The following is a 57,671-nucleotide window of genomic DNA, read 5'->3' as shown; positions in this document are numbered from 1 at the left end:
ATACGCCGACGAACAGGGCGATACGCATTTTGAAACGGTTCAGTACCCCCTTACGGATGCCGGACCGATTGGCTTTCTCTCGGAAAAACTGCCCGTACGGGACGTCATATTTCGGGAGGTAACCGCCGACTACGATTTCGATTTTCACACGGCTCCGCAACGGCAATTTATCATTTTGCTCGATGGCAGGATTGAAATTGAAACTTCGCTGGGGGAAAAACGGATCTTTGAAGCGGGGGAAATTCTGCAGATGGAAGACCTTACGGGCAAGGGGCACCGCACCCGTAATCTATTGAATGCGAAGCGAAAGTCCGTTTTCATTACGTTCTAAACCCGGGGCTTTACTCCGGGTTTTTCAGTTGGCAGTTGAGATAATGCTCCTTGTTACACCTGGAACCCTTAACCAAAAACGACCAACACCTTTTTACTTTACGGGAAAATCAATCCGTATTCAGGAATGGCCGATCTGCTCTACGAACGTATTAATACCAATGTCCGTAAATATTCTTCTTTTTCGGAAGAGGATCTTCAGTATTTCAACTCACTGCTCCAGCACAGGACGGTTCCTAAGAAGCACTTTTTATTACAGGAAGGAGAAGTATGTACGTTTGAAGCGTACCTGCTGAAAGGTTGCATTCGGACGTATCACATTGACCACGACGGCAATGAAGTAACGTTACAGTTTGCGATTGAAGACTGGTGGGTAAGCGATATCATTAGTTTCCACGAACAGAAACCCAGCCATTGGTACATTGAAACGCTGGAAGACTGCGAATTACTGATTCTCACACCCGAAACCAAGGAGCAGTTGCTGCACCGCGTACCGGCTTTTGAGCGAATGTTCCGGCTGATGGTTCAGCGTAATCTTTCGCAATTACAGGAACGCTTTTTCCGAACCGTAACCTCCACAGCTGTCGATAAATACCTGGATTTTCTGAATCGCTATCCGGCTATTCCGCAGCGGGTAGCTCAGCATTACATTGCTTCGTACCTGGGTTTTACGCCGGAATTTTTGAGTAAAGTACGACGGAAGCTTTCAACACCGAGCCCTCCAAAATCGTGATTTTGAAGGGCTCGACTGTGTATCGACTGTATAGTCAAGTCAGGCTTTGTGAACGTCTACCATTTGAGCTTTCTGCTGGGCTTTCAGGGCCAGTTCGGTCGCTAAAAAGCAGTGTTCCTGGGGCATGGCCGTTTCGGTTCGGTTTAGCACATCATCGACGAGCAGGCGTCCATAAGGGAGATTTTCCTGGCTACAGTCCATGTACCGGGTTTCTTTCTGATTCACCAGAAACAGGTGATTGCCACCGTCGCGACCCGCAATGTCAATGTTTTTACGGATTTCGATGTATCCTTCCGTACCCAGAATGGTTAGTCGTCCGTCTCCCCAACTCTTGAGTCCGTCGGGCGTAAACCAGTCCACCCGGATGTAACCCATCCCGCCATCCCCGCGTAACATCAGATCGCCGAAATCTTCGAATTTAGGGTACTGCGGATAATGCACATTGCCTACCTGAGAAGCAACGACTTCCGCTTTCTTTGAACCGGTAAAAAATAGAAACTGATCGCACTGGTGGGAACCGATGTCACAAATGATCCCGCCAAAGCGTTTTCGATCGAAAAACCAGTCGGGCCGGGACTGCGGGGTCATCCGGTGCGGTCCTAATCCGATGGTCTGGATGACCTGACCGATGGCTCCGGCTTTGACCAGCTCTCCGGCTTTGACGGTTGCTTTATTTTCAAAGCGTTCACTAAACATGATCGAAAAAATGCGTCCCGTTTTTTTCTGTACCCGTCGAACGTCGGCCAGTTGATCCAGACTGGTAATTCCGGGTTTGTCGACCATGTAATCTTTGCCGTGCTCCATGACGCGGATACCCAGCGGAGCCCGCTCATCCGGAATGATGGAACTGAGGATCAGTTTAATCGAAGTATCTTCGAGAACTTCTTTTTCACTGCTGGCCTGTTTGGCTTTGGGATAACGTTTGGCAAAGGTTGCGGCCAAATCGGGTTCTTTTGCGTAGAAAGAAACGAGTTCGCCTCCACCCCGCGTCACGGCTTCGACCTGACCGTAAATGTGTCCGTGGTTGATGCCAATGACCCCAAAGCGAATTCGGGCAGGTTCTTTCGGTGCGTGAATGGCTGGTATGGATAGGGTTGCCGCCTGACTTAGGAAAGGAACGCCCATCAATCCCGCAGCCGTAGTGACAGAGTTCTTTAGAAAACTCCGGCGATTTTCATCGTTCATGGTTAATAGAGGTCAGTATTGGTTATGATATGAACCAGAGGCGAATGGATTGAAATCCGTTCTTACGTAATACACCGAGCCTACGGCTCTCACCCGCAATTCCCCCCCCCCAGAGGCGTAGGCTCGTAGGGTTGGGTTAAAACCCAACCCCCATTACTTACTCTTCTTGGCTAATTCTAGGGCCTGCGTCGTCGTATAGTATTTAGAAATCATATTCGGCACTTCCCAAGCAGGCAATTTCCCTTCCTTGAGATATTTTAGGTAGTTTTCCGTTACCCGGCCAAAATGAGCTTCGTGGCCTTCCTGATACTTTTTAGGAATGACCACCTCCCAGCCTGTCGAAATTTTCTTCAGCTCAATACCGGGATACGTTTGTTGTACCGTTTGTAAAGCCGTTTGCAGAGCCGTTGCATAAGAGGCCGTCGTATCGCGTGGTTCGATGTACAGCGTCGGGACAAACTTCTGCTCAGCTCCCTGCCGAATCACCAGATTCGCTTTCGTACCCCGCATGATTGAATAGTGCGTATCGCCACCGCCTTCGGGAGCCTTGTAAGCCCAGGTCACCGAAACCTTGGCGTGTACACCCTTGAGCTGGTAGTTGATCTCGCCGTTGCTGTAAATTTTGAGTACACTATCCCGCGTGATGGCATTTTTCAGGTACGCCGGAAAATCCGCCTGTTTCGTGATCGTCTTAAACTGGCTGCGGGTCATGTCCGTCGTCCAGCGACGGGCGGAAGTAAGTTTAATATCTTTTTGATAATCAATGACTTGTTCCGGAAAACATTCCCACTGTACCAGATCAACCAGGTGCGTGGTCACATCCACAATCCCCTCGCCCTGCTGATTCACATCCATAAACCAGGCCGGACGCGTCAGTACACTGCCCGAAACGTATTTGTAGAAATGGTGAACACTCTCCTTCGTTACGGCAGGATTGTCGGGCGTCCCTTTTTCCAGCGTCCCGAAAGCCGATTCGATTTTGGAGAATTCGCGTTGCAAAGCCGTACTGATTTCAAAACGCTCGGTCATGATGTCGTACAATAAAACATTTTTCTGATCGGCCGTTGCGAAACTGGATTTCAGTCGATCAAAATCCTTGGCGTTGATAATCATGGGTTTATCCGATAGTACGTTAAAACCCGCTTCTACCGATCGCTGAATGTAATCCGCTTTTTTCTCGTTATTCCCGGCCAGTACTACGACATTACCCGTTTTATCCGCCAGCATTTTCTCGAAATAATGCGTTCCCGTGTATACCACTTCGTTCCAGTGCGTCGGATTTTCCGCCCGTTTATTATACCCTCCGATTTTTTCCAGGTGCAATTTCACATCCGGTCCTTCGGGAGCGTAGACGTGTACGCGGGCATCCACGTCGGGATACATGCTTTTCTGAACCAGTGCTGCATGGAAATGGCCCGGATCGAGGGTAATCAGGTGAATGGCAGATTCTTTGGTCTTTTCAGTACAGCCCAGAAATGTGGCCATGATACTCAGGTAAGCAATCGTTTTGTAACGCCAATGCATAAGGTACAAATTAGGTAAAGGTTTAAACTTTTATCGCATATGGGGCCCGTTGCGGACGAGACAACAACTGATTAGCCTCCGCGTCGTTTTTGAACTGTTCTTTTTCCGGGTCCCAGTACAGCTTCCGGTTGAGTTTCATCGCCGCGTGGTGCAGCAGACAGGCCGAGCACGAACGGTGACCAATTTCCGCCGGAGCAATTGGATCTTTCTTACTCACAATACTTTCCAGCCAGTTACCGTGGTGTTCCTTACTGACGGGCAAGTGAATTTCGTTCGGACCAATTTCCGAAGTCAGAAGTTTCGGATCGCTGGCGTCCAGTGCTTTAGCGGCCTGTTGTTTAGCAATCGGGTCACTCGCCGTTACCGAGGCGTCACCCCGGGAAACGAAAATCCAGCCTTCCGTCCCTTCAAACTTAATACCGTTCGGCAATTCATTACTAACGATCATGTGAACGCCATTGGCGTAACGAGCCTCGGTCCGGAAAATACCGTGTACGTCCCACAAACCACTTTTCGGGAAATCGGCTTTCCCCCAGATTTCTACGGGACCCGTCAGTTCCGTATTCATCGCCCAGTGCGAGCAGTCGATGTGGTGCGAGCCCCAACCCGTAATCATCCCCGCCCCAAACTGTTCGCAGCGTAACCAGCCCGGCCGATCATAGCCCACCAGCGGGTGTACACGTTTTTCGGTGTAATATACTTCGGGCGTCGTACCCAGCCACATGTCGTAGTTGAGATTTTTTGGTATGGGCATCTGCGGTTCCTCTTCACCCGAAGGATCACCGGGCAATCCAACGTACACCGTTTTCAGTTCACCAATACGGCCATTGCGTACCAATTCGGCGGCGTACCGAAACTGTCGTGACGACCGCTGCTGGCTCCCTACCTGCACGATTCGTCCCGAACGCTTCACGGCATCGGCCATCATCCGGCCTTCGGCGATGGTCAGCGAAGCCGGTTTCTGCATGTATACATCCTTGCCCGCCTGTACGGCCTGAATGACAATGGGAGCGTGCCAGTGATCGGGCGTACTGACCAATACAGCGTCAATATCCTTGTTGTTGAGCAGTTCGCGGTAATCCGTGTAGACCCGAACACCGTCGTAATCTTTACCCGTTTTCTTCGTGTAATACTGATTGACAAGCGTCTTGGCATCTTCGGCCCGGTTGCGATCCAGGTCACAGACGGCCGTAATTAAAGCCTGATCGTATTGCCAGACGCCCGGCATATCGTGACCCCGGGAGATACGACCCGTACCGATCGCTCCAATGGTGATGCGATTACTAGGGGCATTTTTTCCGAATACGGAAGCAGGAACGATACTGGGGAAACCACCCATCACGGCGGCGGTGGCCAGCGTTGTTTTACCGGATAGCTCTAGAAATTTCCGGCGGGAATACGCTTGCTTGGGTTTCATACGAATAGCAGGATAGAGGTAGTCAGAGCTAGCCCGTAAGCTTTCTCTTTTTGTTAAAGATAAGACTTTTCCCAGAAGCGTCTTACCTTAATATAGGAAGAAGGTTTTTCTAAAAAACCGCTGACCGTCACCCATTTCCAACAGTTATACGGACAGTTACATTGATAATCGGATTCAAAACGAGTATGAATTCAGGAATACGAGGTTTACTAAACTAGATACTTCCCTTATTTCTTACGAAAACCTTTATGAATACCCGAATTTCTATTCTAATTTCTTTGATGCTCTGGGTTACCCTGCGTAGCCAGTGGGTTCAGGCTCAGTCAAAGCCCCACACGTTTTCCCTAAGTAAAACTGATTTTCTTCTCGACGGCAAACCGTATCAGCTCATCAGTGGCGAAATGCACCCGGCCCGTATTCCAAAGGAGTACTGGAAACACCGCATTCAAATGGCGAAAGCCATGGGCTGCAACACGGTAGCTGTATACGTTTTCTGGAATTACCACGAAGAAAAACCCGGTGCGTTTGATTTCAAGTCCGAAAACCGCGACATCGCTGCCTTCATTCGACTGGCTCAGGCGGAAGGCATGTGGGTGTTACTGCGACCCGGTCCGTACGTATGTGCGGAGTGGGACTTTGGTGGCTTACCGCCCTATCTGCTCGCTCAACCCGACCTCAAAGTTCGTTGCCTGGACCCGACGTACATGAAAGCGGTGGAACGTTACGTACAACAACTGAGTCGACAGGTTCGAGAGCTACAGGTGTCCAAAGGCGGTCCGATCCTGATGGTACAGATCGAGAATGAATATGGCAGCTACGCCAACGACCGTGCGTATCTTCGAACCATCCAGCAACTTTGGCAGAAAAACGGCATCAACGTTCCTTTCTATACCGCCGACGGCCCGGCAACGCCTAATCTGAAAGCGGGTAGTCTGCCGGGCGTAGCCTCGGGCCTTGATCCCGGGGCCAGCGAACACGACTTTACGCTGGCCCGAAAACTAAATCCTGACGTACCCGTTTTCAGTAGCGAAACGTATCCTGGATGGCTGACCCACTGGGGCGAAAAATGGGCTCGCCCCGATACGGCAAGCTTAATGAGAGAAGTTCGTTTCTTGCTGAAAAATAAACTATCCTTGAACTTTTACGTCTTGCACGGCGGTACGAACTTTGGCTTTACTGCAGGGGCGAATGGGTTCAAACCGACCGAATACCAGCCGGACTTAACCAGCTATGATTACGATGCTCCCGTCAACGAACAGGGTCGGGCTACGCCTAAATATATGGCCCTTCGTAAGTTGATTCAGCAGCATACGGGACAGACTCCGCCACCCATTCCCGCTCCGATTCCGGTTATGGAAATTCCTGCTATAGCCATGAAAGCGTATGGTGCAGTCTGGAATAACTTGCCCGCACCGCAAACGGTCGCTCAACCCAAACCGATGGAAGCCTTCGGTCAGAACTCCGGTTTTATTCTGTACCGGACGCGTTTGAACGCTCATACGTCTGGCAAGCTGATCCTAACCGAAGTACACGATTATGCAACGGTCTATGTAGATGGGAAATACGTCGGCCACGTCTATCGAGACGGCGGAAATTTCAGCATTACTTTACCCAAGACCGATGCCAAGGAACCGATGCTGGATATTCTGGTAGAAGGAATGGGACGAATCAATTTTGCCGAATACATGATTGACCGAAAGGGAATCACCGACCGGGTTTCACTTAATGGGATGACGCTGATGAACTGGCAGGTATTTAATTTGCCCTTTACCACGCCCTACATCCAGTCGCTGAAATCCGCCCAAGTAGTACCCGATCAGCCCGGACGATTTTTCAAAGGGTCATTCGAGTTGACCGAAACTGCCGATACCTATTTTGATTTGAGTGCTTACAAAAAAGGAGTCATTTACGTGAACGGACACAACCTGGGCCGTTACTGGGAACGGGGTCCGCAAACCCGCTTGTATTGTCCGGCTTCCTGGTTGAAAAAAGGAACCAATGAAGTCGTGATTTTCGATCAGCACCAGTTGGAAGCGGCAGACATTAGCGGTCGCAAAACGCTGGAGTAATCGATTTCCAACCTACAGAAAACGAGCCCCTTGACGTCAAGGGGCTCGTTTTCTTTTTAGACCTCTACTTAATTGCGTTCGTTGTACACGCCAAACTCAGCAATGCTGGGCGGATTTTTGTACCCATCAATACGCATCCGTACTTTCTCGCCGTATACCGTAGGAAACCGGTGAATCTTCGCTTTACCCGCCCGATTTTTCACGGCAAGGGGATGCCATTTACCATTGTTAAAGTATTCCACTTGATACGCAGTAATCTCATCCTGAGTTACATAGACGGAGATGAGATTAAACGGCTGTACTTTATCTAGGGTCACTTCGTACCAGGGATTTTTTACCGTTGGATTGGAACGCCAGGATGTCCGGAAACTATCATCGTTTCCGAAATCGAAAATGTCCATGTCATTACTCCAGCTTCCATTGGCAGGACGTTTCTTCGCCAGATTCGAAGAAATAACCGGAGCATCGTAGGTAGGCAGGTTGGATGAAGTTGCTTTTTCAGTCCACAACTCACCCATTTTTTGAAGGGCAGCCAAGGCGTTGGCGTCGATGAGGCCTTCGCGGTTGGGAGCCACGTTGAGGATAAAATTACAATAAGCTTTATTGAAAGGTACCAGATTGTCTTTCACCAATACGGCCGGATCTTTCACGGGCTCATTGGGGAATTTCGTTTTCCAGAACCAGGCTCCATTAATCGGCAGACAGGATAATGCCGGCAGGCGGTTGGTTTCCTTGGAAATATGCTGGCCTGCTCCCTGCTCGTAGGACTTGATGTCCGTGTAATACAAGGCTTCCGCCGGATACTTGGCTGCGTTCAGATCCATCACCAGGCAGTTCGGCTGAATGGATTTGATGTGGTAGTAAATTTCCTCGAAGGGAATTTCGTCGTACGAAATGCGTGACCACGGAGCATCCCAACCGTCAATGATCAGGGCGGAAATTTCGCCGTAATTGGTCAATAGTTCCGTCAACTGGCTTTTCACCATATCGATGTGCTGCCGGGTAATGTAACCGGGTCGTAGTTTGTGATGCGTATCCAGAATGGAGTAATACAGCATGACTTTCAGTCCATTGGAGCGAAAGGCCTGCGTATATTCTTTCACCACATCCCGCTTGAGTGGACTGTGCATGACGTTGTAGTCCGTAGTTTTCGTATCCCAGATACAGAAACCGCTGTGGTGTTTGGTCGTCAAGGCTCCGTAGGACATCTTAGCGGTTTTGGCCGCTTTGGCCCACTGCTGACAATCCAGTTTAGTCGGGTTAAAAAGAGCAGGTGAAGCATCAGGATCAGCCCAGTCTTCATCCATAAACGTTGGAATGTTGAAGTGGATAAACATACCAAAGCGAAGATCCACAAAATCCTTCTGAAGCTGGACAAGATTTTTTTGAGCTTGGGTTAATACGGGCAAGCAAAGCAAGAGAGCCCACAGGCAAATTCGTTTCATGCAATAGAGGTAAATGGTTTGTTGTTGGGAAAAATACTTCCAGAGTGTATAGTCAATAAGCGGTTGGTAAAACTCACGACACACTCCGTTTTCTAAAAAATGCTTCTTTTCTCTGTCTAAAGAATCGATCTGAGATTTTGATACTCGTCCTAAGAAAAGAAATGCTATCGTCTGTACGAATCTCAGCGGCTTTAACATAGCAAAAATGGTTATGGCATTTTTTAAACGGACGTTTGTAAAATGCCATAAGAGGTTTATTTTTGAGTAAAAACGGCGTTTTCTTCGATAAGCTTTACTTATAAGAGCCGTGATTTGTTGTTAGTTGCTCAGTATTTGAGCGGAATCATGCCCATCGTTATGAAATATATCTGTTACTACCGTGTCTCTACTAAAAGTCAGGGGCGAAGCGGATTGGGCTTGGGGGATCAGCGGGCGATTGTGGAGCGATACCTTCGGGAGTCGGATACGCTGGTAGAAGAATTTACCGAAATTGAATCGGGCCGCAAGAGCGAGCGGCCTCAGCTACAGGCAGCTATCCGGGCCTGTCACCAACACCACGCCAAATTGCTCATTGCAAAACTCGACCGTCTCAGTCGCAATGTGGCTTTTGTCATGACCCTGCGGGATTCGGGCATTGATTTTGTTGCCTGTGATTTACCCGATGCCAATACGTTAACGGTCGGAATGATGGTAACCTTTGCTCAGTATGAAGCTGAGCGAACGTCAGAACGGACCCGGGCGGCTCTGGCCCAAAAAAAATCCCAGGGTTTTAACCTGGGAAAACCGGAAAATCTGAATGCTCTGGCTATCAAAAAAGGAGAACAAATCCGTCAGCAAAATGCCCGCAGTAATAAAGCCAATGTACAAGCTACTGAACTGGCTCTTTTGTACCGAAACATGGGAATGACCTACGCCCAAATTGCCGACAAATTAAACCAGACGCATTACCAAACCCGACGACAAAAATCATTCGAAAGTAAAGCCGTGTATCGGTTATTAAAACGCCGGGAGGTGGATGTTTGAAATGTTTGAAATGTTTGAAATGTTTGAAATTTAATTATTTTTATTTAATACCTAAACTTTAAAAATTTAAACCTTAAACCCTATTCCAAACCTTAAACCCTACTTAAACGACATTCAAACTTTAAACCAAATTCAAACCCCAAATTCCATTAAACCCGCAATCCCAAAGCCAACTCAATATGGGCCAAATGATGCTGCACGTGCCAAGCTGAAATGGCGATGGCCTGCTTTTGATTAAAGTAAATGTTGCGGACGGGATGAAAATAGCTAAGCTCCAGTTGTTCAGGTGTTAAAGATTCAATCAGGTAGGCATACCGCTGGTGTACGCCTTCGAAAAGCAGGAGTGAGTCTTCTACGGGTGCGGACACACTATCGGCAGTATGGGCCCAACCACCCATGTCAATAAGGGTCGCCTCGGCATAGTCCGGTTCAGTCATTGCTTTTTTCATTCGGAAATAATGCAGCAGTTGAATATCGGCTACGTGATGGACCAGCTGCCGAATAGTCCAGCTGCCTTCCCGATACGTTTTAAGCAGCTCTTCTTCGGAAAGATCTTGTACTAGTCTGCGATAGGTAGCGGGTGAAGCTCGAATAATTTCAACGCATTTTTGAAGTTCCTCGTCCGTATAATTCTCCTTTAATTGAAAGGGGCCAATGGGAAATTTAAGATGCTCCATGTGGGAAAATTGGTTGATGGTTAATTGTTGTTGGTTGATAGTTTAATGGCTTTTATAATTACATATTTTATCTTTTAATACACAAAATTATTTTTGTTAACTATGCAAATACTTCTATCTTATTACTTGATTTTACACGAGCATATTTACTTTTTATTGGCCTTTAAAACTATCTTTTTCGTATGATTCATTACCCCGAAACCCGGCAGGATTTTAGCGTTACGGATGATTATTTTGGAACCACCGTCGCAGATCCCTACCGCTGGTTGGAGAACGATACGGCTCCCGAAACGCTGGCTTGGGTGGCTGAGCAAAATAAAGTAACTTTTCAGTATTTAGAGCAAATTCCCTTTCGGGATCGTATCAAAAAACGCCTCGAAAAGCTTTGGAATTATCCCCGCTACGGCTCGCCGTTTCGCGTCGGTGACTACTACTTTTTCTCCAAGAACGACGGTCTGCAAAACCAGGCGGTCGTTTATTACCAGAAAGGATTAGCGGCGGAACCGGAAGTGTTTCTGGATCCGAATACCTGGTCAAGTGACGGAACGGTGACGGCCAATTTCGCCGGATTTTCGCACGACCATCGATATGCCGCCCTGAGTATCAACCGGGCGGGTTCAGACTGGCAGGAAATGGAAGTCATGGAAATTTCCACCCGCGAAAAAACGTCCGACGTCTTACGGTGGCTTAAATTCAGCGGTGCCGCCTGGCATAAAAACGGCTTTTACTACAGTCGTTACGACGAGCCGAAACCCGGTGAAGAGCTATCCGCGGCTAACCAATTTCATAAAGTCTACTATCACCAACTAGGTACCCCGCAGGAAGAAGATCAGCTGGTATTTGAAGATCAGGAACATCCCTATCGCTACTTTTTTGCCCAAACGACTGAAGATGAGCGGTTTCTGATCCTCAATAGTTCGGAAGGTACGGACGGGTCGGAGATTTGGGTGAAAGATTTGCAGCAGGAAGGCAGTGCATTTATCCGACTTTACAAAGGATTTCAGTACAACTACGCCGTTGTCGATAATCGGGGGGATCAGTTACTGGTTCATACGAATGAAAATGCCTCGAACTATCACTTAGTACTAATCCATCCATTCACCCGGGAAGAATCCATTTTTGTGGCGGAAAAGCCCGAAAAGCTGGAATCAGCCGGGACGAGTGGTGGCAAACTCTTCGTGAATTACCTGAAAGATGTCACGGATCAGGTTTTCCAGTACGATTTGGCAACGGGACAGCTCGATCGGCAGGTACGTCTGCCCGGTCTGGGTTCTTCTTACGGCTGGTCAGGCAATAAAGACGATCAGGAGCTATTTTACACGTTCACTTCTTTTCTATACCCGCCCACGATTTTCCGTTATACGATTGCTACGGGAGAATCGTTGCTCTTTCGTTCCTCCGAAATTCAGTTTAACCCAGAAGATTACGAAACGAATCAGGTGTTCTATCCCAGTAAGGATGGCACATTGGTTCCGATGTTTCTGACGCATAAGAAAGGGCTGATTCGCGACGGCTCGGCTCCTACGCTCTTGTATGCCTACGGCGGGTTCAACATCAGTTTGAGTCCAGCCTTTAGCACATCCAATCTCATTTTGCTCGAAAACGGCGGTATCTACGCCCAAGTGAATTTGCGGGGCGGCGGCGAGTACGGCGAAAGCTGGCACAAGGCCGGCATGCTGGAAAACAAACAGAATGTATTCGACGATTTCATTGCGGCGGCGGAATACCTGCAACGCCAGCAGTATACCCGTCCGGAGCGACTGGCGATTGCCGGGGGTTCCAATGGAGGCTTGCTCGTGGGTGCTGTAATGACGCAGCGGCCGGAGCTGTTTCGCGTGGCTCTCCCCGCCGTGGGCGTACTGGATATGTTACGCTTTCATTTGTTTACCGTGGGCTGGGGCTGGGTGGTTGAATACGGATCGAGTGCTCAGTCAAAAGAGAGCTTTGAAAACCTGTACGGCTATTCGCCCCTGCATCAGTTGAAAGCCGGTACGTCCTATCCGGCCACGATGATTACCACCGCCGACCACGACGACCGGGTGGTGCCCGCCCATAGCTTCAAATTTGCGGCAGCGTTACAGGAAAAACACGCCGGCCCCAATCCGGTATTGATTCGCATCGATACCTCGGCAGGACACGGGGCTGGCAAACCTACGGCCAAAATCATTGAAGAACAGGCCGATAAATGGGCCTTTGTATTCTGGAACATGGGCCTAGAGATCTACTAAACGCAGAACGGAGCTTCATTCAGATGAAGCTCCGTTCTATTAGGATCCATTTTTTATGACCACTAACCTGCTTTGATGGTAACCATCCAGTGAATGCCGTATCGGTCCTTGACCATCCCAAACGTTTCTCCCCAGAATTGTTTGATGAGTGGAGCAGTGATCTGACCGTCTTGCGAAAGCTGTTCAAAATACCTCGTCAATTTTTCGTCTTCTGAACCTTCGAGGGATAAACTAAAGGGCCCGTTGTTTTGCGTTTCCGTATAGTAAGGATGGTCACTGGCCAGTAAGATTACTTCGCCCTGCAATCGGGAAAACATAATTTTACTTTTCATCTGCTCACTGTTGGCTTTGGGGTCCTGATGAGCATCCGCTGGCCCATCACCGTAAGTAGATACCGTTAGTTCTCCGCCAAAAATGGTTCGGTAAAATTCCATGGCCTCCCGGCAGTTTCCGCCGAAAAACAGATAGGGATGGAGCGTTAAAGCCGTCATAGTTAAACGTGTTTAGAAGTACAGTACGGAGGTTTGATCGATGCTTAAAACTAAGCTAAAAATACAATCGTTGCTTCTGCCTCAGCGACTTAAAGAACGACTAATTTGTTGGAATGAAACTGAGCTGAAAGCGGAACAAGCCGTTCAAATAAAAAGCCATCTTTTACATATATGACTTCCTGTTTCTTTTGTATCTTGAGCCACTCACCTCCCACAAGCGAGTTTATCTTAGCTTTATACCAAATCCGTAATTCAGTTCTCTTTTATCTTGGAGACCTGCTTTAACTCTTGTTTTTCTTTCCCGTATGAAAAAACGTTTCCTTACCCTAAGCCTCGGCCTGTGTACGCATCTGGCGTTACTGGCCCAAAATCCGGCGGCTCCAACGTACCAATCCAATACCCGTTTCGAACAACTGGGTACGCTCCTGCCTACACCTACGAACACGCGATCCGCTTCCGGTGCTCCCGGCAAAGCCTACTGGCAGCAACGGGCCGATTACGACATTAAAGTAGAACTCGACGACGAACAGCAGAAAATTACGGGTACGGAGACGGTTACGTACCACAACGATTCGCCGGATGCCTTGCCTTACATCTGGTTACAGGTCGAGCAGAACCGCTTTCGGGCTGATGCGGCGGCGGGCAAAGCCTCCATGAGCAGCGGCATTAACCCGGAAGGGATGAGTACGGCCGAGCTAGCCCGACTGGCGAATACGCCAGCGAAAGCGTACGGGTACAATATTCATTCGGTGAAGGATGTTACCCGTGGAAAGGACCTCAAGTTTACGGTCAACGAAACCATGATGCGGGTGGATCTGGCTCAGCCGCTCAAGCCCGGAGAGAAAGTTGTATTCTCGGTTGACTGGGATTTTCTGGTTCCCCCGCAGGGCCGCTGCAATTACAAATATTACCCCGCCGACGGCAACTACGCGTATTACATCGCTCAGTGGTTTCCGCGACTGGCCGCTTACGACGATGTGGACGGCTGGAAGCATAAGCAGTTTATGGGAGCGGGCGAGTTTACGCTGATCTTCGGTAACTACAAAGTGGCCATCACCGTACCGGCCGGACACGTGGTAGCCGCCACGGGCGAATTGCAAAATAGTAAGGAAATCCTTACGGCTACTCAACAGAAACGCTGGCAGGAGGCTAAAAACAGCTACAAGACGCCCGTTCTGATGATTACGCAGGAGGAGGCCATTGCGGCTTCGAAGAATAAGACTACGGGTAAAAAAACCTGGATTTACAAAGCCGACAACGTGCGGGATTTTACATTTGCCAGTAGTCGTCGGTTCATCTGGGATGCTATGAACGTGGATCTGAACGGGAAGAAGTCCATGGCGATGTCGTATTATCCGAAAGAGGGCAATCCGCTATGGGGGCAGTACTCGACGCAAGCCGTGGCTCATACGCTGCGAAGTTACGGGGCCCGTACTATTCCGTATCCGTATCCAGTAGCGATTTCCGTGAACAGCGGCAGTCCCGGTGGTGGGATGGAGTATCCGATGATTAGCTTCAACGGTGGACTGGCCGAAGCCGATGGTACCTATTCCGAACGCACCAAGTACAGCACCATTGGTGTCATCATTCACGAGGTGGGCCATAACTTTTTCCCAATGATCGTCAACTCCGACGAACGCCAGTGGGCCTGGATGGATGAAGGACTTAACAGCTTTTGTCAGTACCTGGCCGAGCAGGAATGGGACCGCGATTTCCCCAGTAGTTACGGCGAACCACAGAAGATTGTGCCTTACATGCAGTCGGCGGCTCATACGCAGGTACCGATCATGACCTCATCGGACAACATCATGCAGTACGGACCTAATGCGTATTCCAAACCCGCAGCTGGCTTGAATATTCTGCGGGAAACGATCATGGGTCGGGAGTTATTCGATTACGCCTTTCAGGAATACGCTCGTCGCTGGGCTTTCAAATCGCCTACGCCCGCCGACTTTTTCCGAACGATGGAAGATGCCTCGGGTGTAGATCTGGACTGGTTCTGGAAGGGCTGGTTCTACACTGTCGAGCCCGCCGATCAGAATCTGGCCGAAGTAAAATGGTTTGCTATTGACGCTCAGGACCCGGCCGGCCGTAAGGCTCGTTTGAAAGAAGCCGATGAGAAACGTCGCCAAACGATGGCAGTGGAACGCAATAAAACGGATATTAAGCAGACCGTCGTAGAGGCGAATCCGGAGATGAAGGATTTTTACAATACCTACGATCGCTACGCTCCCACCGAGGCCGAGAACAAGCAATACGCTGATTTTCTGGGCACGCTGAGTGAAGAAGAGAAAAAGCTGTACCAATCCGGGAAGAACTTTTATACGCTTAGCATCGAAAACAAGGGCGGTCTGGTCATGCCCGTCATTGTGAAGGCTGATTACGAAGACGGTACCAGTGAAGTATTCCGTTTCCCAGCGGAAATCTGGCGGATGAATGACAAACAGATCATGAAAGTCATTCCAACGGATAAAAAAGTAACCCAATGGACATTGGACCCCTACTACGAAATCGCCGATATTGATACGGAGAACAATGCCTTTCCGCGACAACCAAGTCAACCCACCCGCTTTCAGATGTTCAAACAACGCGAGTTCAAACGTCCACTCAATCCGATGCAGGAGCAGAAATCTTCGCAGGGAGCGATCGGGGGGAAATCGGGGAAATGATTAGTAATCGTGGATTGGGCCGCCTTGAACAGACCGGTTTCGCCCCACAAGCACGGCCGGTTAGTAGCCCGTAAGCCTTCCAGGCTGGACCTCTCCGTAACTGCCTAGCTTAGTTCATGCCCACCGCATTGTTCCCACCATGGAATGGCCCCCGTGGGATGGCCCCCGTGGAATGGGCGAGGCAGGTTACTCCGTTGCCCCATAGAAGGGCTCACAGGCGGGAGAGGTTTTAATCTTTTAGCAATAGTTGGTAGTTGCTAAACCCAGTCGAATAACTGCATGGACGGCACAAAACTGAACCCTGTCCCTATTCATTCCATGCGAGGCATGGGATGAATAGGGACTATTCTTGCAGCCGTCTCAGCGAGACGAAAAACGGTTCTGTTAGTATAGTTTAATTCTTCCTAAATCAATCGCAAGAAACATTACTTCAATCTTACCTTAAATTATCAAATCTTGAACTCCACCACACTAATCAAACCTTAGACATCAAACCAACGCTTCATCCACTCGAAACAAAAACCGATCTGATGGAGCCCAGAGATAGTCCTCCGAACAGCGGTACCCTCTTAGCCAGGATTTTCCTTCTATTTTTCGCAAATACAATCCTCTCGGAAAGTTATCGTCTTGCTCCAGAGCTTCGGTGTAGATGACGAGTGCTCCGGGTGGATTTTGGTTTGGCGTTTTCACCGACACCTTTATTTCCTCAGGATCGGGATAAGTCAAACGGATATAAAACGCGGCTTCCAAGGAACACGCTCCTAAACCTTTGCGACGAGCCCCTTCGCTGATTTCAGACAGGGTACCTCCCTGCGGCAAACCCAGCGATTCAACCGTTACTTCTTCAATGGTCAGGGAATGTTTAATAGGAGTGATACCGCAATGCGGACTTTCTAAGAGTATAACGGCAAATTCGTTAAGCTGTATATCAGCCCTTTTTAATTCATTCAGTAGTCCTTCTTTAGACAATCCGCCATACGTTACGACGCTGGTTGCTTCTGTATTCATTCGTTTTTAAAAGTCTCTTGGTCTTAAAGTAAGGATCATGAGGCCTGATTTTCAGCAACTAAGCTGTTGTAATCAGCTAGTGATGTTCATTTTCTGACTGCTTAGAGAAGCCAGTCGTCTATCGGGCTTTTACACCATCTCCAACCGATACTTCGCGTAAGCCACTTCGTTTTTGTAGAACACCTCACCCTCCATTTGCATACCGAACCGCTCGTAAAACGATTGGGCCGTCAGGCGAGCATCGCACCAGAGTATTCTGGCTTTTTTCGTACGCACCTGGGCAATCACTTCCGTAAGCAGGGCTGACCCCACACCCCTCCCCTGCCAGGACGCATTGACGGCAAACTTTCGAAAGCGAAACCGATCGCTGGTTTCAGCAAAAACGGAAATAACACCGATCAGTTGACCTTCGTAAAAAGCTCCGTAGTGCAGGCCTTGCTCATCATCGGTAAGTTTTACGGATGCCAGCGGTCGATCGGGCCAAAGCACCTGGTGACGTAACGAATAGGTTTCTTGGGCAGATATTGATTGAATGTGGAAGACGGGTAGCATAGCGATCAATCACAGATGAAAGGCCAAAGGTATGCAGAACGCACGCCTTTGGCCTTTTTAATCCTTACAGAATGGGTTCTTATGCGTGTTTTTTGATGTAAGCCTGAATATTTTTTAAATCCTGACGCAGGCGTTCATCCATTTTCTTGGCTTCTTCTTTAGTCGCTTTTTCTCTGGATTCGAGCGAAGTACGAGCCGTGCTGATCAGTTTGAGTCCCTCATCTTTGCTGGTTTTGTCCAGTTTACCCACGTGTTTTTCCAGATCGTTGAGGGTAACTTTCAACGGATCAGTTGTCACTTCCGGTAACACGAGGATGTCTTCAATAGCCTGGTGTCCCACCGTCAGTTCAGCGGCCGTGACTGCCTGATTTAGCTCGTCTTCCGTGAGCTTTTTCTCTTTAGCCCGCTCTACCAGTTTTTCCAGGTCTTTCAGATGATTATTGAAATTCGTCAGGTTTTCACCTTTCAGATTTCTACCCTCCTGTTGAAGAGCCGCGATTCCCGATTCCATATCTTTCACCGCTGCCTCGGGAGCCTTCGTTTGTAAGGCAATCAGGGCCTGATCGAAATACGCGTCCGAAGGATTTTCGATCACCTGCGTTTCTTCCGCCGTAATGAGCGTCGTATCCGTAGCGGCCGCTTGGGCTTCTTGTTTTTTAGGAGAGGATTGGCAGGAGGCTAGTACCAGCATCATACCGATCGCGAACAGATGAGCTTTCATGAGTAGGTTACATTAAGAGTGTTGAAGATGTTCGGGGTAACGGGCCAGAATTTTTTCGGCCTCGTGAGCAAATTGTTTAGCCAGTCCAGCCGGATCATTTACCGGATTTTCCAGCGAACCACGCCATAGTAATTGCTGCGTTTTCGCATCAATGACATCAACGATCAGCGTTCCTTCGGTGTAGTGTTCGGTATGATAACCGCTATTCCAGGGCTGATAATAGTAACTGTAGCCAACGGGCATCCAGCGGCTTCGGTACCAGATGTTATAGGGAACGTAATACGGGTACGGGTAAGCGGGATTCGCAACTTGCTGGGTTTTATTTTCAAAATACTCGTGCGTGGATACTAATAAATCAGGTTGATTATTGTCTTGAACCAATCCTTTTTTCGTGAGTTCGGAAGCAATCGCATTTTGAATCATTTCGTCGGTAATACCACTTTTATACAAGGGATTTTTATTACCCTGAATATCCGGTTTGACGAATGTGAATTTTCGATACTCATCAAAGTTGACCGCACTTTTTTGCTGTACACGAACGGCAGTGCATCCACTCATCCAGAGCAGAATAACACCTAGAAAAAACCATTGCGTTTTCATGGGTGACATGCATAATTGATAGTGTTGAATTTGTTTTTCGTACTGCTTTTGTGTGACCAAAGCTCAGATAGCGGCTTTAAAGTGATTTATAAATACGCTTAAAATGACCTTAAAAGCGGAGAGGCATTCCGGCTGCGTATCAGCAGATGTAAGGAATAATTACTGAAGAGAAACAGTAGGACTTTCGCATAGGAGTGTATAAGCCCATTCCTATCCGACCAACTCCGAAGGAGTTCAACCCTAATAGCCTCGTATGCAATGAGGGTATGATATAATGCTCCTAAAATCAAAAGTTCCAGGTGACGCTTTTCAAGCCTAACACCTGGAACTTTAATGAAGAGTAGCCTAATCTAACTTAATTACTAAACTGAATCCGAAACGCCGTCCAGCCGTCTGCCTGCGTTTTCAGCGTAAAAGAGAACCCATGGTTGACAAGAATCTCCCGAATCAGTGTCAATCCAATGCCCTGGCCCTGGGGTTTCGAACTGTAGAAAGGATTGAATAACTGGGTTGATTCTTCGGGCGTGATTACCTTGCCGTTATTCAGAATAGCCAGTTCGCATTTTTGAATTTCAACCCGTATTTCAGTGCCCCCGGCTTCGATGGCATTTTTTAGAACGTTCACCAATACTTGTTCCAATTGGGCGGTATCCGCGTATAGTGTACAAGGTTCGTTCGGTTCAGGCGTATGAATACTGCTTCCCTGATTCAGAGCCGTTGCCCGCATAAACAGGCTTACCTGCTCCACAAGTCGGTTTAGTGAAACATCTTCCCGTCGGGGTAAGGGCAAGCGTACCACATCCGCAAAATTTCGCATAAACTGGGTTAACCGACCGTTGCGTCCGCTGGCAATACGCAGGGCTTCACTCAGGTCCGAAAATTCCGGTTCCGGTAAAGACTGGAGTGTCGTTTGCAGAATCGAATCCGTGGCTCCCAATGTGTTGTTCACTTCATGGGCCATCATCCGAATGACTTTCCCGTATGCTGCTTTCTCAATCTTGTAGAGCTCACTCGTCAGTTCTTCCAGTATAAAAAAAGACCGCCGAAAGCCTTGGTGCATGAGGTGCGACCGCTGTACTTTATAAGTTTGCACCCCATCGGTTTTGAGCGTACGGGATTCACCGTCGGTCATGGTACTCATTTGATGAAGCAGATGGTTGTCCGTTTCTTCGAGCTTTTTGCCCAGTACCGCATCGCTAAAGTGGTGAAGAGCCCGGGGATTGAGCTGGACCAGCCGTTCATCAAAATCCAGAATCAGCAGGGCGATGGGCGAGGCTTCGATGAGTTTTTCCAGAAAAAAATGCTGCTCCTGCAAGCGGGTACGTTCTTCGCGTAACTGATCAATCATCAAATTATACACTTCAATTAGCGTATCTACTTCTCCTTTGCCCGTGGGTACGAACTTGATGGTAAAGTCTTTGTCTTTAATGGCTTCAATGCCCGACCGAATAAACGCGACGGGCTGACTGAAATCCTTGTACAGCTGAATGGATACGCCGATGGAAAGGAGTAGGATTACTTCCGTAGCGATGAACAAGGGTTTGCTTTGAAAGAGCAACTGATAGACCAGCACCATCAGTAAAACGTGCAGGGCGATCATGTACAAAATATACTTGGTGCGGGTGGATAGCCTCATACATCGTCGGCGTCGTAAGAAATTCCGTATTTTTCGAGTCGTCGGTACAAGGCAAACCGCGTAATACCCAGCGAGCGAGCTACCTTGGCTACTTTATTCTGGTGAAAGTCCATGGCTCGTTGAATCATATGGTACTCCATTTCTTCTAGCGTTAACGTCCCAACCTCGGGCAGGCTACGCGGGGCACTACTGGTATTCGCCGTCAGATTGATCTGGAAATCTTTTACTTCCAGACGATCCTGACCGGAAAGCAGTACCGTTCGTTCCACCAGATTTTTCAATTGCCGAATATTTCCGGGCAGAGGCAGCGTTTTTAACCACTGTACCGCCTTGGGACTCAGTTGTAAAGCGGGCCGGTGGTAGATTTCCTTCAGATTATTCATGAAAAATTCCGCCAGCAAGGGAATATCGTCGGGACGTTCCCGCAGGGAGGGCAATTTCACCGAAATAAGGTTAATGCGATAGTACAAGTCCTCCCTAAAGGTTCCTTTCGCGACCATTTCCTCCAGATTTCGGTTGGTCGCACAAATGATTCGCACGTCTACGGTACGGCTCTTGCTGCTGCCCAGCGGTTCGAAGCTCCGTTCCTGCAAAACCCGCAACAATTTTACCTGACTCGACAAATCCAGCTCGCCGATTTCATCCAGAAAAATAGAACCTCGATTCGCTAGTTCAAAACGCCCAATTCGATCCGTTTTAGCATCGGTAAAGGCTCCGCGTACGTGTCCAAACAGTTCACTTTCGAACAACGTAGCCGAAATTCCACCCAGATTGACCTTCACGAAGGGTTTACTTTTCCGGCGGCTGTTGAGGTGAATGGCTTCGGCAATGAGTTCTTTGCCGGTACCACTTTCGCCCGTAATCAGCACCGGAGCATCCGTGGGAGCCACGCGGCCAATGGTCTGCAGGATGTCTAACAGCTTCGGATCTTGTCCGACGATGTACTGAAACTGATATTTTTCCTGTAATTTCTGACGTTCCGGCGAGGATACGACGGGTTGAGACAGGTTCAGAATGGTTCGGACCGACTGGACCAGATGATCGTTTTGCCAGGGCTTGGTAATAAAATCGCGGGCTCCTTTTTTCATGCCCTGTACCGCCAGATCGATACTCCCCCAGCCCGTAATGAGGATGACTGGAATAGCGGAATACGCCTCGCGAATCTGATCCAGTAAATGCATCCCTTCCCGACCGGAGGTTTCAATCGAAAAGTTGAGATCCAGTAGAATCAGTTCCGGTGTATGCTGACGAAGTACGTCGAACGTTTCAACGGGCGAACTCGCTCCCATGACCCGAAACCCCTCTTTTTTGAGTAGCAGGGCCAGCGAAGTGCGAATAGCCAGATCATCGTCAACAATAAGAATCATGATTTTAGTGGTTCGTGGATGGTTTTTGGTTGATAGTGGATGCTGGTTGTAAGGCTTTAGTGTTGTCTGAAAAGCGAATGAATTTATGCCCAGGTTTGATTCACGCATCGAAGCGATTGACGGATGGTTCAAACCTGATCCCACTAATCAACGCCTAACGTACAACCATCCACGACAAACCACCTCTACTCTTCATGCAACGCCACCGCCGGTTGCACTAGCGACGCCTGACGACTCGGGTACCAGGCACACAGCGTAACGAGCAAATAAATAACACCTACCGCAGCCATAATGGCCAGCACGTAAATATTGGCATCCATATCGAAGACATTGAGTAGCGGAAACTGTACCGCAAAGAGTAAGCCCAGAAGCAAACTAAACGTTGCCAGTACCCAGATTTCTCCCAGAAATTGCATGGATACGGTTTTCTCCGTAGCACCCATGGCTCGACGCAGGCCAATTTCGCTTTTCCGACGGGCAATGTTCAAATTTAGAATACCGAACAGGCCCAATCCTACATTAATCAGCAGAAAAGTACTGATGATGACAAAAACGATGACGGGTACCAAGGTTAGGTTGTGCTGGTTTTTACGCGATTCAGTGAGGTATGTAACTTCCGCCCCCCAGCCCTGACCGACCCCCAGTACGTCTTTCACAAGCCGGGCTTCGAAGTTGGCATCCGTGCCGGGACGCGTTTTAATCAAGATATTCTTATCCCAATCCGTATTCATAAGCGACTCAAATACGGCGGGGGTATTTCCCGTAAATTCACCTTTTCCTTTGAAATGGTCGACCATTCCGATCACCTTCCAGGCGTGTTTGTCATCCTGTTTAATCACCTTACCAATCGGATTTTCGTTCGGAAAAAGCTTTTCCTGAAATTTTCGGTTAATCACCAGGGGGGTGTACTGAGCAGCCCGATCCTGGGGACCGAACCAGCGGCCCGCCACCAGTTTTAGGTCCAGGGTTTGAGCCAGTGCCTCGTCTGAGCGGTAAAACTCGGCCATGGTATGGACATTATTATAGGTGATCCCATTGTTCATATTACTCATGCTGAACGGCGTGTTGGAACTCATGCGGGAAGCACTTTCCACTTCCGGGTAGGAGCGAATGCGTTGCATAATGGCTTGTACTTTGTCGCCAATATTCGTGGTGTCCTCGTTGTTGTTCAGTTCAAGCACCCATACGTTTTCGTAGGAAAAGCCGATGGGCTCGCGGTAGTTGCGGAAATTGGAAATCAGGAAGGTCAGCACGCCAAAGAGCACCAGGAACGAAGCCCAGATTTCGATGATCAACAGTGCGTGCGTTCTCCGTTTATTCCAGATCAGGGTAAAAAAATGGCGAAGCATGGAAGGATATGTTTTAAGGTGAATCGTCGTTAGCGTACACCTGAGGATTTATGATTTGAGAGCATCTACAATATTTAGTTTCGACATGCGGAAGGCGGGTAACACGCCCGAAAGCAGTCCAAATACCAGACATACACCCATGCTGACGAGAAATACGGTAACGTTAATCGTCAGGTCGGCATAGGCAATCCAGCCACTCTGATTGATCAGCTGGATAATTCCATAGGAAAAGATCAGAGCCAGTACACCACCCAGAAAAGTGATGAAGATGTTTTCGATAATAAACTGCCATAGCAATGTGCGGGCCGGTGCTCCGAAGGCTTTCCGTACGCCAATCTCCGAGGCTCGTTCCAGAATGCGACTAACGTTGACATTCACCAGATTAATAGCCGGTAAAGACATGAACATCAGTACGATAACACCGACGATGCTGTAAAAGAAGACCTTCTTACTGTCATCCGTGCCAAAAAAGGGTGTCAGAAACTGATTGATGTAGGTATCTGCTTTGACCACAAACTGACTATAATGAAAGCTGGATTCTTCACCGGAAGCGGGAAGTCGACCGATGACCTGATCAAATTCTGACTGAATCGCCTGACGATCGGCGGGGGTTTTAGCGAGAATGATCCCTACGAAATTGCCCCGCATTTGTCCCTTTTCGTAATTGCTTTTAGGAGCCGTATACGGGAAATAAACATCGGCATAGGTATACAGTCGCGTAACCGGACTGCCCTTTACCACACCCATTACCCGATACCGCAGTCCTTCAATTTCAATATCCCGACCAACGGTGGATTTGCCATCGTCTTCGAAATACTCTTTGCGTAACTTATCCGTAATGACGGCGACGCGGTCGCCCCCTTTGATTTGTGGCTCACTGAAGGGTTTTCCTTCCAGAAATTCAAAGTCCGTCACCCGCCAGAAATCGGCATCCGTGTATTTCGTATTGAGCTTGATACGTTTCCCATTAACGTACGCGTTTGCAAAGCTAAACTGGGATGAAATGCCTACCCGCTCGGGCGTTTGCAGGGTTTTGACATACGTATTGATAAATCGAAAGCTAGGCGGTCCTTGACTGCGACTATTCCGGGATGAATCGGTCTGGGTCAGCATAGTGACGTACAGGGACCGGTAGCGTTTGTTCTCCGGATAGTGCGAGCCCAGCAAGTGATCCATAAAAGACGTAATCACCATTAGTACGGTCAACGTAACACTGATGCCAAACAGCGTAATGAAGGTATAGAAAGGGTGCCGGAGCAGCACTTTCCAGGCTATTTTGATGTAATTCAGTAGCATAGGATCAATTCGATCAGTCGTGACAAAAAGGTTCGTACTTACTGTACCTGGGTACCGTCGAAGAGGCGAATGAGGCGGTGGGTACGCTTGGCCATAGCATCGTCGTGGGTCACCATGACGATCGTGGCTCCATCCTCATTGAGTTTTTGCAGAATGGAAAGGATTTCGTTGCCCATGGCACTGTCGAGGTTTCCCGTAGGCTCATCGGCCAGAATGATTTCGGGTTGACCGACAATGGCCCGGGCAATGGCTACGCGTTGTTTCTGTCCACCCGAAAGTTGCTTGGGGAAGTGTTTCATCCGGTTGCTCAGGCCCACTTTTTCCAAGGCCTGCTGAGCCAGTTCGCGGCGTTGTTTCGCGGTGCTATCCCGGTACAGCAAAGGAATCTCTACATTGTCGAGTACCGACAGATCATTAATCAGGTGGAAGCTCTGGAAGATAAAACCTAGCTTCTGATTCCGTAACTGGGCCAGAGCCTTGTCCTGGTACCGTTCGACGCGGCTACCGTCAATTTCAATGTGTCCGCTGGAAGGTTCGTCGAGCAATCCCATAATGTTCAACAACGTACTTTTGCCGCAACCCGAAGGCCCCATGATGGACACGAATTCGCCCCGGTTCACCGTCAGGTTAATATTATTCAGGGCCAGCGTTTCCACCGAGCTGGTCCGGTACACTTTCTCAACGTTCTGTAACTTGATCATAAGGTTTGTCAGGTTAATTACTGATGTTTTAATACGTATGTTTTGAATTCATTTTTTAATAAAGAAGAGCCAATAAATGCTTGAGATGAAAATACCTCCCGCCCGTGAGTCAGCTAGCAATGAGTACGAGGGCCGTCTTAGTATGACTAGATCAATAATCGGATCTACATTATTCATACCGAATCTTCTCCCTCCGCTCAAAATCATACAGCGTCAGCAACCGCAGGCTATAATATGACTGCCAGTAATCCCGCAGAGCCAGAATGTAATCCCGTTTGGCCCGGTCCTTCTCCTGCGTGGCAATGGCCAGATCCGTTACGCTCAAATTGCTTAAAATAAATCGCTCCTGAGCAATCTGGTAGCGGTTGGCCGCAATCTCGTCGGCCAGCCGCGTAAGCCGTACCTGTTTCTGGAGCATCTGTAAGAGCGTCACCTGCGTGAAAATCTGCTGTTCGAACGTTAGCTTATCCTGGTCTACCGACTGCTGGGCAAACTCCCGGTTCGCTTTAGCCACCTCCGTTCGAGCTTTATTTCGTCCCCAGGTCAGAATGGGCAGCGTAAACTGCAACTCCACGAACTCCCGATCCTGCGGTTTACGGTAGACATCCATCGGCTGACTACCCTGGTTCGACAACCCGAACGTGGCGTTCAGCGAGGCGTTCAATCCATTCTCCTTCACGGCCTGCTGTACATCGCGTTCGGCTTCCAGCAGGCGGCGACTAAAAGCTACGGCATCGGCCCGGTTCGCGAACGCTTCGTCAATAGCCTTTTGCGGCTCCACCACAAACTCCCGCAGTTGCGTTGGAATTTCCAGTTCGGGCATGCGATCATTCCGAAAACCGATGTACCGATTCAGTTGCAGCGAAGCTACCGTAGCCGATTGCTGGGCCGAGGCCAAGTCTTTCTCTGCCGTCAGTACTCCCATCTGTAATTGCAACAGGTCATTCTGCGAGATACGTCCCAACTCCAGTTTATGCTGGGCAATTTTATAGAGCGTGTCGTTATTCTGACGGTTTTTCTCGGCAATCTGTAAATTCACCTGAGCCACCAGCAGATCGAAATAATATCCCGAGGCCTGTAGAGCTACTTCTTCCATTGACGAAAGGTACTGCTGCATACCTTCCTGATACTTTAGCGGCTGAATGCGGCGGTCCCATCGCATGGCATTGTAACGAAACAGGGGTTGACGAATGCCAATTTCAAAAGGAACGCCATTGTACCGCGTGTTGTCGCGGGCAAAGTCGTCGAAGCGTTGCAACTGATTTTGCACGTACAGCGTACCGCCCGTCGGGGCAATGCTCTGGCTTAGCGACAGGCTCAGTAGGGAATTATTGTTAGATACGGGCTGGAAGGCGATGGTACCGTCGGGTTGCACGACTTCAATATACGAACGGGTGAAACCGGGCAACGTACCATCCAGACTCAGTTGGGGCCGATAATCCGCCAGAAACGAGCGGTATTGCCAGTACGTGGTCTTTTTCTGGGTGATGGCCTGTTTGGCGGCGATCGACTGATTGCGGGCCTGCTCGACGGCCTCGACCAGCGTAAGTTTGTACTCCTGAGCCCAGAGTGTACCAACATTCCACAGCATCAGCAGGAGAAACGCGTAGATTTTCATGGCTTGATACTGATTTCTTCCAGGTGCTGATATTGATTTAAGTCCGTCAGAATGACCCGATCGCCTTCCTTCAATCCACTTTTGATTTCCACGAAATCGAAGTTGGAGCGTCCGATTTCTACTTCCCGTCGGTACGCTTTGTTGCCTTCCCGCACGTAGACGTACTGCTTGCGTTTACCCGTGAATGCAGGGCCATTCGCCACCCGCAGGGTTCGCGTACTGCGATCGGTGACGACAAATACATCCACTTTCATGTTGGGCCGTAGCAGCGTACTCTCGGCGTTATCGAGCTGGATAACAAACTTGACGATCCCATTGCTGATGGCGGGTTTTACCTGAGTAATCTGTCCCCGCAGCGTCGTATCGTTTATTTTTAAGATGACGGGCAAGCCGACTTTCACCTGATCGGCATAGATGTCGGAACAAGAACCATCCACCCGGAAACTGCCCAGATCGGCCACTTTCGCCAGCATTTCGCCTTCGTTGACGGATGAACCAATATTTTCGTTGACCCAGGTGAGGACCCCCTTGCGGTCGGCCACGATGTCCGCCCGTTTTAATTTGTGGTCCAGCTCTTTGAGATTTTTGCTTTCGATTTGGGCCCCCAGTTCGGTTTCCCGCAAGCTGGCTCCCATCGACTGCCGATTGTACGTCAAATCGTTTTCGAGCTGCTGCTTTTCGAGTTCGGCAATTTTCAGGGCGTTTTCCGCCCGGGTGATGTCTTCACGGGTACCGCCCCCTACTTTCTGCAAGCGACGAGAATCTTCAATGTCCGCCCGAAGCTTGTTGATATTGAGTGACTTGATTTTATCGCTGATTTCGGCGTCGTAGAGGTTCTTGTTGAGTTTCATTCGCAACTGATCGATGCCGTTGCGTTTTAGCTCCAACTGATCCTGCATTTTCTCGTATTCAATCTGTGTTAGCGATTTGTCCAGTTCCAAAATAGCCTTACCCGGCTCGACGGGCGTACCCGTCGTGAGCAGTACCCGTTTGATACTCGCCCGAATGGGACTGGTCATGATTTGTTCATACGCCGGAATGACTTCCCCCGTAGCCGTTAGCGTATTTTCTACGTCGCCGACGCTCACCGGAGCGGTTCGTATTCGCGAGCCTTCGATGGAGCTTTCCAGCGTGCTTCGAACGCCGTAAATACCTGCTATCAGAGCTAGTAGTAGGCCGGAGGCCACCAGCCATCGTCGGTTGCGTTGTCGCGTTCGGTATTCTGCCTGTACTTCCCGATCCATTGGTACTAAAAGGTTGAAAAATGAAGTGATACTACCCTTTAGTACATGCCACAAGCGTGCCACAACGTATTCAACTGTATTTCAATACCTTACTAAAACCAGTAACTCCTAAAAGTGTGCGATACCGCACGCGTTGTGTTAAATCGCACGGCTTGTCCTGGCGAGTATATAGATGATTTTTTAAGTTGTTTTTCGCCTTGGACAGACCGATCTAGGTTCTTTGAAGACAGCTGTTTTTTTTAGTCCTTGTGCATTCCATGGGGGCCATCCCATGGAATGGTTAGGCGTGGAGGGGTCCAGCCTGGAAGGCTCAGGGGCTATCGAACAGCCGTGGCTGCGGGAACAAACCTAGTCTAGGTGAATAACGAACTTCTAAAACGGCCAAGGCAATACCTAAACTTCATACCCCCAATTCAACACCACCTTTCTGCGGTTAAACCATCGCTCACCGCAATTGAAGAACGCTGGCCTACCGCAAGGTTAAGCCGGAAGGGCATCTTTGCTTCCGACAATCAATCTTCAATCCTTTCATTCTATGAATGCTTTTTCCTTCGTCAGTAAGTCACTTCTCGTCCTATTTGTATTGATCGCCAGTCTTAGTTCCTGTAAGAAATCCGAAAAAGATCCGGAACCTGAACCCGAACCGCAGCCCGTAACGGATCTGGCTACAAAAGTGGCGGGTAAGTATGTATTCAAGAAAATTGTCGTCAATGGTAAACTCGAGTATACCGCAGAAGAGGCGGGCATGCAGGGCTCGATTACGCTGACGCGTAAGGCCACTTCGAAAGTGTCTATGGCTGTTAAAATTCAGCATACGGACGATAACTCCGATTTTCTAAATCAGATGGTAGACAACCTTGCCGTGACCGAAGGCTCGGGTGGTGGATACGTACTTAGTGCCAACGGCAACCAGCTCGCCACAACCGCAGGAAAAACGCTTACGCTGGTAGTAACCGATGGCGAAGGCAATCGCTATGTACTGACGAATACAAAATAGTATGCATAAAAAAACGGCCGTTTCCAAGTATGGGAAACGGCCGTTTTTTTATGCAGTAACCACTGCGTAGGAATCTTTCATCAAGCTCAGGGCTTCACGACCCAGATTCCAGCGGTTGAGGATGTTGATCTTCCGTACTACTTCCGGATCTTTCGGCTGGTCGGGTTCCTGATAGTAATCTTTCATCAAACCCGTCATCGCCGTTACTAAATCAGCAGTAGTTCCCATCAGTACGCATTCGGGGGTTCGTTGAGCGAGCTTAATTAAAGCCCGAACTATCGAAAATGTATAAAATCCGCAGTCAATGTCCTGGTGTCGAATGGGTACACCATCGTGTAATCGCTGCAAGGTTACCGAACCATCCTCCAGCAGATCCGATGCCCGGATCGTGTCTTCCGGTTGCGGGAAAGCAACATCCACTTTGTGCTTAAACTTATCCCACCAGGGCGGCAACGCACCCGGTCGCAGGGTATCACAAAAGACGATTCGCTGGGGCAGGTGCGGCTGTTTCGGATTCATCAACAACAAAGCAGCTCCGAGGTGCCGATCATCCGCCGCGTGACGCCGCTGGATGAGAAAACACTGCGTTTGCTCGATACCTGCCGCTGCCAACGCTTCCGTTTGTTCTTTAATGAATTGCAGAGACTCACTCATGTACCCTTCCGTAATGACGTGAATGGGCAAATCCGAGGGTTCACTGGCTTCCCGTTTTAGCTGATCCGCCAGTAATTGCAAAGCCATGGCATCCGTCCGCCGGGTACCAAAGTACAAGCCAATATTTTCGTCGCCCGCATGCGTATGTTCGATCGTGTTGCCGTAAGCATCCTGCCGATTAATCGAATGATAGCGGAAACAGACTTCCCGATGCTCGCGGTGAGCGGCTAGGTTATATAATCGTTTTTCGAAACTGGATAAAAGGGGTTCGTACGCATCCTGCGAAAAATGCACTTCACCGGCCGAACGAAGCAAATGCCGGGCAATGACCTCATCCTGTAGCAACCATTCCAAAGCATCTTCCCGGTGTTGGAAAAGGCTTCGTAATGCTCCGTTTTCAACAAACTCTTCCCGGCTTATTTCATCGCCCCTACTTGATTCCGTACCCTGATCAATCCATTCATTTAGAAACGCACGCATTCGCTCATCAAAAGCCTGATTGGCTTGAGTGGCTCCTTCATTCGTTGCAGCAATGGTTTCCAATGGGACAATGAACCGTTGTTCATCGAGGGTACTTCTTAGTTTCATTTTCTGTATTGAAAAGTTAGGTACGCGTTAGGCAATAGGCGACTTTCAGGCATACCAGATGCTAGGGATAGGTACCTGTAAAGCCAATAAATAAACTAAGAAATCAGGATTGAAGGAATGGTTTGGATGAGGTGTGCAACCGTCTCACAAGGTACTACTTTCTTTACAATTTTCTGAGGGAAAACATTCGCTTGAATCCTTAAATTTTCATTTATCTTCTTTTCTGTTGAAAACGGGATTCGTTTGCATCCATTTTCATCGATTTCTAATAATTTCTTAATATTCTGACCTTTTTATAGTCGTATTAAATCAGGAATAAAGAAAGACGCCGATCCTTAGAGAACCGGCGTCTTTTCAACTTAGGCATTTCTGGAATTTAGTAATCCGGGCGGCACGTATAGTTCGCCCGTCGTGGCGTCGATCAAACCATTCTTTTCATCCTCAATATTGGTCGCTTGTGTATATACGTCACCCGAAATAGGACGCTGTCGAAGTGCTTCCTTAAAGAGTCGAATCTGCTCAGCCCGCTGCTCATTGTCCTGAGGACCACCATAATCCGCAAATCCAAAACCGCCCCATTCACTCACAATCAGGGGTACCTGCTTGCGGAAAAAGAAGGGATCGCCTACCACCAGCGGAAAAGCCGCCACCCGGTCCAGATTTCCGGCCACGAGTTCGTCGAGCTGCTGCTTCCAGCGTTCCAGCTCGTTGGCGTAAATGTGGGCCGTCATCAAATCTGACTTCAAGCGACCTTCAAAGGAGATGTGCCGCCAGCCGTCGTTGTCTACCACCAGAAACTGCGGATACGCAATTTGCATAAAGTGGTACATATCCATAATGTACTGCCGGGTTTCGGGATTGGTCGCAATATCCTGAGCCCCCCAGTCTTCATTATACAGACTCCAAATCACCACCGACGGGTGCGTGGCAATCAGGGCCAGCATTCGCATCAGCTCTTCCCGGTGATTGGCCCGGCTTTCCGGGCTAGAACGGTGTGGACTCGGCACCTCCACCCACAACAGCAGCCCCATGCGGTCGGCCAGTTTGTAGATGCGGGGATCAACCCCGGCAATGTGTATACGCACCAGATTACAGCCTAGCTCCTTCATCGCATACATGTGCTGTTTGATCTCTTCGTAAGTGGCTGCCCCGGGCTGGTACAGAATACCATCCAGATAAATGGGTTCGTGGTTAAGATACAGACGAGAGCCGCGGGCTTCGAATTTACGTAGGCCAAACAGCGTTTCAATGGTAGCAGCATAACCGTTCGCATCCACCAGCTCCGCTTCAAGTCGATACTGGTAGGGAGATTCGGGCGACCAGTACTGAGCATCGGGAATGGCCAGTACCAGTCGCTGATTTTTCTGACCCGCTTCGAGTACCAGCGTAAATTCATCCTCGGCAACGGGCGGGGTATCGGGTGTTTTATTAAAGACTTTCAGGCGAATGCGATAGGTGCCCGGATCGTGAATCCGGGTGGTGACGGTAAAGCGGACCAGATTATCCTCGATAATGCTGACGACGCCCACGCGGGAACGTAGCCGATTTCGCTCGACGGTTTCCAGCCAGACGCTTCGGACCGGTCCTGTATAGGTCTGGTACCAGATGCCACCCCGCTTGTACACGTAAGATTCCTGCTTGCCCCGTGGAATATCGGCGTTCATGGTACTGACAATGCGTACCGTAAGGCGGTTGCTGGGTCGCAGGATTTTTTCTTCCAATTCGTACGAAAACGAGGTGTACTCGCCAATGTGTTTAGCTTCTCCTTCAATCGTCACCAACGGAAAGCCATTTAGCCAGACCTGCGTTTCGTAGCCGCAGGCTCCAAAGGTGAGTTGCAGAAGCGAGTTTTCTTTTTCACCAACGGATACCGGCCATTCAAAATCCCGTTCGTACCAAACTACTACCTGATCCCGCCAGCCTTTCTGTTCTCGCTTCCCCTGAGCTAAATGGGCTTCCACACTACCGGGCCACTGGGCTTCGTCTTCGTAGGGATGGTTGACATACCAGTTTTCCTGCAAACCTTTATCTTCCAGATCCAAAGCAAATCGCCAGGTACCATCCAGCAGAATAAAATCGTTGGGGCGTATAACGGCTCGCGGCAAGGGGCTTACAAACGTGTCTTCTGCGAGGTCTTCTTCTTTACATTTGGCTAATCCGTAGTTCGGATGCCCGGTCCCATGATCCAGCTCCATCGTTAACAAGAGTTATGTACGTACTACTGACAGCAAGCCCGAAACAAACTGTGCCAGTAATCGTCTCTCCTTAATGGGCTCCGTCGATTGTATCCCGCTTTTCTTTGGTAAGCAGAGGTTTATAGGTCACATTCGTAATTTTTAGAACCACCGGATTGGGCCACTGATTATTGGTATATAACCGCTGCCCGTTCACGACACTCACCGCCAAACCAAATGCCGTGGGTTGTACCGATAGACTGGCGTCGAAGCCCTGCCGGTATTCGACCAGCTCACTGGCGTAACCGAGTACCTGTACTTTGGTCTGGGGCGATCCCTCCAACGAATGAAAAATGAAGTCTTTTCGCTCACCGTACTTCCATTCCTTGCCGCCCGGTACAAACACGTATACGGCGTTCGCTTCTTTCGCTTTCGTAAACCAGTAGTGCCCCTCCCGAATCAACGGCCAGGGTCGGATGCCCGCTATGCTTTCCTGATTAACGAGCTGCCACAGAGCGACTTCGCGAAGTAAGGCCTCCTGCTCGATCTGTATTTCGCCGTTGGGTTTGGGGCCCACGTTAAGTAGCAGATTCCCCCCCTTGGCCCGGGTTTCGATGAGCATGTTGATAATCTCGGTACCCGACTTATGGGGGTCGTTGGTGGGTTTGTACTGCCAGTCGGTGCCCATTGTAAAGCAGGCTTCCCAGGGTCCGGGAATGGGCTGGTCGGGTAGCGTTTGTTCGGGCGTATTCATCTGCCCGCGGGTCACGACTACGTTTGGCTGTAATTGCCAGGCGTATTCCTTCAAACCTTCCGCTGGACCGTCGAAAAAGAGTACGTCAATGGTGCCGTAGTTGGTCAATAGTTCTTTGATTTGGCGTTTGTCATAGGCCATCAGTTCGGCGTTGTTGGCCGGGTAATGCTGCGGGTGCTGCAAACGGCCAATGGGGATTTGATGCTGGTACAGGAAATAAAAATCTTCGGGCGAAAAATACAGCCCAATGGCAATCCCCTGCTTCCGAAACGCCTCAATCACTTCCTTAAGAATATCCCGTTTAAAGGGCGTCTGCATGACTTGGAATTTCGTCGTTTGCGTATTCCACATACAAAAACCCGAATGGTGTTTGGCCGTAAAGACTACGTATTTCATGCCCGCGAGTTTCGCCAGTACGGCCCATTCCTCAGGGTCGAATTTTTTAGGGTTGAAGGTTTTCGGTAATTCAGTAGTAAACCGCTGGAGGTAATCATTGGACGCTCCAGCCATGGAATGACTAATCACGGCTCCGACCTGCGAATCCAGACTCCAGTGAATAAACATACCAAAGCCCAGATCCATGAACCAGGCTTCGCGTTCGGGCTTGTTAGTTGTTTGCTGGGCTGCGGCTATCGCGGCCCATAGGACAAGAGGAAGCAGGAAAATCGTTTTTTTCATGGAATCAGGGAATGAGTTCACCCACCAGTAAGAGTTGTCCGGCGTAACAGGCGTTTTCTTCGTACCGACGCGTATCATCGATGGTTTCATTGCGGGCCTTAAGAATCTTGGCCTTGTCTAGTTTTTCGCCGGAAACCCGGAACCGGAAGGTATGCTCCTTTTGCGGATCGATGGGTAGCACAAAGAAATTAGAGCGGTAATAGGTACAGTACGCGTCGAAGCGGTCAATTTTCTGCTGATAATCCTGATCAAGTTCCAGCACGTATTGACCGCAACCGGGTCCCATGACGTCGTACAAGCCGCAGGCCTGCCCTTTCATGCGTACTTGCAGGTAATCGCCGGGTTGGGTGGATTTGAGCAAACGAGGAAAACGGTTTTTCATCAACCGAGCCACCGTATCCGTTTCGGGCGTCAGTACTTGCCAGTTGCCCTGCCGTTTGAGTTGTTCGAAAGGAACCATCCGGGCGGCTTCCCAATGATCTGCGACGTACGGTTTGGGGATGACGTGAGCCTTCAGCGTAGTTTTTTGTGAGGAAAGTTGTTGTAAAGCTTCGCCCAGTGCTTCCGCGTACAGGGCGTGACCGGTTTCGGCGTAAGGGTGTACGTTGTCCGGGGAAAAGACGATTTTATCGGGATGTTCTTCACGTTTTCCCTTGAAAAGTAACGTTCCTTCTTTCGCCAGAGCCGCCACTTTTAAACCCATACACACACTCGGCACGCCGTAATGCTCGGCAATCTGTTCCATGGCCAGTGCGGAAGGCGGCAATTTCCCCCGCTGGAAATACGGAGCCAGATCGGCCGTAATCGTGTACACGAAACAAATATCGATCTGCGGATTTTGCCGCCAGATTTTGCGTACAATCCCTTCCATCGCCCGGTAAATCTGCTCGGGCTTTTTGCCGTTATCATTCACAGCAAATTCCACGAAGACCAGGTCGGGTTTTTGATCCAGTATCTGCGGCTGAACCCGAAACACGCCTAAATCTGAACCCGTACCGCCTACACCCGCATTAATGCCCGAAAATTGAGCCTTTGGATAGCGTTTCTGTAAGCCTTGTACCGACTGCTCCCGCCAGCCTTTCCCCGCTTCGGTGATACTCCCGCCGAGGTAACCGATCGTCAGGTTTTTTCCGGCTTTAATTTTTTGAAAAAAGAAGGGCAATCCCTGCCGTGGTCGGAGTAAACGGGCATTTTCCAGTGAATCGGACTGAGCCCCGACGAGTCCTGACAGGAAAAGAAAAAAGAATAGCAGGTAACGCTTCATGCACTTGACTTTCGTTTGTACGCCTAAACCTACGGAAACAGCGAATGTTTTGTCGCTGCTTCCGGGGTTATTTAGTATCCTTCGTTTTGGGTGAGTTTGGGGTTATACTGACGTTCGGACAAAGGCAGGGGGAATAAGGTTTGATAGGCCTGTACCTGCACCACACTACCGCCACTGTTCACAAACAAGCCGTTATTCGGAACCTGAGGCGTAGATGGAATAGCAGCATACTTGGCGTAAAAGGCATTTAGTACGGGCAACAGGCGATTCGTTCGTACCAGATCAAACCAGCGGTGTCCTTCGTAACTGAGTTCCAGGCGGCGTTCGTTTTCCAGAGCCAATCGTAGCTGAGCCTGACTCTGATTCGATAGCGGCGACAGTCCGGCCCGCGTGCGAACGGTATTCAGATACGGCAGGGCCTCCGTGGCTTGTCCCCCTTCGTTCAGGGCCTCCGCGTACATCAGCAGTACGTCAGCGTACCGCAGCACAATCCAGTCGTTGTCGCCATCATTTCGGGCAAAGGGAGCCCCGTTGACGATGTACTTGCGGGTATAATAATCGGACGTGGCAGCACTGTTTCCTTTCGTATAGTATCCTATGGAAACGGACTTCCGCCGATCCCCTTCCGGGAAGGCATTGGCCAGATCCTGCCGGATCATGGGTCCACCCGACAAGCCCACCCGGATAATGTCCGTACCTGAATACGTCGGCAGAAAATTACTGGCAAAGCCACTGCCCAGACTCACGCCCCCGGACAGGTACCGTACCGCAAACAGAATTTCCTTGTTCATTTCATTCGCTGTTGAGAATACGTTGTCATAATTCGTTTCCAGCGTATGTACACTCGACAAATTTCCTGCTGACGGAGTACCCGGAATCAGTTCGCCCAGTACGGCGGCGGCCTGCTGGTACTGGCCCTGCGTCAGCAGTACTTTTCCCAACAATCCCTTGGCCGCCGTACGGGTGGCCCGGCCCAGATCAGCCGCTGGATAGGTAATGGGTAATCCGGCAGCGGCTTCGCGTAAATCTTTGGTAATCTGAGCGTATACTTCGGTGGCTGGGGTGCGACCATAGTCGTAGGCTTTCTGATAATTGTCGCCCAGATCTTCCGTCACCAGCGGTACCGCTCCCCAGATGCGTACCAGATTGAAGTAATTCAAGGCCCGGATAAATTTCATTTCGGCCAGGTACCGATTCCGCAACGTCGTATCCATCGATACTGCTCCGGCCCGAGCCAGTACGGTGTTTGCCCGACTGATGCAGCGGTACGAATCCGTCCACATGGTTTGTAGGTTGGGGTTGTTTTCTTCCACGTTAAAAATGGAAAAGAAATACCGGGCATTGGCCGAAACGGGTTCATAGGCATTGTCACTCGCCATCTCCCCGAATATGAAATAGCTGTTGTTGTAAATGGGCTGCAACTGACTGTACACGCCCGTCACGGCAGCGGATACGTTGGTAGCCGTGCTGAAAAGTTGATCGGTGGGAATTTTGGTGGGGTCCGTTAATTCCATGAAGCTTTGCTGACAGGAAACCAGAAAGCCCGTAACCAGCAGGAGTAGGAGCAAAAGTCGTTTCATACGATTGAATTTCTTATAATTAAAAACCCAGATTGAGACCAACGGTGATCGTACGAGCCAACGGATAGGAGGCCGAATCATAGCCGTAGGTCGGAGCCGTGGTGTTGCCGTTGTCGTTGGCTTCGGGGTTGTAACCGATGTACTTGGTGAAGGTGTAGAGGTTCTGACCGCTCACGTAGAGACGAGCCTGCTCGAATTTCCAGCGTTTTACGACTTCCGAGGGCAAACTGTAGCCGAACGAAACCGTACGGATTCGTAAGAACGAAGCATCGTAGACATAGCGACTCGACGGGTTATTGGCTCCGCCCGACGCGGTATTCGTAGCCCGGGGTTGCCAGCCATTGCCGGGGTCACTCGGCGAACGCCAGCGATTGGCGACATCGGTGATGGTATTAGCATTGCCGTTGAAGAAATAACCCGACCGCAACCACTGAGCCCAGATTTTATTCCCTTGTGAACCTTGCAGAATAATGTTTAGGTCGAAACCCTTCCAGCTCAGCGTGTTCGTAAGTCCGTACGTGAATTTTGGTAGCGGATTACCGAGGTAGGTCAAATCCGAGGCGTTGATTGTTCCATCGCCGTTCACGTCCTCGTATTTGATGTCTCCCGGTTTGGAACCACCGCTGGCCCAGGTTGCTCCTGCATCCACCTCCGACTGATCGCGGAATACGCCAATCTGCCGGTAGCCGTAAAATTCACCCAGCGGCATCCCCGGAATCACGATGGCGTAGTTGGTGAAACCACCCGCACTGTAGTAAATGGGTTTGTCCGTCACCAGCGAGACGACGCGATTCTGGTTGAAGGAAATGTTACCGTTAGTCGTCCAACTTAGGTCTCCGCTGCTTACGTTGCGGGACGTAATCGACAGTTCCAGCCCCTTGTTTTCAATCTTACCAATGTTTTCCAGCACCGAACCCGCGATTCCCACAATTGCCGGAACGTTTCGGTTATTGAGCAGTCCCGTCGTGAGGCGTTGATAGACGTCGGCAGTTAAAGAGATCCGGTCTTTCCACAGGCCCAGTTCCAGTCCCAGATCGGTTTGCTGGTTGGTTTCCCAGGTCAGGCCCGCGTTGGCAATGTTGGTCGCCGCATAGCCGTACACCCGATTCCCCGCTCCCGATCCGAAGGCGTAGTTCGCCTGCGTCGCGTAGCTTTGCGAGGCGTAATTTCCGATGTTGTTATTACCTGTCAGACCATAACTGCCGCGAATTTTCAGATCGCTGATGATCGCTATGGATTTCATGAAGTTCTCTTCCGACAATCGCCAGGCCGCCGATACCGAGGGGAAGGTGGCGTAGCGGTTGTTCGCCCCAAACCGGGAGGAACCATCCCGCCGAATGGCCGCCGACAACAGGTATTTATCCTTGTAGCTGTAGTTAACCCGACCCAACCAGGAAACCAGATTGTTTTTGGAATACGAATTGGTCGCCGTTGTGGTACCCGCCCCGCTGATGTTCGTAATCAGATCGTTGACAAAACTGCCGTTCACGCCCGTAATCACGTTGCCCGAACCCACCGCAGATTGAGCCGTATACCCCGCCAGCAGATCAAAAGAATGATCCGCTCCGATGGTTTTGCGGTAATGCAGGGTGTTCTCCCAAAGCCAGTTAGAGCTGGTATTCAACCGCTTGGCCGCCGCGACATTATTCACCAAAGGATTACTGATGTTAGCCGTTGGAGCCGTATTGGAAGGCATGGTTGCGGGCACGAACTGATTCCGGGTATCGGTATTGTACTCGACACCAAAACTGGTTTTGACGCTTAAATCCGGAATAATTTCCCATTCGACGAAGGAGTTGGCCAGAAACCGGGGACTGCTCCCCCGATCCCGGTACTGATCGAACTGTACCGTTGGTCCGCGGAAGTTGGGCGAAATGGAATTGGCTCCCTGCGTCAACGGATAATTGTTCGTATTGGCGTAATCGCCGTTAGCCAGGCGTTCGGGAAACAACGAGGGCATCACCAAAGCCGCCGCAATCGGATCGGTACCCACGGCAATGACGGAGGCATCGTTGGTTCCAGCGACGGTCTGATATTTTGTATTGGTCAACGAAGGAGCCAGTACGACTCCCGCCCGTACGCGTTTCGAAAGCTGAGCTTCCAGATTGGCCCGTAGCGTAAATCGCTCAAACTCGGTGGCTTTGAGAATTCCTTCCTGTTTTAGATAGGAGCCCGAAACGTGGTAGCGAATTTTCTCACTGCCACCCGAAGCCGACAATTCCTGTTGCGTCATCAGAGCCTGCCGATAGATGGCGTCCTGCCAGTCCGTTTGGGGCAGATCGGCGGGGGGGGTGTCGTAAAACGCGTAGTACTTGAGTCCCGCATTCACCGCCGATTCCTTCGAGAAATCAATGAACTGGGCGTTGTTCATCAGCGAAATTTTCCGGGCAATGTTTTGTACCCCGACGAAGGTATTAAAGTTGATCCGCGTTTTGCCGGGCGTACCGCGTTTGGTCGTGACCAGAATCACGCCGTTACCGCCCCGCGACCCATAAATGGCCGCGGCGGCGGCATCTTTCAATACTTCGATGGATTGGATATCACCGGGATTGATCTGGTTGAAATTGTCGGCACCCGCCAGCGGATAGCCGTCGACCACGTACAACGGACTGTTTCCGGCCCCGAGTGAACCCACGCCCCGAATCCGGATGACGGGAGCCGCTCCCGGCTGCCCACCCGTCTGGGCAATGTTCACGCCCGAGACCTGAGCCGCCAGAGCCTGGGCCGGATTGGCTACCGGAATATCTTTCAGTTGTTTGGACGAAACGGAACTCACCGCCGTGGACAAGGCCTTGCGACTCTGTTCACCGTACCCCACAACGACGACTTCGTTCAGGGCCTGAGCATCGGCTACCATCGCCACATCAATAGCGGTGCGACTGCCTAGGGCAATTTCCTGTTTTACGTAGCCAATCGAAGAAAAAATCAGTGTACCGTCCGTAGTGGTGGTTCGCAGGGTAAACCGCCCTTCGGCGTCCGTAGAGGTACCTATAGACGTCCCCTTCAGCAGCACATTGACGCCGGGTAAGCCTTGTCCACCTTCGGCTGTCACCCGTCCTGAAAGTGTTCGTTCCTGAGCCCATCCCGCCAGAGGTAAGATCAGTAAAAGAGAAAAGTATACTAATAAACGCATACAAAAAATAGGTTTAGATGAATGGACCAACCAGTCTTTGGGGTTTTCCCGCTCCTGAAAACCCTGCATATAACGGATCATAATTTATCCTAGAAAAATGCAATAAAAGACGAGGTAAAGTAACTACCGGAGTTGTTGAAACTAGGGATGGAGATGTTGCAAAAGCCGATGGAAATGTTGCGTATTGCTCCAATGAAAGCCTTTTTTGTGAATTCCTTCGATCTGGAAGAGGGTTTGGAAACAAAAACGTCCACCGGGGCGGGTGGACGATGGTCATTTAGTTTTTCTGTCGGGCGATTTGCTCCTGTAGGTACTCGGTGGGAGCTTTCCCGAACTGTTTGCGAAAGGACTTACTGAACGAGGAAGGATTTTTGAAACCCACCTCGTAGGTAATTTCAGCAATGCTGTATTTACGTTCCAGCAGGAGCTGCATTGCGTGTTTTAGCCGGATGAAATAAATGAATTCCAACGGGGTCTGCCCGGTCAGGGCTTTCAGTTTTCGGAACAGGTTACTGCGACTCATGCACACGCATTCGCCGAGTTCTTCCACGCTAAATTCTTCGTTACTCAGATTCTGTTCGATGGACTGAATGACTTTTTGCAGGAAGGCCTCGTCGAGCGGATTGCGAGTTAGATCTTTCGGAATGATCTCGTCAGCCGACTGATATTTTCGAATAAGCTGCTGCCGATTTTCGATGAGCGTCTGTACCCGGAGGCGTAACAAATCGGGGTGAAAGGGTTTGGCGACGTAATCATCCGCCCCAACGCCAATACCTTCCATTTCGCTCTCCACGCGGGCCCGTGCCGTGAGCAAAATCAGGGGTACGTGGCAGGTATCCAGGTTACTTTTCAGATTCCGGCATAGCTCCAGCCCATCCATCACGGGCATCATGACATCACTGATGATCGCCTGCGGTTCGCGTTGCTGTACGCAAGCCAGTGCTTCCTGACCATTCAGGGCCCGGGTAATGCGATAGTGATCCTGAAAAAGCAGGCTTAAAAATTCGAGTACTTCGTCGTTATCATCCACCAATAATAATTCGGGTTTCTCGTCTTCGGGCATTCCTAACCAGCGAATGGCTCCGACTTCGCTCTGTACCAGCGGCTCCGTACGGAGGTGAAGCGGTTGCATTTCCAACAGAGCGTTTTGCAGGGGCAGCCATACCGTGAATTCCGTCTGCACGTCCGGTTCGCTAGTCACGGTAATCCGGCCCCCGTGTAGTTCAATCAGACTTTTCACCAGCGATAAACCCACACCCGACCCTTCCCGGTTGGGATCCGACTGGTAAAAGCGTTCGAAAAGGTGGCTTTGCTGTTCGGGGGTCAGTCCACTACCGGTATCCTGCACCCGCAGGCACACCCCATCCGGTTCGGACAGGAACAGTTCCAGTCGTACCTGCCCACCCGCCGGCGTAAACTTAAAGGCATTGGATAAGAGGTTATTCAGTACTTTTTCCAGCTGAACGGGGTCTATATCCGATCGGATTTCGGAAGTTGGAGCCGTCAGTTCAAAGGTAATCTGTCGACGTTCGGCCAGCGGTACAAAGTTCTGGTACATTTCCTCTACCCAGTCCACCAGATTCAACGTCCGTTTGTGAAGTTGTATTTTGCCCTGTTCGAGCTTTTGGAACGTCATCAGTTCTTCAATGAGTTGCAGTAATTTACGGCTATTGCGTTGCAGCAACTGTACTTTCTCGCGGACCTTACCCCGTACTTCCGAGCTATTCATTAGCTCTTCAATCGGTCCCGCCATGAGGGTAAGTGGTGTCCGGAATTCGTGCGAAATGTCCGTGAAAAAGCGGAGTTTGAGCTGATGCAGATTTTTAAGTTGCTCTTTTTCGATCTGTTCCAACGCCAGGGCATCCCGCTGCCGGGCCTGTAGTAGCAGATAACGGATGAAGGTGAGGAGTAACACGTGAAAAAGCACAATATATCCCGTAATGGCCCACCAGGTTTTCCAAGGGGGCGGTAAGATCTGGAACGCAAGGGCCGCCGGTTTGGCACTCCATTCACCGAAACTATTGGCGGCTTTTACGCGAAAGGTATAGGTTCCGGCACTCAGGTTGGTATACGTGGCCGACCGATGCTGGGCATCGACCGGAATCCAGGCCTGATCAAAGCCTTCCATTTGGTAGACATAGGTCGTTCCCTCGGGATTCGCCACATCCAGGGCCGCAAAATCGACGCTGAATACGTTGTTTTTATAATGCAGCGTAAGGGTCTGCGTTTCGCTTAGGGACTGCCGCAGTACAGTATCGCCCTGACTGACCTGACCGATTCCCACACTTTCATTGAAAAGTTTGAAATCCGTGAAGACAACGGTAGGTAATGAAATCCGGTGCTGAAGCTGGCTTGGATCAAACCGAAGAAAGCCATTCGTCAGTCCGTACAGCAACTGGCTCTCGTTCAACCGACTCATGACATTATAGCTAAACCGCTGGTTGGGCAAGTACGTCTGAAAACGCCCCGAAGCGGGCTGAAATCGCATGAGCCCTTTGATGGTACTGATCCAAAGAAAGCCCTGGGTATCGGGCACAATTCCATTTACCGAGGGGTGTAGCAGGCCCTGCTTTTCGGAATAGGTTTTGACCTGATACGCTCCTTTCGGATCGGCTGTGATTTGGTGTAAACCCGATTCAGAGCCCGCCCAGATCACCTGTTTAGGGAATTCAACGAGTGCATAAATGGCACTTCCCAACGAATGGCTGGCGTCTTTGATCCACTCAAAAACGCCGGTTTTGGGATTGTACCGCCCCAGCCCGCTATTATCGAAACCAATCCAAAGCAAACCTGCCTGATCTTCCAGTAAGGAGCGAATGAATTCCGTATCGCTAGTACCCAGACGAATACGGCTCTTTTTCCCATCGGGCGTTCGCCGGTATAAGCCGTGGTTGGTGCCTAACCAGATGTTCTTTTGTGAATCTTCGAGGAAAGAAAAAACGGCGGACCCTTCCAGTTCGGCGTGTACTTGCTGCCTCGCCGTCATTCGCACCGCCCCACCAAGCGTACCGATCCAAAGGTCACCGCTGGAGGCTCGTAATAAAGCTCGGTGCTCGTTCCAGAACGAGGATTGACTTTCCAGCCGGAACCGCTCCGTTGCACCATTCGATAGGTTGTAACGGTACAATCCGGATTTGCCCATCCCCAGCCAAACCGTTGCCCCCGGCCCCGCCGCAATGCTACGCACCTGATCTTCGGCTGCACCGGAGGGAAAGGTATACGACTGAAAAGGCAGCCCACTTAAATCGAGCGTACTGATCTGTTGCTCCGTACCGCACCAGAGTCGTTGCGTACGGTCCAGAAAGAGGCGATACACCAGATTATTGCTCAAACTCTGCGGATTGCTGGGGTTGGTTCGGTACCAGCGAAGTCGTACTTGTGGTGAATCGAGGGCTTCGAGTCGGGCTAGTCCCCGATCCGTACCCAGCCAGAAAGCTCCATCGGGTGATTTACAGAGGTCAAAAATCTGCGTCTGAGCCAGCGTCTGTCCTGAAAAGTTATGCAGAGGCTCCGCTTTCCCGTAGCTGTTGCGTTCGGGCTGGTAGGGCAGTCGCCAGAGGCCATCGCCACCCGTGGCCAGATACAAATGCCGCTGATCTTCCAGCAACGACCAGTAATGATCACCATATGCGTTGGGTTTTACACTCAGGGGATAGAAGGTGTACGTTCCGTTGGAGGCGTGGTAGCGAACCGGCCCTTCGGCGGTGGCAATCCAGAGGTAATCGCCCTGCGAGCGGATCATTTTTCGAATGGGACGATTCAGCGGCTCGGTTCGAAGCGTTCGGAACTGCTGCGTTTTCGGGCTCCATACGGTCAGTCCCTGTGGGGTCCCTACCCACACCTGATCCCGCGAGTCGACCAGCAAAGCGTTAATCTGATTGCAAAAAAGCGACGTCGAATCTTTGGGATTATTTCGGAAATTCTGGAAGGTTTCTGTACGCGGATCGAAGCGGCTCAGTCCTTCGCGAGTGCCGATCCAGAGCCGCCCCTGGCTATCCTCGCAGATGTCATAAATCCAGTTTCCGGCGATCGCATCCTTGTTTTTGTAGAATTTCCGGAAACGATAGCCATCGTACTGAGCCAGTCCATTCATGGTACCGATCCAGAGAAACCCCTTTCGATCCTGAAAAAACGACCGTACCCGATTATCAGGCAAGCCGTCGGTACTTCCGTAGCGTTTAAACATGAGGTCCTCCTGCAAGGCTTTCTCGGGACTGATGGAAAGCCGGGGCTGAGCCGTACTAACGGTAAATCCGATTATAAACGCCAGCAGAGGCAGAAGACTTTTCATGCGAGTGTCAGTAAGCTTTTAGTACCCCTAATAAGGCACCTTATTTCTTACTATACTCTTAATTTTTAGCGAAAAGTTTATAAAAATACTTTTAACAAATAAATTAGCAGACCAAGCACCCCGGCATAACTAAGAAAAAGGATCAGCAACGTTTTAAAATTTCTGGATCTCACGGACGACTGCGTTTGTGTATAACAGCGTAAAAGTGTGGTCAGAAATGGAATCACTCTGTAGGAGATGCGTCAATCCTCCCACCGGAGGTTGCAAGACGTGTTGAATCAACTACTACACCCCGAAAATTCTGCTTCACTTCTCATTTCTGCCAGGAAATGCGGGTTTTCTGTGCTCTCTGGCCCCGTATAAAATTCTGCTTCAATCCCTTTTTATAAAACGAAGTATGGTAATTTCTCCATTCCCCTACCATTCCATCATGCCACCTGATTTAAAATAATATTTTATTTTTCCTTGCTTAGTTAATTTATTCATTGTTCTTTTACACCATACTTAATAATTTTATTTATTAAGTTTATTAAACATACTTAATCAAGCTAAGATTAAGCTTTTACTTAAGCAAGCTAATACATGAAGCCATCGCAATACCAGCAACTGTACCAAGATGAATTACTAACGAGTGTTATTCCGTTCTGGCTCGGAAAGTCGGGTGATGAAACGTACGGGGGGTATTTCACCTGTCTTGATACGGAAGGAACCGTTTTTGATACCGACAAATTTGTTTGGCTTCAGGGCCGCCAGGTGTGGTGTTTCGCCATGCTCTACAATCAAGTAGAGCAAAAACAGGAATGGTTGGACTTTGCCATTCAGGGAGCCGAGTTCTTGAAAAAGCATGGGCGTGATGAAGACGGAAATTGGTATTTTTCACTAACTCAGCAGGGTGATCCCCTTATTCAACCCTACAATATCTTCTCGGATTGTTTCGCCGCCATGGCTTTCGGGCAATTGCACCTGGCTACGGGTAACGCCGAATACGCTACCATCGCTCAGGAAACGTTCGCCAACATTTTGCGGCGACAGTCTGATCCGAAGGGACTCTACAATAAGGCATTTCCAGGCACCCGGCCTTTGAAAAACTTTGCCTTACCCATGATTCTTACCAATCTGGTGCTGCAACTGGAGCATCTGATTGAACCATCGGTACTGGAAGAGACCATCGACGCGGGTATTCACGCCGTGATGGAAGAATTCTATCGCCCCGAGTTGGGTCTGATTTTGGAAAACATTACACTCGAAGGTGAGTTTTCGGATAGCTTTGAAGGTCGTCTGATCAATCCTGGTCACGGTCTGGAGTCGATGTGGTTCATTATGGATCTGGCCGAGCGGCGGGGCGATCAGGCCCTGATTCGCAAGGCTACCGACCTGACGCTTTCGTTACTGGAATACGGATGGGATCAGCAGTACGGAGGCATTTTCTACTTCCTGGACGTAAAAGGTCAGCCGCCTTTGCAGCTTGAGTGGGACCAGAAACTCTGGTGGGTACACATCGAAACGCTCATCAGTTTACTGAAAGGCTACCTGCACACGGGCGATGAACGCTGCTGGGAATGGTTTGAAAAAGTACACGCCTACACTTGGTCGCATTTCCCCGATCCCACGCACGGCGAATGGTTCGGGTATTTGAATCGGCAGGGAGACGTACTTTTGCCCCTGAAAGGTGGCAAATGGAAAGGCTGCTTCCACATTCCGCGGGGCTTGTACCAATGCTGGAAAACGCTGGAAGCGATTGCTCAGAAAAAGTCCGCTACGCCGCTTTTACAAGACTAAACCAATGGCTCACATTCCCCTGCAATCGGTACGCGTACCGGAAACGGACGCTCAAACCTCCTACCGCCCCGCCCTCGTGTCGCTGGCTGTGCTTTACTTCATGATGGGTTTTATTACCTGTCTGAATGATACGCTGGTGCCCTTTTTCAAGAAAGGTTTTCAGCTCAGTTATTCGCAGTCGTCGCTGGTACAGTTCTACTTTTTTCTTACCTACGGCATCATGTCGATTCCGGCGGGTCGTCTGGTGGAAAAAGTAGGCTACAAGAAAGGGATGGTACTGGGATTTGCCGTAGCGGGGGCTGGGGCCTTGTTGTTTCTTCCGGCTTCCCTGCTGCACGAGTACACGCTGTTTCTGGGAGCCCTGTTTGTGATTGCCATCGGCATCGTGTTGTTACAGGTAGCGGCGAATCCGTATATCACCGTATTGGGACCCGCTGAAACAGCGTCTTCCCGACTGACGCTCATTCAGGGCGTAGGTTCGCTCGGTACGACGCTAGCTCCGCTGTTTGGAGCCGCCTTTATTCTGGCTCCCTTGCAAGAGGCTTCGAGCGATGCCGTGCAGTATCCCTATCTGGGCATTGCGGCCCTCTTAGCGGTGATTGCCCTGACTGTAAGTCGCTTACGCTTACCAGATATTCAGATTCAGGTGGAAGAAAAAAGCCAAACTCAGGGCCGGCGTGTGTTTTCTTTTCGGAATCTGCGGTTCGGTATTCTGGGGATCTTCTGCTACGTGGGAGCGGAAGTGTCGGTCGGCACCTTTCTGACGAACTACATTACCGACACCGTTCATATTACAGAAAATGAAGCTAATGGCTACGTTTCGCTGTACTGGGGTAGTATGCTGGTGGGTCGTTTTCTGGGAGCTTACTTGTTGAAATTTCTAAAGGCCTCCGCTACGCTGGCTACCTGTGCCGGACTAGCGATTGTACTGATTAGCTTTTCCATCAATGCAACGGGATACGTGGCGGTCTGGAGTATGATTGCCGTGGGACTTTGTAACTCCATCATGTTCGCGATCATTTTCTCGCTAGCAGTGCAGGGACTGGGATCCTACACGACGCAGGCTTCCGGACTACTCTCTACAGCCATTGCGGGAGGAGCCATTGTTTCCTACGGTCAGGGTCTGCTCATCGACCATTACACCTGGCCAATTGCTTTTCTGCTGCCCATCCTCTGTTACGCGTACCTGGTTTTCTTTGGCCTCAACGGGCACAAGTCCTCCTTAGCCTCTTAATCTTAGCAACACCAAGGCATGAACCGATTACTCATTCTTCTATTCTTATTCATCAGTAGTCACGCGATGGCTCAGGTCCGAGCCGCCCGTATCTTACTGATTCCACTGGACGACCGACCGCCCTGTTTGCAATTTACGGTTCGGATGGGATTGATCGGACATGCCGAGGTGATTGCTCCTCCCCAGGAATTACTGGGCCAGTTTACCACGCCGGGTCAGAGTGAAGCCATTGCAGCCTGGGTTGAAAAACAAGATTTACGTTCGTTCGATGCCGCCATCGTCTGTCTGGACATGCTAGCCTACGGCGGACTCGTCGGCTCGCGGGTTCATCAGGTAGCCGCTCCGCTGGCCCTGCAACGCCTGGAAGTACTGAACCGGATTCGGAAAAAAGCTCCCAAACTTCCGGTTTACGCCCAGAGCGTGGTGATGCGACTGGCTCCCTCTGCTACGCCTCAGAATGCCGCGTACCGGCAGAAAATAGCCCGCTGGGCCGAAATTTCGCCGTACCCTGCTCTTCAGGCTGAAACCCGGCAGCTCGAAAAAGAAATTCCGGCGGCCGAGCTTCAGGATTACAAAGAAGCCCGTACCCGCAACCTGCGGATCAATCAGCGGGCCATTGCCTTAACCAAACAAGGCATCATCGATTACCTATTATTAACCCAAGACGATGCCAAACCGCAGGGCGTACACCGCAGTGACCACGAGACCTTACTGCAGGAGATTAAAAAAGAGAAATTAACCAGCCAAGTGGCTCTCCAGGCGGGTACCGACGAAGTTTCGATGTTACTATTAAGTAGGGCCCTGATCCGCCACTTTGGATTTGCCCCCAAAGTCAGGGCCCTTTACTCCTCAGAAAGCACCCGCGAAAAGACAATGCCCTTTGAAGATCGGCCGCTGTACCAAACCGTCAGCGAACAGATTCTGGCCGCCGGGGCTCAGGAAGTGCCAGACAATACGGCCGATGTCTTTTTCTACGTATACGCTTCCCGGCACGAAGCGAACCGGGCAAATTCTTCGGTCGATGAAATTGCTTCCCTGATTGAAGCGGGCAAGTCCGTCATCGTAGCCGACATCGATCCCCGGGGCGATGTACAGGGGGGCGATTCAACCTTTACGAAAGCTCTGGAGAAACGTCAGTTGCTGGGTAAACTCAGCGGCTATGCCTCCTGGAATACGGCGGGTAACACCATCGGTACCGCTCTGCCACAGGGGACGATTTATACCGTGGCTGCCCACAAACTGCTGTCCAAACCCGGCATCGGGTCGTCCATTTACACGGCTCAGCAATGGTTTCTCCTGCATCGCTTACTGGACGATTATTATTTTCACACGAAAGTACGCCGCGAAGCCAATGCTGCTTTTGGTCAGGCGGGTATGAGTGCCACGTTGCTCGATGAAAAGCGTAATCAAGCCATGGAAACGCGTTGCCAGGAACAATTACAGGCGTTTTTTACCCAGCTTTGGCCCGCCTATCAAGCCTCTATTCCGCCGCAGTACCAGTGCCTAACGCCATCGCCACTCCAGTTCCATTTACCTTGGAAGCGGACGTTTGAAGCCCTGATTGATTTCGACCTCACCTGCAAAGCCGTGAAACCTTAACCCCCTGAATTAACACCTCTATCTTTTCTTATTCCTTGATTTCATGATGCCACACGTACGTACGCTGCACAGGCGTCTGGGCTGGCTACTGCCTTTGCTTTTGACGCTGCCCCTGTTCGTTTTCGCCCAAAACCCGGTTTTACGGGGTAAAGTCACCGATGAAAACGGGTCGGTTTTACCGGGAGTTACGGTCATGATTAAAAATACAACGACCGGCACGACGACCAATGCCGATGGTTTGTATACGTTAAAAGCTCCGGCTTCGACCGGAACGCTGGTCTTCTCATTTCTGGGTACGACCAGCAAGGAAGTGCCCTTCTCGGGAGCCGGTGAATACAATGTTGCCCTCAGCGAAGAATCTACGAAACTGAATGAAGTCGTAGTAGTGGGTTACGGCACCCAGAAGAAAGTAAACCTGACGGGTTCGGTCGCCGTGATCGAAAGTAAAACCCTGACCAGTCGTCAAGTCGGTTCTACGTCGCTGGCTCTACAAGGGGCTGCTCCGGGCGTAACCATTACTCAACAATCCGGTGCTCCGGGGGGCGATGCGGGTACCATTCGGATTCGCGGAATTGGTTCGATCAACGCCGGACAAAATCCGCTGATTCTGGTGGATAACGTAGAAATGAGCCTCGACGCCATCGATCCTAACAACATTGCCAGTATTTCCATTTTGAAAGATGCGGCGGCAGCGGCGGTATACGGTTCACGGGCGGCGAACGGCGTGGTACTGGTAACCACCAAACGCGGAGCCAAAGGCGTAAATGTCAGTTACAACGCCTACGTATTGAAGCAGGAACCAACCGATCTTCCCCAGAAAGTAAACGCTCTGGAACACATGATGTACTGGGACGTAGCTCAGGCCAACAGTGGGTTACCCGCCGCGTTTACTCAGCAAATTGAAGCCTACCGGACGAATGGCCCCGATAACAAAACGCTGTTCAATACCGACTGGAAGAAACTGGTACTGACCAATTCGGGCATCATGCAGAACCACAGTTTGAACCTGTCCATTGGGGGTGATCGCGTGAAGGCGTTTGCGTCGGGTAGTTTCCTGGACCAGAACGGTTTAACGGCCAATACGAATTACAAACGTCTGGACTTACGGTTCAATACCGACATTACGATCAGCAAAAAACTTTCCGCTTCGGTGGATCTGGTACTCAACAACTCCAACCGCCTCTGGCCGGGACAGGGTACGCCGCAGTACATCATCCGCGAAATGCTGGGTTTCCCGGCCATTACGCCGGGTCAGTTTGATACGGGTGAATGGGGCGAAGGCTGGTCGAATGCCAACCCCGCAGCTCAGGCCCGGGATGGGGGTTTCAACCGTAGCCTGACCGACTCGCGGATCATCAAGGGAACGCTGACGTACACGCCCATCGAAGGCCTGGAATTACTGGCGACCTACAGCTCCAATTACTATACCAACCGTGGGCGGCAGTTTACCAATCAGTACCGGATTTACTCGGCTGACGTAGCCAACAATACGTTGATTTACCAACGCCCCTGGCCCGCTCTGAACTCGCTGTCGGACCGGATTTCACAGAATACGCAGAACCTGTTCCGGACGCAGGCGACGTACAACAAAACGTTAGGTAAACACGCCTTTACCGTACTGGGCGGTTTTAGTACGGAAGATTTCAAAACGTCTTTCATCAATACGTATCGTCAGAATCTGCTCTCGCCGGACCGTCCGTACCTCGACAGCGGCGATCAGTTAGGCCAGACGCTAAGCGGGGGTGAAAGCCGCTTTTCGATGGTTTCGATCTACGGTCGGTTGAACTATACCTACAACGATAAATATCTGCTGGAAGTGAATGGCCGTTGGGATGCTTCCTCGCGTTTCCGTCAAAACAACTGGTGGCAACTATTCCCGTCCGTATCCGGCGGCTGGCGGATTTCGCAGGAATCGTTCTGGCAACCGCTCCAGTCGGTTGTAAGCGAAGCGAAAATCCGGGCTTCCTACGGTTCGCTGGGTAATCAGAACCTGATTCGCGGGGGCGAGTCGGATTACTACCCCACCTACTCCCTCTTCAATGCAGGAACGGCGTATAACTATTATTTCAACAACATCGTCAATCCCGGCTACGCCCTCACGACGGCGGCTAATGCAAATATTCGTTGGGAGACCTCCCGAATTCTGGACATTGGCGGCGATTTTGCCTTACTCAAAAACCGTCTGAACGTGACGGCGGATTTCTTCCAGCGGGATATTGTGGATATGCTTCAGCTCGTCCCCATTCCCGCGTACGTGGGCCTCACGGCTCCCTTCGTTAACTCGGGTTCCATGCGGAATACGGGCTGGGAACTTGGTTTGGGCTGGCGGGATAAAATCCGCGATTTCAGCTATCAAGTACAAGTCAATGCTTCCGACGTTCGCAATAAACTCCTGAAAAACGGCGGTACGCCCATCATCAACGGAGCGACAATTCAACAGGAAGGATACCCGCTGGATTCATACTACGGCTATATTGCCGATGGTCTTTTCCAGAGTACGGACGAAGTAAAAGCGGCTCCCTTCCAATACGGCAACTCAGCCGCGGGTGATATTCGCTATCGGGACATCAGCGGTCCGAATGGCGTTCCTGACAACAAAATCGACAGCTACGACCGTACCATTCTCGGCAACTATTTCCCCCGCTACGAGTACAGCATAAACCTGGCGGCTCAGTACAAAGGCTTTGACTTTACGGCTTTCTTCCAGGGCGTGGGTAAAAAAGACAACTACCTGTCGGGAACGGCGGCCCAGCCTTTCTACTCCTCGAATTTCCAAGGAACCATGTTTGAGTACCAGAAAGATTACTGGTCACCGGAAAACACCGACGCGGCCTATCCCCGTCTGACGGTCAACAGTATTCCCAATAACTACGTGGCCTCTTCCTTCTGGGTACGATCGGCGTCGTACCTGCGACTCAAGAACCTGGTTGTCGGTTACACGCTGCCCACGGCACTGACGACGAAGGCTAAAATCAAGTCGGTTCGGCTGTACCTGAGTGGTCAGAATTTAGTAACCTGGACGAAATTCTTCCCCGGTTTCGACCCCGAGCAACGCGATACGGGCGGCGAGTTTTACCCCATCATGCGTACCTACACGGCTGGTTTAAACATCAATTTCTAACGACATGAACTTTCGTTTTCTTTCGATACTAGGACTCAGCCTGTCGCTTACGCTGCTTTCGGGCTGTAAAGAGTACCTGAGCCAGGTGCCGCTGGACGCTCCGGCAACGGGCCAGTTTTTCAACAATCAAACCGAGATGAACGGGGCCCTGAATGCCGTCTACCGATCGGCGTACTGGAATACGGGTAACACGCCCTACCAGTCGATGATGGACGGCTGGACGGACCTCGCCCTGCTACGGGGTGTGGATCTGGGTGAGGGCAACATTGATGTGTACAATGCCCACGCCAAATCCCTCTGGACGTTTGCCTACACCACCGTTCAGCGAGCCAACACATTGATTTCAGGCATGGAAACCGGCAAAAGTAGTGTATCGGCGGCAACGTTCAACCAGATTCAGGCTGAAGCCCGTGTACTTCGGGCCTACGCCTATTACCATTTGGTTTTTCTATTCGGTGACGTTCCCCTGATTACGAAGCCGCTGGAACCTGCGGAGTTTTATACGCAAACGCGGACTCCGCGGGCCGACGTGCTCAAGTTCATTTATCAGGAACTCGATGCCGCGATTGCCGTACTACCCTGGACGACGAGCGATCAGGGCCGCGTCACGAAGGCCGTAGCTCTGGGGTACAAAGCCCGTACCGCTCTGTTCAACAAAGAGTATGCAGTCGCCGCCGAGGCTTCCAAGCAAATCATTGACGGTGCAGGACTGAGTTTGAATCCTCGTTTTGCCGATTTGTTTACCCGTACGGGTCAGACGGCCAATGCCGGAAAGGAAATCATGTTCCAGATTTTGTATTCGGATGCGGATGCCAACTCGGTTAATTACGTACCGCTGGGCAGTATTTCCCGGGCGGCCGGTGGGCAGTCGGGTCGCTTCCCGCAGCAACGACTGGTGGATATGTTCGAAGCGAAGGATGGCAAACGCATTGACGAGTCGCCCCTGTACGATCCGGCTCAGCCGAGCAAAAATCGGGACATGCGACTGAAGTACACGGTAGCTATTCCCGGAGATACCATCAGCATGAATCAGCAGACCCTGGTGTACACCATTTACAAAAACACCACATCTTTCCGCAATGCCGACGGTAGCTGGATTTCGCGGACCAACGCCGATTTTGACAATGCCTTTGGTCCAGCCAAAAGTGGTGTAGGTTTACTGCATACCAAGTACACCCTCACGCAGGAAAACGCGTTTCAATCCCGGGTAGGCTTTATTCTGATGCGATACGCGGAAATTCTGCTGATGTACGCCGAAGCTAAAATTGAACTTAATCAACTGGATGCTTCTGTAGTTACGGCTCTGAATCAGGTACGTCGCCGGGCGGGTCAGCCGGCGGTAGAAGCCGCCGTGGAGGGGGATCAAAACAAGTTACGTCAGCTCGTTCGTCGCGAACGCGTGGCTGAACTGGCCATGGAAGGCTTCCGCTGGTTTGACATTCGTCGCTGGGGTATTGCCGAAGTGGTCATGCCGCAAAAGGTAATGGGAGCGGCCAAAGATCCGGCCGTCGCTCCCGCCCCACCGACGTTCAAAACGAGTGCCGTCCATGATCTGAACAACATTCCGGTCTATACTACGAGCGAAAGTCAGCGACTGGTTCGGGAAATTCGCTACTGGTACCCACGACTGGAATTGCTGCCCATTCCCCAATCGGAACGCGACATTAATAAACAACTGACGCAAAATTCGGGCTGGTAAAGCCCTCGTATCTCTTCCCGAAAGGTTCAACTTTTCGGGAAGATTCCATGAAGATGAAACGTTCGACCCAACCTTAATTTCCAGTATCTATTTTCAAGTACCCAATAAGCAGCGACTGCTTTTCCATTTACACGCTTCGGAATAACCGAAGAATGCTTATGAATCGACGTCATTTCATTGAACGCGTATCCCTGACGAGCGGAGGTCTTTTTTCGACCTCCTTTCTGTCGTTTTCTTCGTACGCCGCAAGTACGGAATCTTCCTTGGCTACTACAGCCGCTGACCACCGATCCGCCGACGTCATTGTGGCGGGCGGCGGCCTCGGCGGTTGTGCCGCAGCGCTATCCGCTCTTCGCAATGGCCTGAAGGTGGTATTGACCGAGGAGACCGACTGGATCGGTGGGCAGATTACCCAACAGGGCGTCCCCCCCGATGAGCACCCCTGGATTGAAACGCACGGAGCCACGCGGCTTTATCGCGATTTCCGTACGGCCGTTCGCCAGTACTACCAGACCTATTACCCGCTTACGGACGCTGCCCGCACTCGGACGCATCTGAACCCCGGTGACGGTACCGTTTCCAAACTTTGTCACGAACCCAAAGTGGCCTTGGCGGTTTTGCTGCAAATGCTGGCTCCGTACCAGAGTTCACGGCAACTGGTCCTGCTACTCGAACATAAAATCGTAGCGGCGGATGTAACCGGCGATCAGGTAAAAGCACTGAAAGCCCGCAGTCTGCGGAGCGGAAAAGAGCTGGTACTCGAAGCTCCGTATTTTGTGGATGCCACGGAATTGGGTGATTTACTGCCACTCACGAAAACGGAATTTGTTACCGGAGCCGAATCCCGCCAGCAAACCCGCGAACTGCACGCCCCGGAAAAAGCCGATCCGAACAACGTACAGGCCTTTACGATGTGTATGGCGATGGATTATCTGCCTGGCGAAACGCACGTCATCGACAAACCGAAAGAATATAACTTCTGGCGAAACCTGACGCCGAAACTGACGCCCGCCTGGTCGGGACGGTTGCTGGATCTTCAGTATTCCAACCCCAAAACGCTGGAGCCCAAAGCCCTCGGTTTTAATCCCGAAGGTGTAGCCACGGGCGATAAATTGAACCTCTGGAATTACCGTCGCATCCTCAGTAAAGCGAATTTTAAACCCGGTACCTTCGCGGGTGATATTTCGATCGTCAACTGGCCGCAGAACGATTACACACTGGGGAACTTGATCGGAGCAAGCGAGAAAGATTTTAAACACCACGTCGATCGGGCCAAACAACTGAGTCTGTCCCTATTGTACTGGCTGCAAACCGAAGCTCCCCGTCCCGACGGCGGACAGGGTTGGGCGGGTTTGCGGCTACGTCCAGACATTATGGGTACGGAAGACGGACTGGCGAAATACCCCTACATCCGCGAGTCCCGACGAATCAAGGCCCTGTTTACCATTCTGGAAGAACACGTCGGAGCCGACAACCGGGCGATGATTACCGGGAAGAAAACCGGTAACACCGCCGCCCCGTTTGCGGATAGCGTGGGCGTGGGCTATTACCACATCGACCTACACCCGAGTACGGCGGGCAATAATTACATCGATTTCGGCTCGCTACCCTTCCAGATTCCGTTGGGGGCTCTGATTCCGCAACGGGTACAAAACCTGCTTCCGGCCAACAAGAACATCGGTACAACGCATATTACCAACGGCTGTTACCGCCTGCATCCGGTCGAATGGAGCATTGGCGAAGCCGTGGGCATGCTGGTGGCCTATGCCCAACAGAAAAAGGTACCGCCGAAAGCCGTCCATGAAAAACTCAATCTGCGGGAAGAATTTCAGAAAATGGTTCGTAGTCAGGGTATTGAAACGCAGTGGCCTTCGGCTTAATCGCTTAGTTGTATGGGAATGAATCGATTTTATAAAGTACTGGCTCTGGCCTTGGTGACGACCGTTGCCTCGGCCCAGCTGCCCGCCCTGATTCCGGCTCCACAAACACTGGAAGCGGGCACGGGTACCTTTACGCTTACCACTCAAACGCGATTGATCGTAAACACTCCGGAGCTTCGCCGGATGATCGCCGAGCAGTTGCCGCAATTACCAGCGGGTACCTCTGCTACCTCCACGATTAGCGTTTCGCTCGCTCCGGCGGCCGATTTGGGTTCGGAAGGCTACGACCTGCGGGTAACGTCCAAAGGCATTACGCTCACGGCTCCCAAAGCCGCTGGTATTTTCTACGGTATTCAAACCCTTCGGCAATTGTTACCCGAAGGAAAAACGGCGTTGCCTCAGACGATTCCGGCGATACACGTCCGGGATCAGCCGCGTTTTGGCTGGCGGGGACTGATGCTGGATGTCAGTCGGCATTTTTACGATAAAGCCTTTGTCAAACGGTACATCGATCAGATGGCCCGGTACAAATTCAACGTCTTCCACTGGCATTTAACGGATGACCAGGGCTGGCGGGTACAGATCAACCGACTACCGAAACTGACGCAGGTCGGAGCCTGGCGAGTACCCCGGACGGGTCGCTGGTGGGATCTCGAAAATACGCAGCCGGGCGAAGTACCTTCCTACGGGGGCTTCTATACGCAGGACGACATTCGCGAAGTAGTAGCCTACGCCCAGCAGCGACACATCACCATCGTTCCCGAAATTGATATGCCCGGCCACATCATGTCGGCGATTGCGGCGTATCCGCAACTGACCTGCGGGCAACTTCCTACCGAGGTACCGCCGAACGGAAAGCTTTACAAGGTGAAAGACAATACACTCAACCCTTGCCGGGACAGCACGTATATCTTCATCGATCAGGTCTTTACGGAAATTGCGGAGTTGTTTCCCGGTCCGTACATCCACGTGGGGGGTGACGAAGCTTATAAGGGCTTTTGGGAGAAATGCGACGAATGCCGGACCTTGATGAAAAAACAGGGGATTAAGAACGTTGAGGAGTTGCAGAGTTACTTCATCAAACGCGTTGAAAAAATCGTCCAGTCGAAGGGTAAAAAACTCATTGGTTGGGATGAAATCCTGGAAGGCGGACTCGCCCCCGACGCCACCGTGATGAGCTGGCACGGCCTGAAAGGCGGTATCGAAGCCGCCCGGCAGGGTCACCCGGTAATCATGACGCCGCACCAGTTTTGCTACCTCGATCTGTACCAGGGTGATCCGAGTGCGGAACCCAGTACTTATGGCATGTGTCGACTGAGCAAAAGCTATGCATTTGAACCCGTCCCCGATAGTATTAAGGCCGAACTCATTCTGGGTGGTCAGGGTAATTTGTGGACCGAATCCGTACCCAACGAACGGCACGTGGAGTACATGACTTGGCCGCGAGCTTTCGCCATTGCCGAAGTACTCTGGTCGCCGAAAAATCAGCGAAACTGGCCCGACTTTGTCCATCGGGTGGAAAGTCACTTCAAGCGGCTGGACGTGCAGGATGTCAACTATTCCCGCAGTATGTACAATCCGATCGTTACGTCGGTGAAAAAACATCCAACCGGCTTGATGGAACTAGTGCTTGATCACGAATTACCGGATGTGGAACTGTACTACTCGACGGACAATACCATTCCTGATCGCCATTTCCCGAAATACACGCAACCGTTTCTGATGCCCAAAGGAGCCGACCGCGTGAAAGTGGTGGCTTACGCCAAGGGTAAACCCATCGGCCGGATGCTGGAACTGACGACTGCCGACATGGAAAAACGGGCTCAATAAAGGAGGATGATTGGTATGAAAACAGCAACGATTATTCTCGGATTAGCCGCTCTGGCGAGTACGCTTTCTTTTCGACCGTACCATCATAGCGAATCGGACACGCCGCCGGATAGCAGTCGGTTTACCGTCATGCCACTGGTACAGGGACTGGACGAACCCATGGGCATGGCCTTGCTGCCCAACCGTAATGTGGTCATTGCCGAACGCAAAGGAGGCGTACGCCTGTACGATGCCCAGGAAAAGCAACTGAAAACCATTGCTAATCTGAACGTATTCAGCGGGATTGAAGACGGATTACTCGGGGTAGCGGCCGACCCGGATTTTGAACGCAATCACTGGCTCTATCTGTACTACGGCGTAGGCGGCGAAAAATGGATCAGTCACTTGTCCCGCTTCGAACTCAAGGGCGATCAGCTGGATCTGGCTTCCAAAAAAGTATTGCTCGAAATTCCGACGCAACGGAAGTACTGCTGCCATTCGGCGGGGTATGTGACTTTTTCCAAGGGTTTGCTCTACCTGTCAACGGGTGACAA

39 protein-coding genes (2 of these 39 cut by a window edge) are annotated in these 57,671 nt (G+C 50.6%); 15 read left to right on the top strand and 24 right to left on the bottom strand.

From position 1 onward, the window contains the following. Together C5O19_RS19370 and C5O19_RS19365 are read left to right on the top strand one after the other, a co-directional pair. Nucleotides 1-331: the 3' portion of a cupin domain-containing protein gene (locus C5O19_RS19370; RefSeq protein WP_094811690.1), read on the top strand. It extends 26 nt beyond the left edge of the window; the window shows 331 of its 357 coding nt (coding positions 27-357); its start codon lies beyond the left edge, outside the window; the stop codon is at nt 329-331. A 126-nt stretch (nt 332-457) separates the two neighbouring features. After that, a complete protein-coding gene (locus C5O19_RS19365; protein ID WP_104715039.1) occupies nt 458-1,063 on the top strand; it encodes a Crp/Fnr family transcriptional regulator in 606 nt (201 codons plus the stop codon). Nucleotides 1,064-1,102: 39 nt separating this feature from the next. On the opposite strand, the gene C5O19_RS19360 is transcribed toward C5O19_RS19365, so the two are convergent. The 3 genes from C5O19_RS19360 to C5O19_RS19350 form a co-directional block, all read right to left on the bottom strand. Beyond that, nucleotides 1,103-2,248, bottom strand: coding sequence for a Gfo/Idh/MocA family protein (locus C5O19_RS19360; protein ID WP_104715038.1), 1,146 nt, complete (start codon nt 2,246-2,248; stop codon nt 1,103-1,105). 153 nt (nt 2,249-2,401) lie between these two features. Beyond that, a complete protein-coding gene (locus C5O19_RS19355; protein WP_104715037.1) occupies nt 2,402-3,772 on the bottom strand; it encodes a putative oxidoreductase C-terminal domain-containing protein in 1,371 nt (456 codons plus the stop codon). 22 nt (nt 3,773-3,794) lie between these two features. Next, complete coding sequence (locus tag C5O19_RS19350) at nt 3,795-5,189, bottom strand: Gfo/Idh/MocA family protein (RefSeq protein ID WP_104715036.1); 1,395 nt, start codon at nt 5,187-5,189, stop codon at nt 3,795-3,797. A 248-nt stretch (nt 5,190-5,437) separates the two neighbouring features. Between C5O19_RS19350 and C5O19_RS19345 the strand changes: the two genes are divergently transcribed. Continuing rightward, nucleotides 5,438-7,258 (top strand): glycoside hydrolase family 35 protein, encoded by a 1,821-nt coding sequence (locus C5O19_RS19345; RefSeq protein WP_207766470.1) that lies wholly within the window; start codon nt 5,438-5,440, stop codon nt 7,256-7,258. A gap of 68 nt (nt 7,259-7,326) precedes the next feature. On the opposite strand, the gene C5O19_RS19340 is transcribed toward C5O19_RS19345, so the two are convergent. Continuing rightward, nucleotides 7,327-8,703: an alpha-L-fucosidase gene (locus tag C5O19_RS19340; protein WP_104715035.1), complete on the bottom strand. Its 1,377-nt coding sequence runs from the start codon at nt 8,701-8,703 to the stop codon at nt 7,327-7,329. 357 nt (nt 8,704-9,060) lie between these two features. Between C5O19_RS19340 and C5O19_RS19335 the strand changes: the two genes are divergently transcribed. Then, nucleotides 9,061-9,726 carry a recombinase family protein gene (locus C5O19_RS19335; protein ID WP_104715034.1) on the top strand — a complete coding sequence of 222 codons (666 nt, stop codon included), beginning with the start codon at nt 9,061-9,063 and terminating at the stop codon, nt 9,724-9,726. A 149-nt stretch (nt 9,727-9,875) separates the two neighbouring features. On the opposite strand, the gene C5O19_RS19330 is transcribed toward C5O19_RS19335, so the two are convergent. Continuing rightward, nucleotides 9,876-10,403 carry a YfiT family bacillithiol transferase gene (locus C5O19_RS19330; RefSeq protein ID WP_104715033.1) on the bottom strand — a complete coding sequence of 176 codons (528 nt, stop codon included), beginning with the start codon at nt 10,401-10,403 and terminating at the stop codon, nt 9,876-9,878. A 182-nt stretch (nt 10,404-10,585) separates the two neighbouring features. Here C5O19_RS19330 and C5O19_RS19325 point away from each other — a divergent pair, with 182 nt between their 5' ends. Beyond that, nucleotides 10,586-12,631 carry a prolyl oligopeptidase family serine peptidase gene (locus C5O19_RS19325; RefSeq protein WP_104715032.1) on the top strand — a complete coding sequence of 682 codons (2,046 nt, stop codon included), beginning with the start codon at nt 10,586-10,588 and terminating at the stop codon, nt 12,629-12,631. 62 nt (nt 12,632-12,693) lie between these two features. On the opposite strand, the gene C5O19_RS19320 is transcribed toward C5O19_RS19325, so the two are convergent. Continuing rightward, nucleotides 12,694-13,122, bottom strand: coding sequence for a VOC family protein (locus C5O19_RS19320; protein WP_104715031.1), 429 nt, complete (start codon nt 13,120-13,122; stop codon nt 12,694-12,696). A gap of 305 nt (nt 13,123-13,427) precedes the next feature. Here C5O19_RS19320 and C5O19_RS19315 point away from each other — a divergent pair, with 305 nt between their 5' ends. Then, entirely contained in the window at nt 13,428-15,791 is a 2,364-nt protein-coding gene (locus tag C5O19_RS19315) for a M1 family metallopeptidase (RefSeq protein ID WP_104715030.1), read from the top strand. A 489-nt stretch (nt 15,792-16,280) separates the two neighbouring features. Here C5O19_RS19315 and C5O19_RS19310 read toward each other — a convergent pair whose 3' ends face one another. The 11 genes from C5O19_RS19310 to C5O19_RS19260 all read right to left on the bottom strand — a co-directional run bounded on the left by C5O19_RS19310 (nt 16,281) and on the right by C5O19_RS19260 (nt 27,883). Then, complete coding sequence (locus C5O19_RS19310; RefSeq protein WP_104715029.1) at nt 16,281-16,799, bottom strand: hypothetical protein; 519 nt, start codon at nt 16,797-16,799, stop codon at nt 16,281-16,283. 129 nt (nt 16,800-16,928) lie between these two features. Then, nucleotides 16,929-17,351, bottom strand: coding sequence for a GNAT family N-acetyltransferase (locus C5O19_RS19305; protein ID WP_104715028.1), 423 nt, complete (start codon nt 17,349-17,351; stop codon nt 16,929-16,931). A 79-nt stretch (nt 17,352-17,430) separates the two neighbouring features. After that, on the bottom strand, nt 17,431-18,072 hold the full coding sequence (locus C5O19_RS19300) for a hypothetical protein (RefSeq protein WP_104715027.1): 642 nt from the start codon (nt 18,070-18,072) through the stop codon (nt 17,431-17,433). Nucleotides 18,073-18,084: 12 nt separating this feature from the next. Next, nucleotides 18,085-18,672, bottom strand: a complete 588-nt coding sequence (locus C5O19_RS19295) for a DUF4136 domain-containing protein (protein WP_165796073.1) — start codon at nt 18,670-18,672, stop codon at nt 18,085-18,087. A 355-nt stretch (nt 18,673-19,027) separates the two neighbouring features. Then, a complete protein-coding gene (locus tag C5O19_RS19290) occupies nt 19,028-20,308 on the bottom strand; it encodes a sensor histidine kinase (protein WP_104715025.1) in 1,281 nt (426 codons plus the stop codon). Then, nucleotides 20,305-21,675: a sigma-54-dependent transcriptional regulator gene (locus C5O19_RS19285; protein WP_104715024.1), complete on the bottom strand. Its 1,371-nt coding sequence runs from the start codon at nt 21,673-21,675 to the stop codon at nt 20,305-20,307. The genes C5O19_RS19290 and C5O19_RS19285 overlap by 4 nt, the downstream gene beginning before the upstream one ends. A 185-nt stretch (nt 21,676-21,860) precedes the next feature. Further along, a complete protein-coding gene (locus tag C5O19_RS19280; protein ID WP_104715023.1) occupies nt 21,861-23,024 on the bottom strand; it encodes an ABC transporter permease in 1,164 nt (387 codons plus the stop codon). A 48-nt stretch (nt 23,025-23,072) separates the two neighbouring features. Then, complete coding sequence (locus C5O19_RS19275) at nt 23,073-24,320, bottom strand: ABC transporter permease (RefSeq protein WP_104715022.1); 1,248 nt, start codon at nt 24,318-24,320, stop codon at nt 23,073-23,075. A 38-nt stretch (nt 24,321-24,358) separates the two neighbouring features. Next, nucleotides 24,359-25,021: an ABC transporter ATP-binding protein gene (locus C5O19_RS19270; protein WP_102202822.1), complete on the bottom strand. Its 663-nt coding sequence runs from the start codon at nt 25,019-25,021 to the stop codon at nt 24,359-24,361. 169 nt (nt 25,022-25,190) lie between these two features. Beyond that, nucleotides 25,191-26,639: a TolC family protein gene (locus C5O19_RS19265; RefSeq protein WP_104715021.1), complete on the bottom strand. Its 1,449-nt coding sequence runs from the start codon at nt 26,637-26,639 to the stop codon at nt 25,191-25,193. Continuing rightward, a complete protein-coding gene (locus C5O19_RS19260) occupies nt 26,636-27,883 on the bottom strand; it encodes an efflux RND transporter periplasmic adaptor subunit (protein ID WP_104715020.1) in 1,248 nt (415 codons plus the stop codon). The genes C5O19_RS19265 and C5O19_RS19260 overlap by 4 nt, the downstream gene beginning before the upstream one ends. A gap of 535 nt (nt 27,884-28,418) precedes the next feature. Here C5O19_RS19260 and C5O19_RS19255 point away from each other — a divergent pair. Beyond that, nucleotides 28,419-28,880, top strand: a complete 462-nt coding sequence (locus tag C5O19_RS19255) for a hypothetical protein (protein WP_104715019.1) — start codon at nt 28,419-28,421, stop codon at nt 28,878-28,880. Nucleotides 28,881-28,928: 48 nt separating this feature from the next. Here the strand turns inward: C5O19_RS19255 and C5O19_RS19250 are convergent, their stop codons facing one another. The 7 genes from C5O19_RS19250 to C5O19_RS19220 all read right to left on the bottom strand — a co-directional run bounded on the left by C5O19_RS19250 (nt 28,929) and on the right by C5O19_RS19220 (nt 43,996). Next, nucleotides 28,929-30,122, bottom strand: a complete 1,194-nt coding sequence (locus C5O19_RS19250; protein ID WP_104715018.1) for a hypothetical protein — start codon at nt 30,120-30,122, stop codon at nt 28,929-28,931. 359 nt (nt 30,123-30,481) lie between these two features. Then, nucleotides 30,482-32,317, bottom strand: a complete 1,836-nt coding sequence (locus C5O19_RS19245; protein WP_104715017.1) for a glycoside hydrolase family 2 protein — start codon at nt 32,315-32,317, stop codon at nt 30,482-30,484. A 70-nt stretch (nt 32,318-32,387) separates the two neighbouring features. After that, complete coding sequence (locus C5O19_RS19240; RefSeq protein ID WP_104715016.1) at nt 32,388-33,728, bottom strand: alpha-L-fucosidase; 1,341 nt, start codon at nt 33,726-33,728, stop codon at nt 32,388-32,390. 4 nt (nt 33,729-33,732) lie between these two features. Continuing rightward, a complete protein-coding gene (locus tag C5O19_RS19235; protein WP_104715015.1) occupies nt 33,733-34,992 on the bottom strand; it encodes an SGNH/GDSL hydrolase family protein in 1,260 nt (419 codons plus the stop codon). A 71-nt stretch (nt 34,993-35,063) separates the two neighbouring features. Beyond that, entirely contained in the window at nt 35,064-36,572 is a 1,509-nt protein-coding gene (locus tag C5O19_RS19230) for a RagB/SusD family nutrient uptake outer membrane protein (RefSeq protein ID WP_165796072.1), read from the bottom strand. Between the two features lie 19 nt (nt 36,573-36,591). Continuing rightward, complete coding sequence (locus tag C5O19_RS19225; protein ID WP_165796071.1) at nt 36,592-39,705, bottom strand: SusC/RagA family TonB-linked outer membrane protein; 3,114 nt, start codon at nt 39,703-39,705, stop codon at nt 36,592-36,594. Nucleotides 39,706-39,982: 277 nt separating this feature from the next. Then, nucleotides 39,983-43,996 carry a two-component regulator propeller domain-containing protein gene (locus C5O19_RS19220; protein ID WP_104715012.1) on the bottom strand — a complete coding sequence of 1,338 codons (4,014 nt, stop codon included), beginning with the start codon at nt 43,994-43,996 and terminating at the stop codon, nt 39,983-39,985. Between the two features lie 582 nt (nt 43,997-44,578). Between C5O19_RS19220 and C5O19_RS19215 the strand changes: the two genes are divergently transcribed. The 8 genes from C5O19_RS19215 to C5O19_RS19180 all read left to right on the top strand — a co-directional run. Then, complete coding sequence (locus C5O19_RS19215; RefSeq protein WP_104715011.1) at nt 44,579-45,775, top strand: AGE family epimerase/isomerase; 1,197 nt, start codon at nt 44,579-44,581, stop codon at nt 45,773-45,775. 4 nt (nt 45,776-45,779) lie between these two features. Beyond that, nucleotides 45,780-47,009, top strand: a complete 1,230-nt coding sequence (locus tag C5O19_RS19210; RefSeq protein WP_104715010.1) for a sugar MFS transporter — start codon at nt 45,780-45,782, stop codon at nt 47,007-47,009. An 18-nt stretch (nt 47,010-47,027) separates the two neighbouring features. Then, entirely contained in the window at nt 47,028-48,608 is a 1,581-nt protein-coding gene (locus C5O19_RS19205; RefSeq protein ID WP_104715009.1) for a DUF4127 family protein, read from the top strand. A 43-nt stretch (nt 48,609-48,651) separates the two neighbouring features. Next, the gene (locus tag C5O19_RS19200; protein WP_104715008.1) at nt 48,652-51,729 is read left to right on the top strand and encodes a SusC/RagA family TonB-linked outer membrane protein; all 3,078 of its coding nucleotides are present in this window, start codon (nt 48,652-48,654) and stop codon (nt 51,727-51,729) included. A gap of 4 nt (nt 51,730-51,733) precedes the next feature. After that, on the top strand, nt 51,734-53,428 hold the full coding sequence (locus C5O19_RS19195; RefSeq protein WP_104715007.1) for a RagB/SusD family nutrient uptake outer membrane protein: 1,695 nt from the start codon (nt 51,734-51,736) through the stop codon (nt 53,426-53,428). Between the two features lie 158 nt (nt 53,429-53,586). Further along, the gene (locus C5O19_RS19190) at nt 53,587-55,308 is read left to right on the top strand and encodes an FAD-dependent oxidoreductase (protein WP_104715006.1); all 1,722 of its coding nucleotides are present in this window, start codon (nt 53,587-53,589) and stop codon (nt 55,306-55,308) included. Nucleotides 55,309-55,326: 18 nt separating this feature from the next. Continuing rightward, nucleotides 55,327-57,138, top strand: a complete 1,812-nt coding sequence (locus C5O19_RS19185) for a beta-N-acetylhexosaminidase (RefSeq protein WP_317046512.1) — start codon at nt 55,327-55,329, stop codon at nt 57,136-57,138. Nucleotides 57,139-57,153: 15 nt separating this feature from the next. Continuing rightward, nucleotides 57,154-57,671, top strand: partial view of a PQQ-dependent sugar dehydrogenase gene (locus C5O19_RS19180; protein ID WP_243406448.1) — the 5' portion only. The gene runs 2,137 nt beyond the window's last position; the window shows 518 of its 2,655 coding nt (coding positions 1-518); it begins with the start codon at nt 57,154-57,156; the stop codon falls past the right edge of the window.

The organism is Siphonobacter curvatus (assembly GCF_002943425.1).
Classification (GTDB): Bacteria; Bacteroidota; Bacteroidia; order Cytophagales; family Spirosomataceae; genus Siphonobacter; species Siphonobacter curvatus.
Note: the sequence above shows the minus strand (reverse complement) of the source record. Positions and strands in the feature narration are given on the sequence as shown.

Excerpts from the sequence above, each read along its gene's own strand:
- C5O19_RS19365 (WP_104715039.1), top strand. The coding sequence starts at position 458 with ATGGCCGATCTGCTCTACGAACGTATTAATACCAATGTCCGTAAATAT.
- C5O19_RS19360 (WP_104715038.1), bottom strand. The coding sequence starts at position 2,248 with ATGAACGATGAAAATCGCCGGAGTTTTCTAAAGAACTCTGTCACTACG.
- C5O19_RS19355 (WP_104715037.1), bottom strand. The coding sequence starts at position 3,772 with ATGCATTGGCGTTACAAAACGATTGCTTACCTGAGTATCATGGCCACA.
- C5O19_RS19350 (WP_104715036.1), bottom strand. The coding sequence starts at position 5,189 with ATGAAACCCAAGCAAGCGTATTCCCGCCGGAAATTTCTAGAGCTATCC.
- C5O19_RS19345 (WP_207766470.1), top strand. The coding sequence starts at position 5,438 with ATGAATACCCGAATTTCTATTCTAATTTCTTTGATGCTCTGGGTTACC.
- C5O19_RS19340 (WP_104715035.1), bottom strand. The coding sequence starts at position 8,703 with ATGAAACGAATTTGCCTGTGGGCTCTCTTGCTTTGCTTGCCCGTATTA.
- C5O19_RS19335 (WP_104715034.1), top strand. The coding sequence starts at position 9,061 with ATGAAATATATCTGTTACTACCGTGTCTCTACTAAAAGTCAGGGGCGA.
- C5O19_RS19330 (WP_104715033.1), bottom strand. The coding sequence starts at position 10,403 with ATGGAGCATCTTAAATTTCCCATTGGCCCCTTTCAATTAAAGGAGAAT.
- C5O19_RS19325 (WP_104715032.1), top strand. The coding sequence starts at position 10,586 with ATGATTCATTACCCCGAAACCCGGCAGGATTTTAGCGTTACGGATGAT.
- C5O19_RS19320 (WP_104715031.1), bottom strand. The coding sequence starts at position 13,122 with ATGACGGCTTTAACGCTCCATCCCTATCTGTTTTTCGGCGGAAACTGC.
- C5O19_RS19315 (WP_104715030.1), top strand. The coding sequence starts at position 13,428 with ATGAAAAAACGTTTCCTTACCCTAAGCCTCGGCCTGTGTACGCATCTG.
- C5O19_RS19310 (WP_104715029.1), bottom strand. The coding sequence starts at position 16,799 with ATGAATACAGAAGCAACCAGCGTCGTAACGTATGGCGGATTGTCTAAA.
- C5O19_RS19305 (WP_104715028.1), bottom strand. The coding sequence starts at position 17,351 with ATGCTACCCGTCTTCCACATTCAATCAATATCTGCCCAAGAAACCTAT.
- C5O19_RS19300 (WP_104715027.1), bottom strand. The coding sequence starts at position 18,072 with ATGAAAGCTCATCTGTTCGCGATCGGTATGATGCTGGTACTAGCCTCC.
- C5O19_RS19295 (WP_165796073.1), bottom strand. The coding sequence starts at position 18,672 with ATGAAAACGCAATGGTTTTTTCTAGGTGTTATTCTGCTCTGGATGAGT.
- C5O19_RS19290 (WP_104715025.1), bottom strand. The coding sequence starts at position 20,308 with ATGAGGCTATCCACCCGCACCAAGTATATTTTGTACATGATCGCCCTG.
- C5O19_RS19285 (WP_104715024.1), bottom strand. The coding sequence starts at position 21,675 with ATGATTCTTATTGTTGACGATGATCTGGCTATTCGCACTTCGCTGGCC.
- C5O19_RS19280 (WP_104715023.1), bottom strand. The coding sequence starts at position 23,024 with ATGCTTCGCCATTTTTTTACCCTGATCTGGAATAAACGGAGAACGCAC.
- C5O19_RS19275 (WP_104715022.1), bottom strand. The coding sequence starts at position 24,320 with ATGCTACTGAATTACATCAAAATAGCCTGGAAAGTGCTGCTCCGGCAC.
- C5O19_RS19270 (WP_102202822.1), bottom strand. The coding sequence starts at position 25,021 with ATGATCAAGTTACAGAACGTTGAGAAAGTGTACCGGACCAGCTCGGTG.
- C5O19_RS19265 (WP_104715021.1), bottom strand. The coding sequence starts at position 26,639 with ATGAAAATCTACGCGTTTCTCCTGCTGATGCTGTGGAATGTTGGTACA.
- C5O19_RS19260 (WP_104715020.1), bottom strand. The coding sequence starts at position 27,883 with ATGGATCGGGAAGTACAGGCAGAATACCGAACGCGACAACGCAACCGA.
- C5O19_RS19255 (WP_104715019.1), top strand. The coding sequence starts at position 28,419 with ATGAATGCTTTTTCCTTCGTCAGTAAGTCACTTCTCGTCCTATTTGTA.
- C5O19_RS19250 (WP_104715018.1), bottom strand. The coding sequence starts at position 30,122 with ATGAAACTAAGAAGTACCCTCGATGAACAACGGTTCATTGTCCCATTG.
- C5O19_RS19245 (WP_104715017.1), bottom strand. The coding sequence starts at position 32,317 with ATGGAGCTGGATCATGGGACCGGGCATCCGAACTACGGATTAGCCAAA.
- C5O19_RS19240 (WP_104715016.1), bottom strand. The coding sequence starts at position 33,728 with ATGAAAAAAACGATTTTCCTGCTTCCTCTTGTCCTATGGGCCGCGATA.
- C5O19_RS19235 (WP_104715015.1), bottom strand. The coding sequence starts at position 34,992 with ATGAAGCGTTACCTGCTATTCTTTTTTCTTTTCCTGTCAGGACTCGTC.
- C5O19_RS19230 (WP_165796072.1), bottom strand. The coding sequence starts at position 36,572 with ATGAAACGACTTTTGCTCCTACTCCTGCTGGTTACGGGCTTTCTGGTT.
- C5O19_RS19225 (WP_165796071.1), bottom strand. The coding sequence starts at position 39,705 with ATGCGTTTATTAGTATACTTTTCTCTTTTACTGATCTTACCTCTGGCG.
- C5O19_RS19220 (WP_104715012.1), bottom strand. The coding sequence starts at position 43,996 with ATGAAAAGTCTTCTGCCTCTGCTGGCGTTTATAATCGGATTTACCGTT.
- C5O19_RS19215 (WP_104715011.1), top strand. The coding sequence starts at position 44,579 with ATGAAGCCATCGCAATACCAGCAACTGTACCAAGATGAATTACTAACG.
- C5O19_RS19210 (WP_104715010.1), top strand. The coding sequence starts at position 45,780 with ATGGCTCACATTCCCCTGCAATCGGTACGCGTACCGGAAACGGACGCT.
- C5O19_RS19205 (WP_104715009.1), top strand. The coding sequence starts at position 47,028 with ATGAACCGATTACTCATTCTTCTATTCTTATTCATCAGTAGTCACGCG.
- C5O19_RS19200 (WP_104715008.1), top strand. The coding sequence starts at position 48,652 with ATGATGCCACACGTACGTACGCTGCACAGGCGTCTGGGCTGGCTACTG.
- C5O19_RS19195 (WP_104715007.1), top strand. The coding sequence starts at position 51,734 with ATGAACTTTCGTTTTCTTTCGATACTAGGACTCAGCCTGTCGCTTACG.
- C5O19_RS19190 (WP_104715006.1), top strand. The coding sequence starts at position 53,587 with ATGAATCGACGTCATTTCATTGAACGCGTATCCCTGACGAGCGGAGGT.
- C5O19_RS19185 (WP_317046512.1), top strand. The coding sequence starts at position 55,327 with ATGAATCGATTTTATAAAGTACTGGCTCTGGCCTTGGTGACGACCGTT.